Genomic DNA, 56,419 nt, shown 5'->3' with positions numbered 1-56,419 from the left:
TTTTCCGCAGCGCCTCTTTCAGGCTTTCGTGCATCTCCGGCGGAAAATCGGCATAAGCAGCCGGCTTTTCCGGTTTTGTGTGCCAATGGACGATGCGTTCCATCATGTCCGGCTCGGTTTTCCATTCCTCCAGAAGCTCCGGAAGTTTTTTTCGTCTGATCATTTGTCCTCGCCCTTTTCGTCAATCGCCAGCATGAACGTCTGCAGCGTATACTGCGCTGCCTGAATCGTCTGGACAAAGCGCTTTTTGCTCGTCTCTTTGTAAAAACTCTGCACAAAGACTTGCGCCATGCCTTCGGCTGCTGTGTCGATGGTTGGTTTGTGTACGTATTTCGGCCGCTCCTGTTGTATATAAAGCAGCGATTCCCGCTGCCATTGCTCTATTTTTGCATGCCATAGGTCGGCATAAGGCTTTACATCGGCATAAAAGTCAGGGACCGCATCTTTTTCGCGCATTTCATAGAAACGGTCCAGGCAATTGCCGCATTCCTCGAACAATTCCGCCGAGAGTTTTCTTACAGTCATATCGCGTCCCTCCATTGCCAATAGTTTATCATATGGCGCCTATATAATCGAACAGACATTCTTTTCATTTGGAATCCCTTTGCGAATCAGCTATTATTATGCTAGCCCTTTTGGAACTTTTACACCCCGAAGTCGTCTTAGTCGGTGTGATATGATAAAATGAGCGAGGTGTATCACAATGGCAATAAATTATCCAAACGGCAAGAAATTTATCCCACAAAAAGAACTTCCGCAAAAGAACAAGAAAAAGGATTTTTCTTTCAGCAATAGGGGTAAAACGTTAGAGGATGAATTGAACGAAACCAATGAGTATTACCTGCAAATGGGCCTTGCAGTAATCCATAAAAAACCGGTTCCGGTTCAGATCGTCAAAGTCGAATACCCTTCCAGGAGCGCCGCTGTCATTAGGGAAGCTTACTTCCGCACCCCGTCGACAACGGATTACAACGGTGTCTGGAACGGCAGGTACATCGACTTTGAAGCAAAAGAAACGGAAAATAAAACTTCCTTTCCACTGAAAAACATCCACGACCATCAAATCCACCACATGTCCCAAGTTGTCAAACAGCAAGGGATGGCATTTATGATCATCCGTTTTTCTTCTTTGCAGCGTTATTTTATCATGCACTTTGAAGAGCTGGAAGTTTTTTGGGACCGCATGGTTGCAGGCGGAAGAAAATCGATCCCGCTTCAGGAAATCGAAGAGACCGCAATTGAAGTTGTCCCCGGCGCTTTCCCGCGCCTTGACTTCCTGCCTGCCCTGCAGCAATTGCAAATGAAGCATATATGAAAGCGAGGAACCGATTGTGAGTGAAAAACCCCTTTCGCGCGAACAGCGCAGAAAAGCAATCGAACAACAACGAAAAAACAGCAACAAGAAAACCAAGAAACCTAGACGAGGCGGATTATTCAAGCGCATTATCCTGGCCCTGCTCTTAATAGGTGTAATTGGCCTCGTATTCGGAATCGGCTTGTTCGCATTTTATGCGAGCAGCGCGCCGGAAATCGACGAAGACCTTTTGCGCGATCCGATCAGCCCGACCATTCTGGCAGCTGATGGAAAAACCGAAATCCCCTATATGACCGCTGAAAACCGGGAATACATCGAATATGAAGATATCCCGAAAGTGATGGAAGATGCCATCTTGGCAACGGAAGACAATCGCTTCTACGAGCATTCCGGAATTGATGTGATCCGCCTCGGCGGCGCTGTCCTGGCGAATATCACCGACGGTTTCGGCTCGCAGGGCGCCAGCACCATCACCCAGCAGGTCATCAAGAATTCCTTCTTGTCCCACGACAAGACTTTGAAACGGAAGGCCCAGGAAGCGTATCTCGCTTACAAGCTCGAACAGAAATATGAAAAAGAAGAAATCTTTGAAATGTATTTCAATAAAATTCTGATGTCCGGCAATACTTATGGATTCGGGACCGCTTCTGAACATTTCTACGGCAAACCGGCAAGCGAATTGGAATTGCATGAAGCGGCGCTCCTCGCCGGCATGCCGCAAAGCCCGAACGGCTATAATCCATTCAACAATCCGGACCGTGCGGAAACACGCCGCAATGTCGTTTTGAAATTGATGGAGCAGCACGGTAAAATTACAACAGAGCAAAAAGAACAAGCCCAGGCAGCATCCGTAACCGATTCGCTGGTACCTGAGGACAAGCGCAAAACGAACACGGTAACGGGCGAATATACCGCCTTCATGGAAATGATGGAAAAAGAACTGGAATCCCTTGATGGCGATTACGCCATGGATGAAGGCTTGACGATCTATACGACACTCCGGCCTTCTGTCCAGAAAGCTGTCAATGCCGCAATGGAATCCGATTTGTTCTTCGATGAGGAAGTTGAGTCTGCGATGACGGTCGTCGATACGAAAACCGGCGGCATCAGTGCTGTTGGAGCTGGACGCAACTATAGCGGCGATGTCCGCATCAACCGTGCCACTTCACGCGACCGCGTCATCGGCTCGACGATCAAGCCGCTTGTGGTCTACGGACCGGCAATCGAATACCTTGAGTGGTCGACAGGCGAAACCGTCGTCGATGAACCTTATTCGTACAAGAGTGGACAGCAGATCCGCAACGTGGACGGCGAATTCATGGGCGCGATGACGCTCCGTGAAGCGCTGTACCGTTCACGCAACATTCCGGCCGTCAAAGTGCTTGAAGAAGTCGGCAATGAGAATGCCGCTGAATTCACACGTAACATCGGCTTGGATTTCGGAGACATCTTCGAGTCTGCGGCACTAGGAACACCGGATAAGAACATTTCCACGGTTGATATGGCCGGTGCTTTTGCGGCCTTCGGAAACGGCGGCGTCTATACGGACCCGCACACGATTACAAAAATCGTCTTCCGCGACGGGACGACAGAACAGGTTGTGAAGCCTGAATCTGTTCCGGCGATGAAAGACAGCACAGCTTACATGGTCACGGACATGCTGCGCGATGTCGTTAATACAGACATCCCAGGAGCTACCGGCAAGGAAGCTGCAATCAACTGGCTCGATTTTGCCGGAAAGACCGGAACGTCCAACTATACAGAACAAGAACTCAATGACTACAACCTGGATTCCTCTTCTGCACCGGACGTCTGGTTTGCAGGCTATTCGACGCAGTACTCGATTTCGGTCTGGAGCGGCTATCCGACCCGCAAAGTGGGCATTGATACCGCTTCTGAGGAGCGTTTGCTGGCTCAGCGCCTGTTCAATAACGTCATGTCCGAAATTTCCAGCGAGGATACCGAGCGGTTCCAAAAACCTGATTCCGTCGTTGAACTGGAAGTCGAAGAAGGCACGAGCCCGCTTCAATTGGCAAGCGCGTTTACCCCGTATCGCCTAAGAAGCACTGAACTGTTTGTGCGCGGTTCTGAACCGAGCCAGGTATCCGAGCGCTATATCCAGGAAGATCTCGATGCACCTTCCCGCTTGCGGGCACAGGTTGATGGCAGTGATGTGAACCTCTCGTGGAACCACAGCGATGACGATGCCGCATTCGAAGTGTCTGTCCGGACCGGCGGCGCGAGCACCGTACTGACGACCACCGGCGAACAGGGCTATACGTTCAGCGGCCTTGAAGAAGGCACGACCTATACATTCAGCGTCGTAGCAGTAACGGACACCCAGCGCAGCGATCCTGCTTCAGTATCGGTGGAAGTGGCCGCGGCTCCGGAAGAAGAACCGGCTGAGGAACCGGAAACACCGGAAGAACCTCCTGCCGAGGAACCGGAAGAACCTGAAGAAGAGCCGGCCGAAGAACCGGAAGAGCCAGCTGAAGAGCCGCAGGAGCCGGAAGAAAATCCTGAAGAAGGCAACGGCAATGGCGAAGGCAATGGCAACGATGAAGGTAACGGCAATAGTGAAGGCGAAGGAAATACAAACAGCAATGGCAACTCGAATGGCAATGGCGAAGGTGAAGGCAATGGCAATGGCGGGAACGAAGGCGGCGGTGAAGATGGACAAGCAAACTCCAGCTCCACTTCGGCAACGGAAGAAACTCCGCCTGAAGATGCCCCATCTGCTGAAGACGATAACCAATAAAACAAGAAGACCCCCGCACCTGTTTTTGCAGGTGCGGGGGTCTTCTTTTCTTCCGAGAAAAAAATGCACCCTCGAAAGTTTTGCTTTCGGGGGTGCATTTATTCGCCGGAGCGTTTGGACTGAATCCGCTTTGAAGAGATCGCTTTTTTCATTTCCGTGAACAACTCATCGAGCTGCCGGAATGCAGCGAATTTCGAAGGCTGCTGCTCGATCCAGGCAAGCCGTTCGGCAACGTTCAACGGAGCCGCCAACCCTTCGCAATGCGCTAGAAGTCTTTGGAAAAGCCGGATGCCTTCGCGCATCGGCGCTTCGGACCGGCCATCGCGCGAATGGTGTGAATCCCGTATGAGCCCTTGGAGGAGCGACCATGCGGAAAAATACGGCTCGATCAATTCATCAGTTAACTTCTGTGACGGTTTCATGCTTGACCAATCCTTTTTTGTCGCGCTTCTTCCCTTCCCTGCAGCGATCGAACAAAGGGCAGATGTGGCAGCCCGGGTTCTGGGCTTTGCAGTGGTAGCGGCCGAAGAAAATGATCTGATGATGGGTCTTCGACCAGTCTTCAGCAGGCGTCTTTTTCATGATCGCCTCTTCCACTTGAAGCGGCGAGTCTTTCCACCGGTTCAGCCCCAGCCGCTTCGCCACCCGCTCAACATGCGTATCGACCGCTAGGGCTGGAATGCCGAATGCTACGGAAACGACGACATTGGCCGTCTTCCTTCCCACGCCAGGCAGCGTCATCAACAAGTCGCGGTCAGCGGGCACTGTGCTGTTATAATCATTGATCAATATCCAGCTGAGTGCCTGAATATTTTTCGCTTTATTGCGGAACAAGCCGATAGACCGGATATCTTCCTGCAATTCTTCCAAAGGAACGGATACATAATCCTCCGGAGTGGCATATTTCTGGAACAAAGAGGCCGTGACTTTATTGACCAGTTTGTCTGTACACTGAGCAGAAAGCAAAGTTGCAATCAGAAGGTCGAACGGATTCCGGTGGATAAGCTCGCAGTGGGCATCCGGAAACATCTCGTTCATTTCTTCCAGGCACAGCTGCCACTCTTTTTTCGTCATCATGGCGATCCCCTCCTAATTCCTGTCCTCCAGCCAATTATAAAATTGCACTTTTTTGGTCGTGGCTGCAGCCGGCTGCAGCTGGACATTCTTTTCACGGAACGATGTCGCATGCCGCGAAACTTCATTGGTCGTTTTAATGTTCTTTTTCTTCCATTCGAACAGGATGCGGTCGACATAGCGCAAGCTGATTTTTTGTGAAATGACGGCTTCTTTCAATGCCATGCGGATGATGGACGGCGTATGGCCGTCCTGATCCATCCACATGGAAATTGTCTCAATTTCCATCGGCGATAGGAAGCGGCCGAATTCCTGTTCAAACAATTGGAAGATTTCCCCTTCCATCGCCTTTTGAGAATGTTCTTTTTCTGTATGCTGCTCTTTGTAGACACAATCCAACAAGCGGTCCCAAAGCGGCTGAAGGGAAATCTTTTCGTTCAGCACTTCCCCTTCCGTCTCTTGTTCGATCGCCAGATAGCCTTGCTGCATCAGTTTTTGCAGCATTGTGGTTACGGACGTCTGGGTTGTCGCCATGCGTGAGCCGATCTCGTCGGGCGTCGGGAAGGTGTTCCCGGCCTGCTGGAACGACTGGATGTGCATGAGGAGCATCGCTTCTTCATCAGTTATTTTCAACTCTTTATAGAATCGAAAAAAGAGCTGGGAAATGCTAACATCTCCCTGCTCGATCCATGTGTGCAATCGATTCGGCTGTTTCATATCCCAACCACCTTTCTTCTTTATTTTATTTGCCGCCCTGCGGCTGCTGTGTACTGTTACGGGTAGAGGCGGTTCAACAAGCGCGGGAATGGGATGGACTCGCGGACATGTTCTGCTCCGCTGATCCATGCCACTGTGCGTTCAAGGCCCAAGCCGAAGCCCGAATGCGGCACTGCGCCGTATTTGCTAAGGTCCAAGTACCACGCGTAGGCTTTTTCGTCTAAACCATGCTCAGCAATGCGCTGCTTCATCAGTTCGTAATCGTAGATCCGTTCAGATCCGCCAATGATTTCGCCGTAGCCTTCCGGTGCGATCAAGTCGGCGCAAAGTACGACATCGTCGCGTTCCGGATGCGGCTGCATGTAGAACGGTTTGATGCCGATCGGGTAATTCGTGATGAATACCGGCATATCGTAGTTTTCGGCAATCGCCGTCTCATGGGGCGCACCGAAATCTTCTCCCCATTTGATATCGTCAAAGCCGTTATCGTTCAGCCACTGGATGGCTTCGTCATAGGAAATGCGCGGGAAAGGCGCTTTTATTTTTTCAAGTTTCGATGTATTGCGCTCCAGGCGCTCAAGTTCCAGCTTGCAGTTTTTCAGTACGGACTGGACGATATGGGAAACGAATTGTTCCTGGACTTCCAGGCTTTCAGCATGTTCGACGAACGCCATTTCCGGTTCGATCATCCAGAACTCGATCAAGTGGCGGCGCGTCTTCGATTTTTCTGCACGGAATGTCGGCCCGAATGAGAAAACTTTGCCAAGCGCCATTGCGGCAGCTTCCATGTACAATTGGCCGGATTGCGATAAGTACGCATCTTCGTCAAAGTATTTTGTCGCAAAAAGTTCTGATGTCCCTTCCGGCGATGATCCTGTCAGAATCGGAGGATCCACTTTGACAAATCCATTGTCATTGAAAAATTCATATGTCGCACGGATGATTTCGTTACGGATTTTCATGATGGCATGCTGTTTCCGTGAACGGAGCCACAGGTGGCGGTTGTCCATCAGGAACTCAGTGCCGTGCTCTTTCGGCGTGATCGGGAAATCTTTTGCTTCGTTGATCACTTCAATGCCAGTCACAGCCAATTCATAGCCGAATGAAGAACGTGTATCTTCTTTCACTTCGCCTGTTACGTAAACAGATGTTTCCTGCGTTAAAGCTTTTGCTGTAGCGAAAAGATCATCGCCCACTTCCGCTTTTACAACAACGCCCTGTACAAAGCCGGAACCGTCGCGGAGCTGCAGGAAGGCGATTTTCCCGCTTGAGCGCTTGTTCGCAATCCAAGCGCCGAGTTTGATTGTTTGTCCGTTAAAGTCTGCCATTTCAGCAATAGTAATTTTTTTCATCATAGCCTCCAGAAATTATAATACACTCAGTCTTGCCATTTAGATGTTACGAATTTATGAATCCGCTCCACAGCTTCCGTCAATGCTTCCAAAGAAGTCGCATACGACAAGCGGATCGTTGAAGGCGCCCCGAAACCGGAACCCGGAATGACCGCAACATTCGCTTCGGTCAAAAGTGCAGTGGCAAAATCGTCCACTGAATCGAACCCGGTTTTGCGGGCAGCTCCGGATGCATCCGGCAGCAAATAGAATGCGCCTTGCGGGCGGATGACCGAAAAGCCGGGAATGGCTTCGACTTTCGGGAAAATCGCTTCCAAGCGACTTTCGAATGCTTGGCGCATTTCTTCGACCGTCTCCTGCGTCCCGTTATAGGCTTCGATTGCCGCATATTGCGAAGTCGTCGTCGGATTCGAAGTAGAGTGGCTGGCCAGGTCGGTCATAGCCTTGATCAAGCCGGCATCGCCTGCCGCATAGCCGATTCGCCAGCCGGTCATGGAATGCGATTTTGATACGCCATTGATAATGATGGTACGGTTTTTCGCATCTTCCGATAATTCGGCGATCGAGGTATGGGTGACGTCGCCGTAAATCAATTTCTCATAGATTTCATCCGAAACGATCAGTATTCCGGCTTCGCGGCATACTTCCGCCAATTCTTCCAATTCCTGCTTCGAATAAATCATGCCTGTCGGATTGCTCGGCGAGTTGATGATAACTGCCTTTGTCCGGTCCGTGATCGCTTCTTTCAGCTGCACGGCCGAGATCTTATACTGCTGGCTGGCTGTCGCTTCTATGTATACAGGAACACCTTGCGCCAATTTAACTTGTTCGGGATAGCTGACCCAATAGGGAATCGGGATGATCACTTCATCCCCTTCATTCAATAGCACCTGGAACAAGGTATAGAGGACATGCTTGGCACCGATGCCGACCATGATTTCGTTCGGCTTGTAGCTGAGATGCTGATCGCGCTCAAGTTTATTGATGATCGCTTCTTTCAATGCCGGCAGCCCGCCAGCCGGCGTGTATTTGGTCTTGCCTTCTTTCATCGACTGATAAGCGGCTTCTAGGATGTTTTCCGGGGTGTTGTAATCCGGCTCACCTGCGCCGAGGCCGATGATGTCAACGCCCTGGGCTTTCAGTTCATTGGCTTTTGCCGTAATGGCCAAGGTGGTGGATGGCGTTAAAGTCTGTACACGTTTCGCTAAGTTCATGAATGCTCACAACCCTTTCACATGTTCAAAATCTGTTTCCATTTTTTTCCGTCTTTTGCGGAAATATAGATGTAATTCAAGTTTTCATCGCCGTCAACGTATGCCACTTCCCAAACCGGGCCGTCTTTCTCCAAGCCGAGTTTCGTATGGAGGATATCTTTGACGTCCATATCTGCAAGGGCAAGCTCGCGTGCCTGTTTTGCAGTCACCGCGCCGTCCAGCATGGCATGCTGCATATCGCCCTTACCTGTCGGCACGAACACTGCCTTCAGTTTGCCTTCAGCGTCTTCGCCGATGACGGTGACTATTGCCTGCTTGTTCGTGTATAAATAGGCTTGCTTCACTTCTGCCAGCAAATTTCCGCTTTTGACCTGGTCAATCGCCTTTTGTTCCGCTTCGGTAAAAGGCTTATTGCCCGCCACGATGACAACGATCATGAGCGTCACCGCCAGAAAGGAAAGAAAGCCCCCAATAAAGATCATCCATTGTTTCATTTACTCACCTAAGTCTTATAGATTGTGAAGACCGCTTTCTCAGGGTCTTCCTTGTCGAGCGCCAACCCGAACATCAAGTTATCGTGCTTCAGCGTCCGGTTCAAGGCATCAACCACTTTATATAGATCTGCTTGATACGTAACGGTTACAGTTGAAAGTATTTCAATTTTCGACTCCATGGCAGCGACCTTCCTTTCGGTTCATATCATTGCTTATTATACCAATGTTCAATATCCGTGACCATCTTTTCCAAAGACACTTTCAAGACTTTCACCTTCGGCAGGGCATTGAGGAATTCGATGCCGTAGGATTTTGTTTCGATGCGCCGGTCCAGGACGATGAACAGCCCCTGATCGTTTTTGGACCGGATCAGCCGGCCAAAGCCTTGCCGAAGGCGAAGTACAGCTTCCGGCAGCGCATACTGCAGGAACGGATTGATTCCTTCTTTTGCGATGACCTCGGACCGCGCCTTGAACACCGGTTCGTCGGGTGAGGTGAACGGCAGCCGGACCACGATGACTGCCCGCAGCGCATCTCCCGGCACATCGACGCCTTCCCAGAAGCTGTTCGTCCCGAACAGCACGGATTTCTGGAAACGCTGGAACGATTTCAATAGCTTCATCCGGCTGCCCGAAGTCATTCCTTGGGCGAAGAGCATATAATCATCAAGCAATCCGGTGTCCTGGATCAAATCGACGGTCTTTCTGAGCATATCCTGCGACGTGAACAGCACAAAGCAGCGCCCTTCGGTCACTAGGACTGTCTGGATGACAGCATCCGCCACCGATTCGATATAATCGCCTTGTGAGACTTGCTGGATATCCGGCATGTCATCGACGATAAACACGCGGGCGCCCTGGTAAAATTCAGGCGGCGGTGTGAATTTTGAAATCGGTACGTTGTTCGGGATGCCAAGCTGATTGACGATAAACCGCTCATTCGAAGGCACGCTCATCGTGCCGGATAGCCAGATGAGCGCTTTCTTCCCGCGGAGCGGTTCAACAAACCGCTGGACGATCGAGGTCACTTCAAACGGCTGCTTGTACAGGGAGAGGCTGGTCGGCAAACTCCGCAGATCCCCTTCGATCCAACTCACTTCGTCCTCGAGCGGGAATACAAAAATCTCACTGAACTCGACCGCCTTGACCATCATTTCCTCTGTCCAGAAACGCCAATCGGAAATCGTCAATTTGTCATCCATACTCGTTTCCGTCAGCCGTTCCGCTTTTTGCAGGACCAGCTGCGACAAATCGATCCATTCGTTCAAGAAGCGCAGCAGCTCCATGAACCGCGGCTTTTCATAAGGAAGTTCACTCAGGAGCGAAGCACACTTTTTATGGCGGCTCCCCTGAAATTTCTTGGCAAACTCTGCACCGAGAAGCGTAGCTGCTTCATCGAACAAGGCGGTGAATTTATTGAACAGCGCTTCAAGCTTCAGCATTTCCGGCACTGTCGAAAACCCGGTGCGTTCAGCCGCCCGATACATTTTGGCGAACAATTGCTGATCGTCGAACGTGCCGATCTGGCCGAAGACATACTTCCACTGGGTGTAGACGAAAGTTTTTTCGTGCTGGGCTACAGCCGCCCGGACCACTTGATGTGCTTCGTCCCAGATAAATGCATCCACACCGGACAGGATTTTCGTTAGCGGTGATCGCTGGTTCAATAAAAACGAATGGTTCGTAACAATAATATGGGCATTTTTAGCCCCTTCAAGAGCGTATTCATAAAAATCATAGCGCTTCTCACTCTGGGTCAGTTTCCGAAGATGGGAACGGCGGATTTTATCGAGCATAAATTGACCGCCGCTCGATACATTGAGTTCATTCAAGTCACCTGTTTCGGTGAGATTGAGCCAGATCAGCACTTGCATGATTGTGAAGGTTTCGTCATAGGATTCATCTTCGCCGTGCAGCAGTTCGGCAAACCGCTGGAGATCGATATAATGGCTCAGCCCTTTGATCAAGGAAATGCGCACTGGTGCGCCGACAAGTTCACTGACAATGCGCCCTTCCTTCTGGACAATCTGGTCTTGCAGGTGCGTCGTATAAGTGCTGATCAGCACCTGTCTGCCGGTTTCAACCGCATGGTTCACAGCCGGCAGCAAATAGCCGATCGTCTTCCCCATTCCGGTCGACGCTTCAATCACGCGTTCCCCGCGGTCTGCCATAGCCCCTTCAATGGAAGCCATCATATCGAATTGGCTCTGCCGTCGTTCAAACTGCGGAAATGCGCGTTCTAGCGCCGTTTCCCAATCATGGACCGGTGTATACTGGGCTGCTTCTTTCTCTACAGGCAAATTGCGCTTTTTCAGCGGGATGCCTTGATACCGTTCACACGGTTCCTCCTTGGCAGAGCGCTTGGCCTGTGTCAGTTCAAAGAATAGCCGGGAGAGGTCCGATTTTAAATGGAATGAACGCTTATGCAATAAGGACAGTGTTTCATAAGGCAGCCGGCCGAACTGCTCTTTGGCTTGCAGGAACAGATGCGCTGTCGCCAGAGCGTCATCATCGGCCCGGTGGGCACTCTCAAGCGGAATGCCAAGCACCGATGCGATATCCTGCAGCTTATAGCTAAAGGCTGTCGGGTACATGAGGCGCGCCATTTCTACGGTATCCATCGTTAGCCCCTGCCATTTCGGCAAGCCGCTGCGCGTCAATTCGGCCTGCAGGAACGGCAAGTCGAAATTGGTATTATGCGCGACAAAAATCGCATTTTCCATTCTCTCGAAAATATCCGCGGCATGCGATTCGAACGGCAATGCGTCCCGTACATCTACGTCCGATATGCCTGTAAGGTCTTCGATAAAAGCAGGAATTTTGCGTTTCGGGTTGATGAATTCGCTATATGTATCAATAATTAGGTTGTTTTCAATCGTTACCATCGCTATTTGAATGATCCGGTCACCTTTAGCAGGGGAATGGCCCGTTGTTTCAATATCGACAACGACATATTTCTGGGTGTTCATTGCAAACCCTCTTTCTCAGGTGATTCTCTCCGTAAAATTGTAACATATCCCGCCTTACTCCGCCTTCCGTCAGAATAGAAAATCACCTCGTTCCTGCGCAAATAAAAAAGCCCCCTTATGGGAGCGGAGCTTGTAGACAAAAGAATAATACTTCAATTAGTTGAAAAAACCGATTTGAAGCTGTGCTTGATCCTCCACTTCAGGCGGACGCGTTCCGCGGGCTCGCGCAGGAAAGCCAATGGCCGAAGGCAGTTCGGTCATTGGCTTTGCGACGAAGTGCGAAGCACTGCAGGAGCACAATGTTTGCACTTGCCGCCTTCCGTTGCGGATCCCGAATCCAGTTGCTTGTTCCTAGCAGGTCACAGCAGGATCAGAGTCCTAATCTCATCTTTTAGATACAAGTGATGCTTCCGACCGGGCTGGCCCACAAGACTCCTGTGGGAGCAGTGAAGGAGCGAAGCGACTGAGCGACTCGAGCTGAAGGCCCCGCAGGAAATACTTGGCAGGCCAAGTATTTGCGACGAAGCTAGCGCAGTGATGCAGGAGCATGGTTTTTCAGTGACGAGGAGACTGAAGCCGAGCCCACGGAAAGCGAAGTGGCCAGCCCGGTCGGGCTTATGCATTTCCATTCATACAAATTAGACTTTGTTTACAGTCTGCATATCGTTTTCAAGGGCGTTCTTTTACATAATGGTCGCTTCAGGTTCGTAGCTGATGATTTCACGGATTTTATTGTTTTCGTCCATGAGGGCAACAGTCGGCTTATGGTCCCGGGCATTTTCATCCATCACATATCCGTATGTCAGGATGATGACAATATCGCCCTTCTGGACAAGGCGGGCGGCTGCGCCGTTGACACAGATGACGCCGCTTCCCCGTTCGCCGGCAATGATATACGTTTCAAAGCGGGCACCATTATTGTTATTGACGACATGCACTTTTTCATTTGCCAGCATGCCGACCTCGTCCAGGATGTCCTGGTCGATCGTTATGCTGCCGACGTAGTTCAAATCGGCTTCAGTGACGGTTGCACGATGGATTTTGGAATTCAGCATCATTCTAAGCATGATTAGTTCTTCCCCTTTATATTAAAGATAAGATTGTCGATCAGGCGTGCTTTTTCGAATTGGACGGCGAGGGCCAGAATGGCTTCCTCTTCGATTGTTTCCGTCAAAGCAGGGTAGCTGAGCAGTTCGATATAATCGATTTTCCCGGAAACCCGCTCTTCCAAATAGGCTTTCATCGGCGCTATCGGATCTTCTCCGGCAAGAGCGGCCCCTTTCCCCAGCTGAAGCGCTTTTTGCAGGTGAGGCGCTTCCACCCGTTCAGCTTCGCTCAAATAGACATTGCGGGAGCTTTTGGCAAGACCATCCGCTTCCCGAACCGTTTCGGCTCTGCGAATGGTTAGCGGAAAATTGAAGTCTTCCACAAGCGACTCGATGATGGCGAGCTGCTGGGCATCCTTCTGTCCGAAATAAGCGCGTGTCGGCTGGATAATATGGAACAGCTTTGTAACCACTTTCAGGACCCCATCAAAATGGCCGGGCCGCTTCGCACCGCAAAGGACATCGGCAAGCGGGCCTGCCGACATGGAAATCGCCGACTGGCGCGGATACATCTCTTCGACAGAAGGCGCAAAGATCACATCGGTGCCGGCTGCTTCTGCGAGTTCGCTATCCCGTTCCAAATCCCTTGGGTAGCGGTCAAAATCTTCATTGGGGCCGAATTGCGCCGGGTTGACGAAAATGCTCATAACGACGAGGTCGTTTTCAGCTTTCGCTCGTTCGACAAGCGATATGTGCCCTTCATGCAAAAAGCCCATAGTCGGCACTAAGCCGATGGACCGGCCGCCCTTTTTGGCCTCCTGGACCCATTCGCCCATTTCGCGGATGGTGGTTATCGTTTTCAATTATTGTTCTCTCCTCTCGGGAAGAAGACCATATAAAAAGCCCTCCTGCCAAAAATGGACAGAAGGACAGAAAATGTAAGTTCGGTTTCTTCCGTCCCTGTCATGTAGTAGATCAAGGCAGATCATTTTGTTATGGAATTTTTTTAATGCTTATGGTGTTGCCGGTGCAGTTCACTGGGGATACTGCCCGTTAAAAACACTATAGCAGAAAAGGCGGAAAAGCGAAATATTTCAATTCGCCATTTCAATATCCGCCGAATAAATGCTGTGCAGCTTGCCGTCCGGCGTCCGCAGCTGCAGGACGCCGTCTTCCGTGATGCTTTCCGCGATTCCGGTGAGCGTCTCTTTTGCCATGCGCGCGCGAACCTGGTTGCCGATCGTCGAAGAATAGCCTTCCCAAATCGTTTTCAGCAAACCGAAACCTTGGCTGATGTAGAGGTCCGTATATTCTTCCAGATGGTAAAGGATCGCCCGGACCAACTCCTGCCGGCTGACGCCGCTTCCGCTTTCCATTTTCAAGGAAGTGGCGATCCCTGACAATTCCGGCGGGAAATCATCGGCATCCTGATTGGCGTTCAGCCCGATGCCGATGATCAGCGCCTGGATGCCGTCAGCATCGGATTGCAGTTCTGTCAAGATGCCGGTGCATTTCCTTCCGGCTATCAAGATGTCGTTCGGCCATTTGATTTCAGGCTTCAATCCTGACACTTCTTCGATAGCCCGGACGACAGCGACTGCCGCAACCAATGTGAATTGCGGCGCCTTTTGCGGAACGACAGCCGGGCGCAGGATGACGCTCATCCAGATGCCCTTGCCTGCCGCGGAATCCCATTTCCGGGCAAGGCGGCCTCTTCCGGCTGTCTGTTCCTCCGTAAGGACCACCGTGCCCGCCGGCTTCCCTTCCTGCGCCAATTGATGGGCGATAATCTGGGTGGAAGCGCAAGTCGGCAAATATTCGATTTCCCTGCCGAGGCTTCGGGTCTTCAAAAGCGCTTGGACCGCTGCCGGTTGGAGCGAATCGGGCGAACCTGAGAGGCTATAGCCCTTTTTCTTTACAGAACGGATGGTATAACCCATCTCTTCCAGCTCTTTGATATGCTTCCATACAGCCGTTCTGGAAATGCCGAATTCATCCGCCAATTGCTGGCCGGAAAGCGCTTCGCCTTTTGCTTCTATCAGTCGCTTGGCTAATTTATGCGTGACGGTGATATTCATCTAAAAACCAGTCCTTTATCTTTTCATGGTCATTTGGCAGCTGGCCGAAAACAATCTTGCGCTCCATGCTTTCGATCCACTGCCGGATCCATTGCCCTTGGCGCTTGCCCGCCCATTGCATCAAATCGATGCCATTGACGGCAAGATCCCGTTTCGACTGGATCGGCAGCGCTTCTTTTTCCTGCTGCGGCGTGACATTCCGTCCGCTGAGATAGGCGGCGATCTCCAGTTCCTTGCACTCAAAACAATAGAACGTCCAAGCGTCCCAACGTTCGAGCCGGGCCGCTTTCAGCGCATTTTCAATCAATCGCCTTTCGCCATTGGAGAATTTAAAGCCTTTGACTGCCGGAAATTCCGTTTCATGCCGGTAGAGCATATAAGCCCAGCCATACGCAGCCTGTGCTTGCGGTTCATAGCCGCTCCAATCCATTTCCAGCAATTCGCCCGCCGGAAGGTGACGGGTGAGGCCCGAATCTTTCAAGTAGCACATGCTCCGTTCTGTCCGGGGGTTGATCAATATTTTGTCCAGTTCGTTTTTCAGGCGCTCCACCGCTACCGCGCTGATCAGTGATGCATGCTGCTGGATGGCGGCAAGCGTGCCCGGGTCGACTGAAAAGTCAAGCTGGCCGGAAAAACGGACTGCCCGGAGCATACGAAGCGCATCTTCCTGAAACCGTTCGCCCGGATTGCCGACTGCCCGGATAACCCGCTGCTCGAGATCTTCCCGGCCTCCGAAAGGGTCGATGACACGGAGCTCCTCGTCCATGGCCATGGCGTTGATGGTGAAATCGCGGCGCTTCAAATCCTCTTCGAGCGACTGGACAAATTCAACTTTATCCGGCCGGCGCATGTCGCTATAGGCGCCTTCTGTCCGGAACGTCGTGACTTCGATCCCCTCCCCTTCAAGCAGCACCAGCACTGTGCCATGCTCGATGCCGGTGTCGACCGTGCGGGAAAACAGATTTTTCACCTGTTCAGGCGAAGCATTTGAAGCGACATCCATATCATGCGGGGTTTTTCCCAGCAGATAATCCCGGACTGCTCCGCCGACAATATACGCTTCGTATCCGGCCTTTTCCAGAACCCTTATCACTTTTGCGGCATTTTTCATTCGATCGCCCCTTTTTCAAGCAGACGGCTATAGATGCCGAGGTATTCTCCCAGTATTGCTGTCGAATGGAACCTTTGCTGGACCGTAGCGAGCGCCCCTTGCACCAGACGGGCGTGCTCGTCCGAATTTGTGAGCAGCTGAAGCGCCTTGTCGGCTGCCCCTTCCGTATCGCCCAGTTCCACCAGGTAGCCATTGACACCATTATCGATGAGTTCCGGCATGCCGCCTACCGCTGTTCCGATGCATGGTACGCCGCAAGCCATCGCTTCAAGCAGCACCAGTCCGAAAGATTCCTTTTCAGACATAAGCAATTTGAGGTCACTGATATTGTACAGTTCCGATAAATTGTCGCGTTTTCCGAGGAACAAGACATCTTCTTCGATACCCAATTTGTTCACGAGCTGGACAATCCGCCCCATTTCCGGGCCGTCGCCGACCAGCAGGAGTTTGGATTCCACCTTGCCGTGCACTTTATGGAACGTTTCCACGATGTCTTCGACGCGCTTGACGTTCCGGAAATTCGACACATGGATCAGGATTTTCTCGTTTTCGCCAATGCCCAGTTCCTGTTTCAGGCGGCTCGCGTCTTTTACATGGTATTCCCGTTCGTCGACAAAATTATAAACCGTTTCAATTCTTTTGTCCGCTCCGACGAGTTCATATGTTTGGTCGCGCAGTGAATTGGAAACAGCCGTCACAACGTCCGACCCTTCGATGCCGTAGCGGATCGCTTCCCGGAGCGACGAATCAGCCCCCAACACCGTGATATCGGTGCCGTGCAGTGTGGTGACGATGCCGATGTCGGACTTGGCCATATCGCGCCCGAGAATCGCACAAACCGCATGCGGGATCGCATAATGGACATGCAGGAGGTCCAGTTTTTCATTTTTGATGACTTCTGCGATTTTCGTCGCCAATGCAATGTCATAAGGCGGATATTGAAAAACGGAATAGGTGTTGACGTCCACTTGATGGCTGAATATATTCGCGTACATCCGGTTCAGTCTGAACGGTGTACTCGAGGTGATAAAATGCACTTCATGCCCTTGTTCCGCTAGCATTTTGCCAAGTTCTGTCGCGATGATGCCCGAGCCGCCGACTGTCGGATAGCATGTGATGCCGATTTTCATTTTTCGCAAAGCTGCCACTCCTATTCTCTCCGTTCGCGGATCAACCGCCAGTTTACAAAACCTTCTTCAAGGCCTTTCAATAAAACCTCTGCCGTGCCCATATTCGTTGCGAGCGGAACGTTATAGACATCGCACAGCCGCATCAGAGCCGAAACATCGGGTTCATGGGGCTGTGCAGTCAGAGGGTCGCGGAAGAAGATGATCATGTCCATCTCGTCCTGCGCAATCATTGCACCGATCTGCTGGTCGCCGCCCAGTGGCCCCGAACGGAAGCGCTGTACATCCAAGTCCGTTTCATCCATGATGCGCTGGCCGGTGGTGCCGGTCGCGTACAAGGTATGCTGGGCCAAAATCGGCTGATAGGCCGTCACGAATTGGATCAGGTCGTCTTTCTTTTTATCATGAGCGATTAATGCTAACTTCATGCCATCGTCCCCTTCAGTCTATGATATGCTCCAGTCCATAAATCAGTCTTTCCGTTTCCATGACCGTTTTTACGGAAAGCACTACACCGCTCATGAAAGATCCGCGGTTGAACGAATCGTGCCGGATGGTCAGCAGCTGCCCTTCGCCTCCAAGCAGTACTTGCTGGTGGGCGACGAGGCCGGGCAGGCGGACGCTGTGGATCCGCATGCCTTCATAATTCGCACCCCGCGCCCCTTCGAGCGTCTCTTTTTCATGGACATGCCCTTGTTCATGGGTCGGGCGGTGTCCGGCAATCAGATGCGCGGTCTTCATCGCTGTGCCAGAAGGCGCATCCAGTTTCTGGTCATGGTGCATTTCTATGATTTCGATATCGGGCAGGTATTTGGCTGCCTGTTCTGCAAACTTCATCATCAAGACGGCCCCTACCGCAAAATTCGGGGCAATGATGCAGCCGACTTTCGTCTCTTCCGCAAGCGCCGCCAATTCTTTCAGTTCATCGTCAGAAAAGCCTGTCGTCCCGACGACCGGGCGAATATTCAATTGAAGGGCCTGCTTTGTATGTTTATAGACCGCTTCCGGCGAAGTCAAATCGACCAGTACATGCGGCCCGGTTGCCGTGTGCATCTCTTCCATATCCGTAAAGACCGGTACGTCATACGAATCCGGGAAAACATTCAATTCTGCCAACGTCGCGCCGATTTCCTTATAATCCAGGACCGCCACCAATTCCATCTCCTGATTTTTCATGACTGTATGTACCGCTTCCTGCCCCATTTTGCCTCTTGGTCCCGCGATTGCTACGCGTATTGTCATTATTCCTCTTCCTTTCTTGTCCAGCGGTCCTTGTCCCGCGTATTGAATTTTTTCATAACCCGCTCGTGGGCTTCCTGCAGGTCGATATCGAGCGAATTCGCCATGCAGATCAGGACGAAGAGCACATCTCCCATCTCATCGGCAATTGCGCCTTCGCTTTCTGATGCTTTCTTCTTTTTCGGGCCGAATTCATGCATCACTTCCCGGGACAGTTCCCCCAGTTCTTCGGTCAGCCTCGCCATCAGCTCCATCGGCGTAAAATAGCCTTCTTTGAATTGGCCGATATATGCATCGACCTCCTTTTGAAGGTCGTTCATTGTCTTTTTGCCGTCCATGCCATCACACTCCTCATTTCATCGTAAAGAAAACAGGGGATGTTGTCAAAATCATTATTATAACCGATAATACAGAAGTTGAGTTTACGCAAGGGAGAGAATTATATATGAAAGAACTGCGCCTGAAAAACATCATTTTCATCCTGCTCGGATCGGCCATCTACAGCTTCGGCTTTGTCCACTTCAATATCCAGAACGAACTTGGAGAAGGCGGATTTGCCGGCATCACATTGATCCTTTATTTCCTCTTTGAATGGGATCCTGCACTTATGAACTTATTATTGAATATTCCGCTGTTCTTCATCGGCTGGAAGCTGCTCGGCAAAAAAGTGTTCCTGTACACGATCATCGGGACCGTTGCCGTTTCGGTGTTCCTCAAAATCTTCCTGGTGTACGAAATTCAGATTGACCTGCACGAAGATTTATTCCTTGCGACCTTGTTTGCCGGAGTGTTTGTCGGCATCGGGCTCGGAATCATCTTCCGCTACGGCGGAACTACCGGCGGAGTGGATATCATCGCCCGCCTGGTGCAGAAATACAGCGGCTGGAGCATGGGCAAGACGATGTTCCTGTTCGATGCCGCTGTCATTGCCCTGTCGCGCCTGACGTTTTTGGACAACCGGACCATGATGTATACACTGGTCGCCGTCTTTGTCGGAGCCCGGGTCATCGACTTTGTCCAGGAAGGCGCATATTCCGGAAGAGGGGCGCTGATCATTTCCGACTCGCAGGAAGAAATCGCCAGCCGCATTGCTGTTGAAATGGACCGCGGCATCACGATTCTCCGCGGCTACGGCCATTTTACGAAAGAAGAACGCGAAGTGCTTTATTGTGTTGTTGCGAAAAATGAAATCGTCCGCTTGAAGAACATCATCAACAGCGTCGATCCGCATGCATTCGTTTCCTTAATGGAAGTCCATGACGTCATGGGCGAAGGCTTCACACTCGACGAACAGAAGCAGCCCATCGGGTGAAAAGAAAGAAACCGTTCCGGAAAATCCGGAACGGTTTCTTTTTGTTTTATGAACGGTTCATGCCAGTGTAGATCAACAGAAGGCGTGCGAGTTCAAGCACTGCGACAGCAGTTGCTGCGACATAGGTCATCGCTGCTGCGCTCAATACTTTTTTCGCATGGCGCTCTTCTTCATTGCGGATGATGTTGTTTGCCAGCAGCTGGTCCATCGCGCGGCTGGATGCGTTAAACTCCACCGGCAGCGTGATAAGCTGAAACAGGACGCCTGCAGCAAGCAAGATAATGCCGATCAGCAATGCGCCGCTCCAAGCGGAGAACAGCCCGATCATGATGAAGATCCAGGACATGTTTGAAGAGATGTTGACGATCGGCACCAAACGATGGCGTAGCCGAAGGAACGAATAGGCTTCCGCATCCTGGATGGCATGGCCGACTTCGTGGGCGGCGACCGCCGTCCCGGCAACAGACGCTTCATGGAAGTTATGGCTGCTCAGCGCAACGATTTTGGTCATTGGATTGTAATGGTCGCTCAGCATGCCGCGGCTTTCGACGACTTTGACGTCATGCAGCCCATTCTGGTCCAGAATGATTCGGGCCACTTGGGCGCCGGTATGGCCAGAAGTCGAGCGGATTTTGGAATATTTGCTATAGGTTCTTTTCAATTTAAATTGAGCCCACATAGGGATGATCAGCAAAAGGATGAAATAGATCAAAAAATCCATCTGTTCAACACACCTTTCTCATATGCTTCTATCTCTATTTTACGTGCAAAGGTCAGCTATGGTCAACTGAAACGCCCCTGCGGCCTGTTGAGTTCTGCGACGAATAAAGCAAAAGCGATGCAGCCGATCGACAGCCAAAATGTGAAGTAACCGATTTGGCTGCTGTACATTTCAAGGCTCCGGTAAATCGGCATTTGCCTGAAGACGTAATCGATGACATCGTTATGCAAGGTCCAGACCGCAGTCAGTGCAACCGATACCCAGCCGAACCGGTAATGGTCGATATAGAGCACGGCTTGAAGCGCCATTGCGAAATGGGAACCGACGAGCATCCAGCCGATCCAGCCGATCGATCCGGTTTCCCAGAGGGTCAACAGGTTCATCACTACAGCCCACAACCCGTATTTGATCAACGTGACAAAAGCCAGCGCTTCGATAATCCGGCTGCGCTTGCCGATCAGCCAAAGTCCGAGGACGATGGTGAAAAACAGGCTGGCTGTCGGGCTGTCCGGCACGAAAATCAGGAACTTCGGTTCGGTGATTTCCAGCTGCCAGCCATACCATATGTATCCATAGACTGTCCCTGCCAGATTAACGAGAAACAGAAGAATGAGAAATGGGCGGAACATGAGCCAGGCGGATAATTTATAGACTGTCGAAAGCATGTGCCTCTTCCTTTCGGGTAGTGAGAAAAGCGCAAGCGCCTATGTAGCTCCGACAAGCGCTGGAGACCATGAACTGAATGGCGCTTTTTGCCATTCGGGTCATGGCCGAAGCGTCTCGAGGGGCTAGGCGCTGGAGTCTGGACATGAAACAGAGAGCTGAAAAACATTACTTACTTAATCTACAAAAAAGAGCCGGTTTCCCGGCTCTTTTGTTGGTTTATTCGGATAAGCCATCGATGAATTCAGTCATGACCTTAAGGTCTTCTTCTGAACCGTCCCAAGATGGAGGCATAACTTGCTGACCATCCCGCTCGATGCCGTTTACAGCGATTTCAGCGATTTCTTCTGCGGTGAATTCAGTCGCAGTCAATGCTGGACCGACTGCACCTTCCAAATTGTCGCCGTGGCAGCTGATACATGCTGATCCAGAATAGATTTCATAGCCTGGGTCGGCCGTATCAATTTCAACTTCCTCGACGATCTGCCCCTGCGCTTCCGCAGCTTCCCAGTCATGGTTTACAACAGATTCCCATGTCAAGAAGATGATGGCAGCAGTAGCAAGAAGCATGAATCCTGTCGGCAGCGGCCGTTTAGACGGACGGCGTTCAGGGCCCGGATCCAAGAATGGAGCCAGCGCCAAAGCAGTGAATGCCAAACCTGGCATGATGATGGCGCCCACAATATTGAATGGACCAGAAGCGAATTCATATTTTAACAATTGGTATAAGAACAAGAAATACCAGTCTGGCAATGGAATATAGCCCGTGTCTGTCGGATCCGCCTGGCCTTCAAGAGGCGATGGATGCGCGACAGTAAGGAGCAGGTACCCAATCAAGAAGACAGCACCGATCATCCATTCTTTCAAAAGGAAGTTCGGCCAGAAAGCTTCTGTTTTACCAGGATATTCGGAGTAATCTTTCGGGATATTCGGCTTACGATGCTGCAAGCCTGGTACACGTGAATCCCCGACGAATTTCATCCCTTTTCCGCGATGCATAATGTCCCCTCCTTAAAAAAATCCATTTGGCCGCTCTTCTTATAGCGGGCCGGAAATACCTTGTCTTCTGATCATGATAAAATGCGCGCCGAGCAACCCAAGCAAAGCAGCGGGCAAGAAGAATACATGAATCGCGAAGAAGCGGGTAAGCGTCTGTGCACCCAGGATAGCAGAATCCCCGGCAAGCAAGACTTTGATTGCGCCGCCGATGACCGGAACTGAAGCCGCAATCTCGATACCAACTTTTGTTGCAAACAATGCTTTCATATCCCATGGAAGCAGGTAGCCTGTGAAGCTTAGGCCAAGGATGACGCCGAATAGCATAACGCCGACGATCCAGTTCAATTCACGAGGTTTCTTATAAGAACCTGTAAAGAATACACGTAGAGTATGAAGGAAAATCATTACAACTACTAGAGAAGAACCCCAGTGGTGCATCCCACGCACGATCTCTCCAAAAGCGACTTCGTTTTGAAGATAGTAGACCGACTGCCAAGCATTTTCAATATCCGGCACATAGTACATTGTCAAGAACATACCTGATAGGATCTGGATTACTGTAATGAAGAACGTCAGTCCTCCGAAACAATAAACGAATGCCGAGAAGTGGTGTGCGGGGTTTACGTGCTCCGGTACTTCATGGTCTGCGATATCGCGCCAGATAGGCGTGATGTCCAAACGCTCATCAACCCAATCATATAACTTGTTTAGCACTGGTGTCGTACCCCCTAACTATTAAACTAATGTGTTCGGTTTTACTGCGCCGATAGCTAAGAAGCCATCACGTTCTTCCACTGTGAATTCATCGAGTGGTCCAAGCGGCGGAGTTCCGGGAACGTTCTGGCCGTTCTTCTCATAGCGCCCTGCGTGGCATGGGCAGAAGAATTGGTTCGGGTGTTCCGGATCGGCTGCCCAGTTGACTGTGCATCCTAAATGTTTGCAGACTGGCGACAGGGCAATAATTTTGTCCCCTTCTTTATACACCCAAGCAGAATTTGTCACTTCTGATGTATACCATGCATCCACTTGCTCGTAAGCAAAGTCGACGCGCACTGGTTCTTCTGACAAATCAGCGACACTTTGGTCAGTCAAAATAAAATCCCCACCAGCTTTTTCCTGCAATAGCGGGTCAACCGCAAAGCGAACCATTGGCATCAGCATGCCTGCTGCCATGAATCCGCCTACACCTGTTAATGTGTAGCCTAAAAATTGACGTCGTGATACACGATTGTTGCTCATCCTTTTCCCCCCTCTAACATTCAAGGTCAGTCCAATGGACATACTCATTTCAAATATAATTACTAGGACAACCTAATGATATATCAATCAAATGTTTAGGTCAATATCGCAATGAATCGATTAGTTCCTTTTGTGAACATTTCATGAAGGCTGTGACCATTCGTTGATAAAAAGCGGCAAGACCTGCCGCAGCTGGTCTTCCATCACTGAAATCTTGAAGGACTGATCCATGTTTTCTGTCGGAATTGCCGGCAGCCACAGAACATTATTCAATTCCGGCAGCGTCCGCCATTCCGCATCGGTCGTCATGTAAAACACATGCTTGAAGCCGGTCTTTCCCATTTCCTCTTTCAGCTCAGCCGCCAATCGTCCCCGGTCAGCGCCTTTAACATAGGATACGGGCGGGAACAGCAGAATGCGTCCTTTGAATTGCTTTTCCAACAGATTGGTCAACGACTGCAAATAATCAGAGCCGCTCGCACTCGGCTTCATGCCGTTGGCCGAGAGGTCAAGCTGGACAAGCGGAACCACCGCCGTGTCCACGTATTCCTGCTGCTGTAAATATTGATCGATATCTTTTCCGGTAAAATGCATAAACTTCAGTCACTCTCCGATTCCTTTAGGGTCTTAATCGATTGAAGCAATGCCGAAAGCTCGAAAAACTTTTCACGGTCGTTTGCATCAAGCGCTTCATCGATCTGCTTAAGTACCGATTCCTCCTGGAAAGCTGAAAGGCTGGCTTCAAGCAAGCCTTCTGCAATTTTCCGGTCTTCTTCCGTAATGGAAGCATTTTTCGGCATATAAGGGTTCTCTTCCAGCACCAATAGATAAAGCGGTGATGGCGGGCGGTTCGGGAAGTTCAGCTGCACGTACAAGTCTTCGTCCGGATTCAGGCGCAGATCATGGAACGATTTTTCCGCGTCGGCCGTCATGAGATTGCCTTTATAAAAGCGGAACGGGATTTCCTTTGACTCCGTAGACGACATGACCATGGCCCGAGGGCAATAATGCGCTTCTTCCACAAAATGCGTCTTTTCAAGTAGGTCCTCATTGCTGAGCATATAATTGAGAATCCAGATGCACTCCCGCCGTTTCATCTTATGGGACTGCAAGAACCAGCGCACAAACTGCTTTTTTTCTCCTACAGAAACTGAAGCGGTCATCGGAATTCCTCCTTTACTCGAATGATTGCTGCCAGTCAAACCACTCCGGATTTTCCGGCTCTAATGCTTGGAGCTCTTTAATGATTTCGAGGGCTTCCCCGCGTTTCCCTTCCTCGATCAGGAATCGTGCATATTTTTCAAGAAAATTCGGGTCGTCCCGGAAAGCCGGATATGCTTTGCCGTAATATTCCCCGGCTTTTGCGAATTGCTCCGTCCGTTCATAGGCTTCCGCAATCATCGGATAAAGGCCTGCCCAATCATCTCCGCTTTCAATGACACTTTCTGCCAATTCAAGCGTGTCTTCATCCAGCTCTTCCGCATGGAAATAGGAAACCAATGTGTAGATCGCCTCCATGTACTCCGGATCAAGCGCTATGGCCTGGCGCAGGCTCTCTACACCTTCTTGTACTTTGCCGAGCTTCAATGCGAGCTTCCCGGCGAACAGGTAAAGCTCTTTGTCGTATTCATCCCGCTCAATCCCTTTAAGGATTGCCTGATAGGCGCCTTCAAAGTCTTCCGCCATGTTGAGGCTTTGCGCCCGCAGCAGATAGGCAGAGAAATAATCCGGATCCAATCCGATCAGTTCATCCAGCCGCCTTACGGCCATTTCATATTGCCTCGTCTGGAAAGCGGCAAACGCTGCGCCGAAAAGCACATCCGGTTTTTGCGTCTCTTTCAGCGCTTCTTCGTAAAAAGGCAGCGCTTCTTCATAAGCCGCTCCGGCACTGTAAACTTCAGCGAGCCGCTCCGATAAATCGACGCCTTCAAGCTGGGTGCCTTCCCGCTTCAGATCCTGATAAATCTTTGCAGATTCCAGATAGCGGCCGGAATCGAGCAGCAATTCGGCTTTCGCCTGCTGCAGCAAAGGTTCGTCCGGAAGCAGCTCGATCGCTTCGTTCAATCGGCTCTCCGCCGCTTCGATCAACCCCTGCAATTGAAACAGGTCGGCGAGCGTCACCAATACCTGCGGATAAAGTTCATCATCATTGGAGATTTCCATCAAGGCATTCAGTGCCTCGTCTTCCCTGTCCACTTCGATCAGAAGATTTGCACGGTCGACTGTCAATTGGGATTCTTCCGGGAAAACGAATTGAAGATGTTCGAGGACTTTGATCGCTTCTTCGACATAGCCGATTTCGGCCAGCCATTCGGAAAGGTCATACTGCTCCTCCGGGTCGCCGCTTAGCAGATACGCTTCGATCGACTCATTCACCGAACGCGGATCCCCTTGTTCGACTGCTTGTTGAATGTCTTTGATACTTGCCATCCTATCACCTATTCTTTTGAATTTCCTAGTTCCATCCTACACGAAAGTGTGTTCGAATCATAATAAAAAACTCCCCTTTCGGAGAGTTCTTAGATCAACGAATTCATCTCTTCGACAAAATTCGGAAATGACACGGAAATGCAGTCCGGATCATCGATGGTGACCGGTCCGTCTGCGATCAAAGCCGCCACAGCAGCCATCATGCCAAGCCGGTGATCGCCATAGGTCATCATATCGGCGCCTCTTAGCGGCGTCGGCCCGTTGATGATCATGCCGTCTTCCGTAGCTGTGATATCCGCGCCCATTTTCGATAATTCAGCAACTACCGCGGCAATGCGGTCCGTCTCTTTTACCCGCAGCTCTTCCGCGTCTTTGATGACCGTCTGCCCTTTTGCCTGTGTTGCAACCAGCGCAAGCAAAGGGATTTCATCGATCAATCGGGGAATCAGGCTTCCGCCGATTTCGGTGGCTGTCAGGCGTGAAGAACGGATGACAAGGTCCGCCGGCATTTCGCCTGTTTCTTCCCGCAAATCGATACTGACATCTGCACCCATCGCTTTGACGACATCCAATATGCCGGTCCTTGTCGGGTTGCACCCGACATTCGTCAGCTTCACTTCGCTGCCTTCCGTGATCAAAGCCGCACCGATCATGAACGCTGCCGAAGAAATATCCCCGGGTACGCTGACATGGGCTGCAGCCAGCTGTTGGCCCCCTTGGAGTTCGATGGTGCCATCATGCCGTTTGATCGAAGCTCCAAAATGCTCCAGCATGATTTCGGTATGGTCGCGCGTCGGAACCGGCTCCTTGATGACCGTCGTCCCTTCCGCTTTCAATGCGGCCAGGAGAATCGCCGATTTCACCTGTGCGCTTGCGACAGGGAGCGTGTAATCGATTGCCCGAAGCCGGGTCCCTTGAACCGCTAGCGGTGTAAACTGGCCGTCCTGGCGTCCGCGGATGTCCGCGCCCATCAACCGGAGCGGATTGATGATGCGTTTCATCGGGCGTTTGGCGATGGAAGCATCTCCTGCCATCACAGAGTGGAATCCGGTTCCTGCCAACAAGCCAAGCATGAGACGGGTCGTCGTCCCCGAGTTGCCTGTATCCAGCACTTCTGAAGGTTCTTGCCACTGTGCTTCGCCGCCGCTGACAATGGTCACTTTGTCGCCGTCAAGGCTGATTTCTACACCAAGCTTGCGGAAACAGCTGATCGTGCTAAGACAATCATCGCCGAGCAGGAATCCTTCGACCGTTGTCGTGCCTTTGGCCATGGAACCGAACATGATAGCCCGGTGGGAGATCGATTTGTCGCCAGGCACTTGGATCGTGCCTTTCAATGAGGGGTTCGAGTATGTCAAAGTCAACGTCATCATAGGGCCTCTCTTTCATGAAATATACGTGTCATAAGCTGTTCTGCTGCGGATGCAAGCCCTTGCCCGCTCACGGTCCTCAGGCGTCTGGAAACTGATCACCAAAATACCGAAGACATCTTCGCGGGTCTCCAGAATGCGCAAATTGACGATGGAAATGCTTTCCTCGGCCAAATAGCCGGTCACTTCTGAAATGATACCCGGCACGTCCGGAATGTCTACATAGAGATCATAGACGCTGAACATGGCACCGTGGCCGGCAATCGGCAACTCGTCGCGGACCGATTTGGCATCCTGGAAATACTGTTCGATCGGCTCCGGTTCATTAGCGACGAGCAGCGTGCGAAGCTTTTCCATCTCTTCCATCCAATTCGATAATTGCCTGACAATCTTGTCGTTATTCTGGGTAGTGATGTCGCGCCACATTTCGGGATTCGATGAAGCGATCCGCGTGATATCACGGAAACCGCCTGCCGCCAACTGGCGGGCAAAGGGCTGCTCTTCTTCTTTTGCCAACTGGTGGACAAGCGAAGCTGCGATAAGATGCGGGAAATGGCTGACAATGGCGGTCATGTGGTCATGATCGTCCGCAGCCAGCACTTCGACTTTCGCTTTTGTCACCGAAAGAAGGTCTTTCAGGAAAGCGACTTGGCTGTCCGCCACCCCTTCTGCCGGCGTCAAAATATAGAAGGCATTTTCAAACAGCATCTCTTTTGCCGCTTCCACGCCGCTCTTATGGGAGCCGGCCATCGGGTGTCCGCCGATAAAGGCATGGTCCAGCCTTTTGGCCGCTTCCATGATCAGTGCTTTGGTGCTTCCGGTGTCGGTCAGAATGACATTTTCCTTCAAGTTCCAAAAACGGCTTTGTTCCATCAATTTCAAGGTAGCGCCGACCGGTGTGGCAAAAACGATGACATCTGCATCGGCGGCAGCTTGTTCAAGCGAAGGTGGGGAGCTGTGGATGATACCCATTTTATATGCTTTTCTCGCCGTCAGCGGATCGGCATCATAGCCCGCAACCGCCACTTGTGGATGCCGCTGCAGGGCTTTGGCCAAGGATCCGCCAATCAATCCGAGCCCAATGATCAAGACGTTCGTTTTCATAGCGAGGACGCCTCTTTGCTGCCTTGAAGGTCCGGGCGCAGCTTAACCGCTTCATTCAAATAGATGTGCTTGATTTCCTTTTGGGCTATTGCCGTATTGACATGCATCATGATGCGGATGCACAGCGGCATGCTGCCGGGCACGTCCATCTCATGCGTGCACATGACCGGCACGTAAGTCCATTGGTCAATCGTTCTTACCGCTTTTGCGGGAAATGCCGAAGAAATATCTGTCGTCGTGGAAACGATGACCGATGCGACATCTTCTGGTTCGATCCGGTTCTCTTTGGCCATCTCCAGTACCAAACGCCGTGTTTCTGCAAGAATCTCTTCCGGCTTGTCTGCCTTGACCGTAATGGCCCCTCTTACTCCACGTATCATACTAACACCTCTCTTATTTTTGAACGGAATTCTTCGTAAACGATTCTTGCCCGTTCTTCTTCAATCGTGCCCATCTGCGGGATACCCGTCTCCGGAAGCAACACAAAACTGAGTGCCCCGCCAGAAGATTTCTTATCTTTCTTCATGAAGCCGAGAACCTGTTCGAAAGGGATCTCTTCCAAGTGATGGAGCGGATAGCCGTTGGACTGGCACCAGGACAAGAAGTTCTCAAATTTTGGATGGCCTGACAGTAGCAGCGCATAGCCCATCCCCAGTGCGACCGCTTCCCCGTGGGTGATTTTTCCGTAGCCGAGATGGGCTTCGATGGCATGGGCGAGCGTGTGGCCGAAGTTGAGGTATTTGCGGACGCCGCCTTCAAATTCATCTTCTTCGACAATCGCCGCTTTGACGGCAATCCCTTTCTCCAAGTGGTCCATCAATTCTTCATCATTCATTTCAGCCAAAGAACGGATGGCCAAAATTTCTTTCAGCCAATGTTCATTGGAGATGAATGCATGTTTGGCCACTTCCGCCATGCCGGAACGGATTTCATGTGCCGGCAGTGTATGCAGAAAGTCCAGATCATAGATGACCGCTTCCGGCTGGTAGAACGTACCGATCATATTTTTTCCGAGAGGATGATTGATGGCCGTTTTCCCTCCGACTGCGCTGTCATGTGCCAGGATCGTTGTCGGAACCTGGATGTAAGGGATCCCTCTCATGAATGTCGATGCGACAAAACCGGCGACATCCCCGGTCGCTCCGCCGCCGAAGGCAAGAAGCAGGCTTTTTCGGGAACAGCCTTGCTCGAGCAGGAAACTATGGCACGCCATGAACACTTCGACCGATTTTGCGGCTTCGCCGGCAGGCACTGTGAATACACTGGCCTCGTGGGGCTTGAGGCCTGACAGCAGGCGGCCGAGATGGAGCGATGCCACCGTTTCATCCGCAATAACGGCGATCCGGTCCGCAGCACCCAATAGCTCTTGGTATTCGGCAGAAAATACATCCACCGCCCCGGGTCCGATATGGACGCTATACGGTTTTCCAGCTTCTACCCGAAGTGCTTTCATGTTTAAAACTCCTTTGTGTAATTCAAGTAGTTCTGCAGATTCTCTTTCAGGCGCGGCATCTGGTCGGCATCAAACTGCTCAAGCAATGCGTTTGCCGCTTCCCATGCCACCACATGTTCTGCAACGATGGACGCTGCCGGCACCGCGCAGCTGTCGGACCGTTCAATGCTTGCCTGGAAAGGCTCTTTCGTATCGATATCGACGCTTTGGAGCGGTTTGTACAATGTCGGGATCGGTTTCATGACGCCTCGGACGATGATCGGCATCCCAGTTGTCATGCCGCCTTCAAAGCCGCCCAGGTTATTCGTGCGGCGGGTATAGCCCTCAGTTTCATTCCATAGGATTTCATCATGGACTTCGCTGCCCGGCCGTCTCGCCATTTCAAAGCCCAGTCCGAATTCGACGCCTTTGAATGCATTGATGCTCATCATGGCGGCAGCCATTTTCGCATCCAGTTTCCGGTCGTAATGGACATAGCTGCCGATTCCTGCCGGCATCCCTTCAACGATCACTTCCACCGTGCCGCCGATCGAATCGCCATTCTTTTTGGTCTGGTCGATCAAATCGGTCATCTGGCTAGTGACGGATGGATCCGCACAATAAACGGCATCCGCTTCCACAAGCCCCCGTATCTCAGCCGCCGTTTTGCCCTGGTAGCTTGCCGGATTCACTTTGATGCCGCCGATTTCCGTTACATGCGAGACGATTTCGACGCCCAGCTGCGACAGCAATTGTTTCGCGACAGCTCCAACAGCGACGCGGACTGTCGTTTCACGCGCTGATGACCGTTCCAGGACATTGCGCAAATCCCGGTGGCCATATTTCATGCCGCCGTTCAAGTCAGCGTGTCCCGGGCGCGGACGCGTCAATTGGCGCTTCACTTCGTCTTCATCTTCAATGGGTTCGATGCCCATAATATTTGTCCAATGTTTCCAATCATCATTTTTCACTACCAAAGTCACCGGGGAGCCCAGTGTTTTGCCATGCCGTACGCCGGAGACAATTTCCACCGTATCCTTTTCAATCTGCATTCTTCTGCCGCGGCCATGGCCGCCCTGGCGGCGCTTTAATTCCTTGTTGATCATCTCTGCCGTCAAAGGCAATTGGGCCGGCAGCCCCTCAATGATGGCGGTCAATTGTGGACCGTGTGATTCTCCTGCTGTTAAATATCGCATGACACTTTCTCCCTTCAACGCGCTAAAGTATTTAAATAACACTATAACATATAGCATTTCAACAATTCTATCTTAAAATCAGTGAAATTCAAACACGATTTTGAATATTGTTTGAAAATACCATTATTTCAATATAGGTTGTGCCCATAAAGAATACGGGGCTGTGTAAAAATGGACAAATAAAAAAAGGCAGCCGCAGCCGCCTTTTGTTCTGGATTAGTTTACCCAGTTGTTGATTGTTTTTTCGTAAGATACCAATTCTTCTTCTTTGAAGAACAAGCCGATTTCGCGTTCAGCGCTTTCAGCTGAATCCGAACCGTGGATCATGTTTTTGCCGACAGTGACTGCGAAGTCGCCGCGGATTGTTCCTGGAGCTGCATCTTTAGGGTTTGTAGCGCCCATCATTTGACGTGCAGTCAAAATAACGTTTTCGCCTTCCCAAACCATTGCAAATACAGGGCCTGAAGTGATGAAGTCAACCAATTCACCGAAGAATGGACGTTCTTTGTGCTCGCTGTAATGCTCTTCAGCCAATTCAGTCGGGATCTGCATCAATTTAGCGCCTACCAAGTGATACCCTTTTTTCTCAAAACGTGCTACGATTTCGCCGATTACGTTGCGTTGAACGCCGTCAGGTTTAACCATCAAGAAAGTTTTTTCCATTATAAACACTCCTCTATTAAAAGCTCGGGCTTTTTGCCCACCCTAAAAAATACTATCAGTTTGGGGCTATTTGTCAACTGCCGTTTTAAAACTTTCTCTTGCCGATGAAAAACGCGATATTGCGCATCGTTTTCCGCGCCGGCCCTTTCGGCAGTTCATTCAATTCCTTCAGGGCTTTGCCGAGGTACTGTTCGGAGATCGCCTTCGCTTCATTGATGGCAGAACTATTGCGGATTGTCCGAACGATATGGAGGCGCTCTTCATCCGTAAGATCTTTGTTGAGGTTCGCTAGCAGCAGCCGGTATATTTCCGGATTGCTGCGGGCACAAAGAATCGGCAATGTGATATTGCCCTGCAGGAAATCACTTCCGGCTGGCTTGCCCAGCTCTTCATCTGAAGAAGTGAAATCCAGGATATCATCGATGATCTGGAAAGACATTCCGATATAATAGCCGAACCTCCGCAAATGGCGGACGGTTTTTTCATCGGCGCCGGAAACCATCGCACCCAGCTCGCAGCTGGAAGAAATCAGCAGCGCGGTTTTCCGTTTGATGCGCCGCAGGTAATCGCGCAAGTTCTGGTCCAGCTTGTATTTATCCTCGATCTGGATAATCTCGCCGCGGCAGACTTCAATCATCGTCTTCGATAGCACATGGTGGAGCCTTGGTGAATCGATGTCGGTGATATACTCCAATGCGCGCGCCAGGATGAAATCCCCGGTATACATCGCCACGCTATTGTTCCATTCCGCCTTGACGGTCGGTTTCCCCCGCCTGATTTCGGAATCGTCGATCACGTCATCATGCACGAGCGATGCCATATGGATAAGCTCCAGCGGCACCGCCACTTGCTTCATCACATCCACATTGTAATTGCCGAACTTTCCTGCCAGCAAAACAAAAACAGGTCGGATCCGTTTCCCTCCGGCCTGCAATAAATGAAGAGATGCATCGTTTAATAGAGGAGATTCGGAATCCACTGCCTGTTCCAATTCTTGTTCAATCAAATCCAACTCCGGTTTAATGTCGGAATAGAGCAATTTCAACTTCATCTTTTCCACAAAAATACCCTTCTCCCGCTTGTTTACTTTTTAATCCCCATATGAAGTGCCGCAGCACCGCCAGTATAAGGTTTGTATTTCACTTTTTCAAAGCCGACTTTTACAAACAGGCGAGCCAGCGCTTTCATGTCAGGGAAGCTTTTCGCTGACTCCTGAAGCCATGAATACTCCTGGTAGCTTTTTGCAAATAGCTTTCCGAATACCGGCATGATGAACCGGAAATAGAAGCGGAAAAACGGCTTGAACAATAGATTATTGGGCTGTGAAGTTTCCAGGCAGGCGATCATGCCGCCCGGCTTCAAGACGCGGTGCATTTCCGATAGCACTTGCTCATAGTCCGGCACATTGCGAAGGCCGAAACCGATCGTCGCAAAGTCAAAGGAGTTGTCCGGAAACGGCAAGGCCATTGCATTGCCTTGGATCAATTCCACTTGCGGCATCGATTTCGTTTTCTCCACGCCGACGTTCAGCATATTGCGGCTGAAATCCAGGCCTACAACGCGGCCTTGCTCGCCGGCAGCCTCAGCCAGTGCGATGGTCCAATCAGCCGTACCGCAGCAGACGTCTATTGCAGAAGCGCCGCGCGGGACTTGCATCTTGTCCATCGTATCTTTCCGCCATTTATTGTGCTGCTGGAAACTGATGACCGAATTCATCTGGTCGTAGTTATCCGATATCTTTTCAAAAACTTCGTGGACTCGCTGTTCTTTTGTTTTCTGCATGTCAGTCATCCTTCTCGGGTCAGCTGCTCAGCTTTATGCTGGTGCGGGGTGATTTGATGGAGCATGAAATTCTTCAATTCATAAGTGAGTGCATAATTGTCGGCCGTCCACAAAATATCATCGTAGAGGCTTGCAAGCTTGTCCATCAGCCAACGCTCTGTCTGGAGCGGGTGGCGCAATGTCTGGTTCAGCATCCGGATGACCAGGCTCTGGCCGCCTCTTTGCAGGCATTCCAGTTCGGTGCCGTAGCGGATATAGGTAAGCACTAATCCGGCAAGCGGCATGTACTTCTCAAAACCGTAGAAATGATAGAAAGAGGACAGCAACTCGGTTTCGATCTGGTAGATTGATTGTTCGATTTCATCGATTGTATAAATTTCGCCATCATAGAAGGCTGCTTTTTTCTCACTGACTTTGATGATTGCCGTCGCCAAACGCTGGATCATGGCAATATTATTCGCATTGGCCAGCATCTGGTAATAGATGCCGCTGTAAAAATCGCCTGCCAATACGGTCAGCTGCTGTTTTTTGGTCGCCAGGATATCCTGCTTCACCTGGTCGTGGGCATGCAAGGCGGCATAGACGATGGAAACCGTTTTAGCGGATTCTTCGATATCGTCCGACCACTGGTTTCGATCAAAAAAAGGCAATAGCAAAAAAAACAAGCGTTCCCGTTGGACTGATGGGCCTTCTGTGAATTTTTCGAGCGTCCGCTGTTTGAGCGCTCTCAGCACATCAATCTCCACAGAAGTGATTTTCGAATGTATTTGTTGTTCATTCATACTGCTTGCTCCATTCATGGTTTAGCCATACCATACTTCCTACATTATACCACAGGCAAAGCTTCACCTTCATTCAAAAAGCCTACTTTTTCGCTTCGCTTTCCATTACTCCGTGTGCGGTGTGCAATTCAGCCTTGCCGCGGATTTTCATGGCAGAGGTATGTTCCGTGAACTGGGCAATCATCACTTCGCCCTTATCGAGCTTTTCAGTATGGTGGAATTTCGTGTCGTTTCCCCGTGTCAATCCGATGACGTTCACGCCGTCTTCCAGCGCGCGGATCACAATATATTCTGTCTGTGCCATTTTTACACCTGCTTCTGTTTTTTTGTGAGCTTTTAATTCATATTGATGTAAGTCATGATTTCGGCGCGTTTGATATCGTCCGTTTCGAAGATGCCGCGTGAAACTGCTGTTACGGTTTTCGCACCAGGCTTTTTAATGCCGCGCATCGTCATGCACATATGTTCGGCTTCCACCATGACATATACGCCATGGGGATTCAACGTTTCCATCAAGGAATCTGCGATAGTCGATGTAATGCGCTCCTGGAGCTGCGGGCGCTTGGAGACCGTTTCTACTGCACGGGCCAGCTTGCTCAGGCCGGTCACCACGCCATCACGCGGGATGTAAGCGATATGGGCTTTGCCGAAAAACGGCACCAGATGATGCTCGCATGTGGAATGGAAGGGGATATCTTTCACAAGGACCAATTCTTCATGGCCTTCGTGGAAAACGGTTTTGAAGTATTCTTTCGGATCTTCCTGCAGCCCCGAGAATATCTCAGCATACATTTTAGCAACACGTTTCGGTGTATCGAGCAAACCTTCGCGCGACGGGTCTTCACCGACCGCTTCGAGGATCATGGTCACCGCCTGTTCGATTTTGTTCAGATCCACTTTATGGGCGTTTGTATTTATCACTATGTTTTCCTCCTGTTAAAGACACATCGTTATAGGTGCTGGTCCACAGCAAGGTGGTTTGCATGCACGCGAGTTCTTTCTTTATAAAGCCGCCAGCCCGGCTCGGCTGCCTGCGCTTTTCTCTCATGAATCGTAGCATATGTAGGGTTTGTTGGCAAAATTGTAAACTCAAAAAAAGAATGGCTTTTGTGGGAACGAGTCTCACAAAAGCCATCCTATGTACTGCAAAGATAATTATTTCACTGCGTCTTTAAGTGCTTTACCTGGCTTAAATGCAGGAACCTTGCTTGCAGCGATTTCGATTTCAGCACCTGTCTGCGGGTTGCGGCCTTTGCGGGCTGCGCGTTCGCGTACTTCGAAGTTGCCAAAACCGATCAATTGTACTTTGTCACCTTTAGTTAGAGCTTCTTGAATCGCTTCAAATGCAGCGTCAACTGCTTTCGCAGCATCTTTGCGAGAAAGTTCAGCTGCTTCAGCAACAGAGTTCACTAATTCTGTCTTGTTCATGCTATTCACCTCCTCTCAAAGGGGATGCAATCGTTCAATCCTGTAAAAAGAGTATCATAACGAAAAATGCATAGCAACAACTAATAGGGCGGTTTCCCAATAAAACAAACAAATATTCAATTATTATCCTTAAAAATCGTCTGTTTTGCGGAAAACCGCGTCATATCAGCCATTTATTCCGTTAGGAAGACAGGTTCGTTGTTTTCATCCACGGTGTACGGAAGCGAGTAAGCAGGGACGACCGGATTGTCCTCATACAGCAGGAACCGGATATCCTGGCCCGGCTCGATGGTGCCTTCGTATTCCTGCAGAGCGGAATACAGGTCCATTGAATAGTCCACAAAGACCTCTCCTTGCCCATTGACCACCATCGGCAGATTGCGTCCGGTATATGGGCTCATCACTACCGGTTCCTCATCGAACCCCATGGCTTCGTGATTGAATTTGTAAACGTTGTCTGCAAGGATTTCCGAAATCGGCGCACGTCCGCCGTTTGCGCTCTTGCGGACGTTCACGCTGCGGATCGCTTCAGCGATTCGGAGATCCACCAGTTTCACGGTCGGATTTTCTTCGACGTCCATCAAAACATATTGATAGATGCCGCCCACTTCAAATGCATTGGTCGGCATTTCTGCCATATAGGCCGGCATGATTTTCGAAAAATCGACCGGGTATTTGATGAACTGATCAACTTCCATATCACGGGTTTTGATCGGCAGCAGCCCGCCGCTCGCTCCCCGGTACTGGTTGACCGCATTCTGGACCGCAATGATCTGGTCTTCATACGGCGTTTCATTTTTCGCCCGTTCACTGTCGGGGTACATACAGCCGCCTAAAAGCATGGCAATCGCGGCTATGATCAATAACACTGCTGGTTTTTTCATTTCCCTCACCTCATGCGCCGCCTGTAGGGCCGCTGAATACCGTGAACACCATGATGAAGAACCCGAGGATCAGCAATATATAGGCAATTAACGCAAATAAGAATTTTAAGATGCCGTTATTCAATTTGTACCGGCTCAGGTAAATCATTCCCATGGAAATGAGCAGGAATCCGATTCCTGCAAAAGACACCCACATTTTATCTAAAGCACTCATGACGAACCGCCTTTCGTTCAGTTTCAGACCATAGTATAGCACAAAAAAAGAAGCGGCACCGGGGCTCCGCCTCTTCTTTTGTGACAATTAAAGCAAGTTGATAAGATCTTCCATCTCGTTCTTCTTCATACGGCCCATCAAACGGTCGACCGCTTCTTTTGTTGACACATTTTCAAACAGCACCGCGTAAAGGGCGTCTGTGATCGGCATTGGAACGCCGTATGCCCGTGACAATTGATAGGCGGCTTTTGTGGTCCGGATGCCTTCGACGACCATGCCCATTTCTGTGAGCACTTCATCGATGGACTTTCCTTCGCCGAGCATCTTGCCGGCCCGCCAATTGCGGGAATGGACACTGGTGCAGGTGACGATGAGGTCCCCGACGCCGGACAGTCCGGAGAAGGTCAGCGGCGTCGCGCCCATTTTCACGCCGAGCCGTGCGATTTCCGCAAGCCCGCGCGTCATGAGCGCCGCTTTCGCGTTGTCGCCATACCCCAGGCCGTCCGTAATGCCGACAGCAAGCGCGATGATGTTCTTCAGCGCGCCGCCGATCTCGACACCGATGACGTCCGTATTCGTGTATACACGGAAGTAATGGTTCATGAACAAGTCCTGGACCCGTTCCGCCGCTTTTGTGTTCTCACACGCCGCTGTGACGGTCGTAGGGTGTTCGAGCACCACTTCTTCCGCATGGCTCGGCCCGGACAAGACCACTACATCCTCCAACCATTCTTCCGGGATCTCCTCGCGGATCATTTCACTGATCCGCTTCAGGGAATCCGGCTCAATCCCTTTGGAGACATGGACAAAAAGGGCTTTTTTGTCCAGATGCTCCCGGATATCTGCACACACTTCCCGGATTGCCTTGGTAGGGACAGCCAAAACGAAAACGTCGGCATGGCGAACTGCCATCGGCAAGTCGCCCGTAGCCTTCAACGCTTCCGGCAATACGATTTCTTTGAGGTAGCGCTTGTTTGTATGTTGTTGGTTGATTTCATCCGCCTGTTCGGAACGGTGGGTCCACAACAGCAGATCCTGGCCGTTCTGTGCCAGGACATAGCTCAACGCCGTGCCCCAGCTCCCGGCTCCAAAAACCGAAACTTTTTCCATCTTCAACGGCCTCCTTAAAAGCAATTACGTACGTGCGCGTGTAATCAGCCGGATCGGCGTGCCTTCAAAATCAAAGCTCTCCCGGATCCGGTTTTGCAGGAACCTCTCATAGCTGAAGTGCATAAGTTCCGGTTCGTTGACGAACACCACAAACGTAGGCGGCTTGACAGCCACTTGCGTCGCATAATACAGGCGCAGCCGGCGCCCTTTGTCTGTCGGTGCCGGGTTCATCGCCACGGCATCTTCGATCACTTCGTTCAAGATGCTTGATTGGATGCGGCGCGAATGGTTGTCGTTCACTTTGTTGACGATTTCGAAAATATCGTTGACGCGCTTGCCGCTGACGGCAGAAACGAAGATGATCGGCGCATAGTCCAGGAACAGGAAATGTTCCCGGATATTCCGCGTGAAAACATTCATCGTTTTTTCGTCTTTTTCGATCGCGTCCCATTTATTGACGACAATAATGACAGCTTTGCCGGCTTCGTGTGCATACCCGGCAATTTTTTTGTCCTGCTCCTGGATGCCTTCTTCCGCATTCAGGACCACTAAAACAACGTCGGAGCGTTCGATGGCGCGAAGGGCGCGCAAGACACTGTATTTTTCAGTCGTCTCGTAAACTTTCCCTTTTTTGCGCATTCCCGCTGTATCGATGATGACGTATGGCTGGCCATCATAATCGTATTGCGTATCGATGGCGTCGCGGGTAGTTCCGGCGATATCGCTGACAATAACCCGCTCTTCACCCAAGAATGAATTGACAAGCGAAGATTTGCCGACATTCGGCCGGCCGATCAATGAAAACTTGATGACGTCGTCCGGATATTCCTCTTCTTCGTCTTTCGGGAAATTCTTCGCCACTTCATCAAGAAGGTCGCCAAGCCCGAGACCGTGTGAGCCGGAAATCGGGAATGGTTCGCCGATGCCGAGCGTATAGAAATCATAGACCATGTGGCGCATATCCGGGTTGTCGATTTTATTGACTGCCAGAATAACAGGCTTTTTGGTGCGGTAAAGAATTTTCGCCACTTGCTCATCCTGCGAAGTTACGCCGTCCCGGCCGTTGACCAGGAAGATGATGACGTCCGCTTCGTCCATCGCAATTTCAGCTTGCTGGCGGATCTGTTCCAGGAAAGGCTCATCGCTTAAATCGATGCCCCCTGTATCAATAATGTTAAATTCATGCGTCAGCCAATCTGCTGAACTGTAGATGCGGTCACGCGTAACACCTGGAATATCTTCCACGATGGATACCCGTTCCCCGACCACGCGATTGAAAATCGTGGACTTCCCTACATTCGGCCGGCCGACAATTGCTACTACCGGTTTTGACATAATAAATTCATCCTTCCACTTCTGATATTCCCATTATACACGAAAAAGGCGATGGCATCTTGTAAATGTCCATCACCTCAAAAGGTGTAATTTTCAGTTTTTCGGCCGGTTGGCAAACGCTCTAGGGTCGTACCCCCGCATTTCAAGATAATGGTGCAGCTCCCCTGAGATGATCGCCGGACAATTCCGCAGCCCCGCAAGCTCTTTTTTGCCCAGCGCTGTCAGCATCATCCGCAGGTCCTCTTCCAGCCAACGGATCTCTTCGATCAGCCGGCCTTCCCCTTCGTCGACCGCCGCTTTCAGGAAAGAGCCGGCCAGCCCTGCGGCATCTGCGCCCAGTACAAAGGATTTGATGATATCCTGCGCACTCTGGATGCCGCCGGAAGCAAGCACCGTGCCTGGAAAGACGCTCCGCGCTTCAACGATCGCCGCTGCAGTCGGCACACCCCATTCCTGGAAGAAGGCAAGCTTGCGTGCTCGGCGCTCGTTCTCAATCGCTGCGAAATTCGTGCCGCCGTACCCTCCGACGTCCACTGCCGCAATGCCGGTCCCTGCCAATTGAAGGGCGGCCTCGCGCGAAATGCCGAATCCGGTTTCCTTTACAATGACAGGCACGTCCAGACGATCGGCGATATTGGCAATCCGCTCCAGTGCTCCTTTGAAGTCCCTGTCGCCTTCCGGCATGGTCAGTTCCTGGATGACATTCAAGTGGATTTGAAGCGCGTCCGCGCCGATCATGTCGACAGCCGCCTGTGCCTGGGCGGCAGTGGCTTCGCTGCCCAGGTTCCCGATCAAAAAACCGTCCGGGTTCTCTTTGCGGACGATTTCATAGGAAGCCCGCTCGCTTGGATCTTTTAAAGCTGCCATCTGCGAGCCGACAGCCATTGCAAGGCCGGTTTCTTTGGCCGCCCGGGCGAGCAGCGCGTTCAATTCGAGCGTTCCTGCACCGCCCCCGCCGGTCATGGCATTAATAAAAACAGGTGATTTCAAGTTCAAATCACCTGTTTCAGGCCGGATGCTGGTGTCCTCGAAGCCGATTCCGGGAAGCGCCTGATGGACGAGACGGATATCATCAAACATGGCGCCCCTTCCCTGGCCAGTGGACATTGCAAAACGTATATGGTCCATTTTCCGTTCAGCCCTGGACATTTATTCGGATTTGAACCCTTTTAATTTGTCCCCGATCACGTCGCTGATGGAGAATCCGCTCGATTCCTCCGGCATTTCATAATCGGAATAATCCTGTTCCGCTTCTTTTTCCTGAAGTTCCTTGATGCTGAGCGACAGGCGCTTGTCGGTCTTATTGACATCAAGCACTTTGACCTGTACTTCCTGGCCCTCCGTTAACACTTCATGCGGTGTCGCGATATGCTTGTGCGCAATCTGGGAAATATGCACGAGCCCTTCGACGCCCGGCAGCACTTCTACAAATGCGCCATAGCTGACAAGGCGCTTGACCTTCCCGGTATGGACGGATCCTTTCGGCGCTTTTTCTTCAATCGCATCCCATGGCCCAGGCAATGTATCTTTGATCGACAGCGAGATCCGCTCGGAATCCCGGTCCACTGACAGGACTTTGACTGTGACGTCCTGGCCTTCTTTGACTACGTCCGACACCTTCTCCACATGTTCATGAGACAGCTGGGAAATATGGACAAGCCCGTCCACTCCGCCGATATCGACAAATGCGCCGAATGATGCAATCCGCTGGACTTTGCCTTTCAGGACATCGCCCGGATGGATGGAATCCATCACTTCTTCCTTCTGCGACTCTTTTTCCAATTCGACGACAGCGCGGTGGGAAAGGATCAGGCGGTTGTTCTCCTTTTCCATTTCAACAATCTTGAATGTCATCGTCTTGCCTTTATAATCTTCAAATGATTCAACGAAATAATCTTCCACCAACGAAGCCGGGACAAACCCTCTGACACCCAGGTCTATGACCAGTCCGCCTTTAACGACGTCCTTCACTTCCGCTTCGATGATTTCGCCGGATTCGAACTTCTTCTCCAAATCATCCCATGCCTGTTCGGCATCCACTTTGCGTTTGGACAACACGAAGTTCTCATCTTCGACTTTTGTAATGACCAAGTCCAGGGTGTCGCCTTCCTGAACCGAATCCGATGCTTTTTCGATGTGGAGGCTCGACAATTCACTGATCGGAATAACCCCATCAAAAGGCGCCCCATCAATTGTAACGGTCACTGCTTTTTCTTCGATCTTAAGAACTGTACCTTTTACCCGGTCCCCCACTTGGAAGTCGCGGTTTTCCATCATGTTCATTTCCTCAGACATCAGTAGCCCTCCTTCACAAACTATCCACTTTCTATTTTATTCGAATTCTCTAATAAAAACAAAAATTAACCCTCATTTTTTACTATATTGGTCCAAAAGCGCCTGGATGGAAGCCATGATTTCTTCTGTCACTTCATCAGCTGAAGCTTTCCGCTCACGGAAAGGCTCCATCCGAAGCGGCTCCCCGTAAACCACTTTCACTTTCCGGAACATTTTATACGGGCCGATGATGGCGCACGGAACCACGTCCGCATTGCCCCGGAGCGCGAAAAATCCTGCGCCGCTCAAGCCTTTTTTCAAAACACCGTCGGTCGATCGCGTCCCTTCCGGGAATAACCCGACAACATCGCCGCCTTTGAGGATTTTCAACGCCATCCGCAGCGCTTCGCGGTCGCTCATCCCCCGTTTGACCGGAAAGGCATTCACCTGCGGCAAAATGGGCCCCAGCACCGGAAGCTTGAAGAGCTCCTCTTTAGCCATGAAATGGACTGTGCGGGGAGCCGTCATCCCGACAACTGGCGGGTCGAGTGCGTGAATATGGTTGGCGCATAGGAGAATGCCGCCTTCTTTCGGGAAATTCTCAGCCCCGATCACTTCGAAACGGTAGAGCGGGCTAAGGGCCCCTTTTACCAGTGCTTTGCCGAATGCATAAAGATTCACGTCACTTCAACCTTTCTTTTGCCAATTGCATGATTTTGTCCGCCGCTTCCTGGATCGATAAATTGGTGGTGTCGAGGAAGATGGCATCTTCCGACTGGCGCAGCGGGGAAGATTCCCGTTCACTGTCCATTTTGTCGCGCGTAGCGATTTCCGCCTGCAATTCCTCGATCGGCGTATCGATCCCGCGGTTTTTATTGTCATCAAAGCGGCGGCGTGCCCGTTCTTCGACCGTTGCGGACATGTACACTTTCAGTGCAGCTTCCGGCAGGACATGGGTGCCGATGTCCCGTCCATCCATGACGACGCCCCGGCCTTCAGCGAGCTGGCGCTGGAGTTCCACCATGCGCTCACGAACGAGCGAATGGGCGGCCATTTCCGAAACGGCTTTCGTTACGTGCTGGGTCCGGATCGCTTCCGTCACATCTTCCTTGTCCAAGAAAACAAGCTGCCCGGCCTCCGTCGGCTGCAGATCGATTTCTGTCCGCAGGAGCAGCTCCCCCGCTTCTTCATTGCTGGCCATGTTGATGCCCTCATCCAGCGCTTTCAGCGTGATCGCCCGGTACATCGCACCGGTGTCAATATATGTATACCCTAATTGTTCTGCAACTATTTTTGCAATCGTACTTTTTCCGGCTGCTGCCGGTCCATCGATGGCTATTTGGATTGGATTCGTCAAAAAGTCTCACCTCATAAAGTGTATTGAACTCATTTTACCATAAGGAAAGCGGCCATGCCTACGCACACTCCGGGCGGCCGCATAAAAAAAGCCTTGCGGGCAATGGGGTTTTCCGCACAAAAAAAGCCCGCGCTCAAGGGAGCAGCGAGCTGTTGTCGTGGTAATGGGAAAGCGACAATTGGTGGGCCTGCTTGACTTTCCGCAGGCTGAACCACCAGAGAAAAAGCATGAAAGGGATGACGCTATAGGACCATACTGAATTGCTGTATAAAATTGCATTATACGCCAGATGCAGCAGAAGCGAGCCGAACAGTGCAACCCCAAGCCACTTGCGGCTGCTTTTGCCGTGCGAGAACTTGGCTCTTCCAAGATAATAGCCCATCACCACTCCGAAAAGCGCATGGCTGGATACCGGAAGAAATGCGCGGATAAAGGCCGTTTGCAGGCCGAACTCCAGCAGATAAAGGATGTTCTCCACCGTTGCGAATCCCAGCGAAACACTGGCGCCGTAAAGGATGCCGTCGTATGGATCCTCAAAATCGATGTGCCGGTAAACGGCAATGAGCAGTACAAGCCACTTGAAGAATTCCTCCAACATGCTTGGAAAAAGCACGCTTTTGGTGAACAGGTATTGGAAAACCTGTTCCGCTTCAAAAACATATTGGATAAAGAGAATCGGAAACGTCATGACAGCTCCGTAGATAAAGCATTGGAAGAGCAATTTGGAAGGTTCTTCTGCAAATTCATCGCGCAGATAGAAATAACTGAACAATGCCAAACTCGGAGCAATCGCAACTGTTAGTAGTATGATCATATGATTGCCCCTTCGCTCAGATTCCTTCCATTATACCATGATTTCCCACTTCCAAAAACTCCCGAAAGGCCACGGATTTCCTCCTGCCTTCCCGTTGCTGCCGGCTAGTCCAGTTTTACAAAAGCGTCCGCGCCGACTCCGCTGCTTCGGGAAAGCAGCACCGCCAATTTGATGCGCGCTTTTTTGGAATCGTAATCGCTGCCGAGCAATACGCCTTTTTGCATCAAATCATGTGCACTTCCCGGATACCCGTAGCTCGGGTAAACACGCCCTTCTTCCGCACTGGTTGCCAGAACCACGGCAATTCCTTTTTGGACCGCGCGCTCGATTGCTTCGACCATATGAGGCGAAACTTGTCCGCGGCCTGCCGCTTCAAGCACGATGCCTTTTGTCCGGCCCGCAGCCAGCATATCGATTATGTATCCGTCCTGCCCGGAATGGCATTTGACAATGTCGACCCGCGGCAACTCTTCCGCAACTTCCAGGACTTCGTGGGTGATGGGCTTCTGGTAGACGCTCACGACGTCATTGTCGATGATCCCCAAATAGCCGTGCCCGAATGAATCAAAGCCCTGCAAGTTGCTCGAATGCACTTTTTTGACATAACGGGCGCTGTAGATCCGTTCATTGAAGACAACGACTGTGCCGACGCCGGCAAGCGTCCGGTCGACCGAAACGTAAATGGAATTGCGCAAATTGGAATAGACATCCGTCCCTACATCATCCGGCGAGCGCTGCGATCCTGTCACGACGATTGTTCGGTCGTTCTCAATCGTCAGATCAAGGAAATAGGCCGTTTCTTCGAGCGTGTCTGTGCCGTGCGTCACGACGACCCCGTCCACCGACGGATCCGCGAGTTCGGCCTCGATGGCTTCACGCAGCTTCAGCATTTCATCAAAGCCGATGTGCATGCTGGGCAACTGGAAGACGTCAATTACGTTCACTTCGATTTCTTCCGGCAGCTGGCAAAGCGCTGCAAGCTCCTTCCCGGAAATCGCGCCGGAACGGAGCAGCCCTTTTTCAATTTCCCGGCTGGCAATCGTGCCGCCGGTCGTGATCAATGAAACTTTTTTATTCATAAGATAGCACCCTTTCTATGCTTTTATTTTACACGATTAAGCCCTTGGAAGGAGCCTTTTCTTGCCATAAAAAAACTGCAGGCCGTCCGGAATGCCCGGAAGCGCTGCAGCCATGTTCATCGATCAGCCATATTTTCTTTGGACGCAATCGCTTCGGCAATCAACCCGCCGTGGAAGCGCCCGTTCTCAATGAAGATTTCATTGGCATTGTTGCCGGCGGCAATAACGCCGGCGATAAAGAGGTTATCAACATTCGTTTCCATTGTCGCTTCGTCGTAATGCGGCCGGCCGTTCTCAGGGTCGATCGTAATGCCCATGTCGACCAGAAACTGGTGGTCCGGATGATAGCCGATCATCGCAAAGACAAAATCGTTCGGAATCGTGCATTTCAAATCGTTCACGGTCATCTCCACTTCCATTTCGCCGATTTTGTCGACGATGGAATCGAAGAGCATCGTGATTTCTCCTTTCCGGACGAGGCCGTCGAATTCCGGCAGGATCCACGGTTTGATGCTTTTGGAATAGCTGGTTCCATGATAAGAAACCGTGACCCGGCTCCCGGCTTTATGGAGCTCAAGCGCTGCATCAACCGCCGAGTTTTTGCCGCCGATGATCAGCACGTCCTGATCGAAGAACGGATGTCCTTCTTTGAAGTAATGCATCACTTTCGGCAGGTTCGCCCCTTCTACGTTCAACCGGTTCGGATTATCGTAATACCCTGTTGCTGCAACCACATATTTTGCGGCGTACGTATTTTTGGAGGTTTCCACTGTGAACCCGTCGCCTTTGGTGACTTTCAAAACCTTTTCAAACGGCCGCACATCGATCCCGCTCCGCTTCACCACTTCCCGGTAGTAGACGAGCGCCTGGTTGCGCTTCGCTTTCCGGTCTTCCGTGATGAAAGGGATGTCGCCGATCGACAGCTTCTCGCTGGAACTGAAAAAGGTCTGATGTGTCGGGTAGTGGTAGATGGCATTGACGATATTGCCTTTTTCGATGACTACTGCCCGCATGCCCTTTTTCTGTATATCGATGGCTGCCGCCAGACCGCACGGCCCTCCGCCTATTATCAGTACATCTGTGTTTTCCATAAAACCCTCTCCCAAGTCAGAATCTCTCAGTTAAGCATAGAAGATGCCGGACCGCTGTGGCAATCGTAAAGCTCACGGGCGTTCCGGAGCGATCGTCAAAAGATGGAATTCCGCTTCCGCACCAAGCCGCAGCGGCAGCTTTGTCGTGCCGTAGCCATTGCTGATCAACTGGATGACGCCCCCGCTTTTACAGAGCCGCCCCTTATTATAGATGCCGTAAGGGCCAAAGCGGATCTGGCCCCCATGGGTATGGCCGGCAAGCTGGAAGTCCACCCGACGCTTGCTGTTCACCCGTTCAAAAATAAACGGCGTATGGGAAACGAAAATGACGGTGTCGGTCGCTTCGACTTCTGAAAATGCCTGCTCAATGCCGTTTTTCCGGTAAGCGAAAGGATCGAGTCCGACCAGCTTCAAATGCGGATGGCCGAAAAGTGGAACCGATTCATCCTCCAATACCGTGATTTCATATTTCTTGAAAAGCTGCCGCAATTTCTCTTCATCAACTTCCCGGTCGTTATTGCCCCAGACGAAATAAACGGGCGCATGCCGGCTAAGGACGTTCAAATTCCATTCCACACGCTCCAGCGGCACACCGCCTTCGACCAGATCGCCTCCGATCACAATGACATCCACAGGAAAGCTGCCTATTGAAGCGGGCAGCTTTCTTCGGTGAATATCGGAAATGAACAGCATATCAAACGGCTCGAACGGTTTCTCCGCTTTCAGGATGATCGTGTCGCGCTTAAGATTGTTTTGGAAAGCATTCCGCAACATAAAAAGAAGCAGGCTTGCCGATGCAGCAAGTCCGCCGATAATCACTTTCTTCATAAATACTTCCCTTCCAATGAATAAAGAGGCATAAGCGAAGCTCTGCTCATGCCTCTTTATAAGTTAGTCCATGTTCAATCTTCCGCGATATCCATCACACGGAACCCGGATTTCTCCAGTTCTTTCAAGAAGCGCTCCAAATTGTCCTTTTTCTTGATCTTCAGGACGATTCGGCGGACCAGTTTATCTGTCTCATCGAATGTGACGAGCGAAATCACTGATTCCTTGTACTTCTCAATTATATCAGCTAATCGTCCGATGCGCCCTTCTGATTCCACCGAAGTGAAAGTGATGCGCGTGCCTTCCTGCCTCATGCCGAAAGCACTTTCCAATTGCGTCATGACGTCATAGCGTGTGACGATCCCGAGAAATTCAGTTCCGTCGACGACTGCGATAATCGGAAAATCGTTCAGTTCGACAATCGCTTTCTCAAAAACATCATCAAGTTTGAGGCTGACGTCCTGGTTGACGGCTACTTCCTGGACCTTGATCCCTTTGATGAAGTCCTCTTTGCTCTTACCTGAACGGAAGAACGCCTGGCTGGTATGGTACCACGTAAACATGCCCAGGAATTTGGTGCCGTCGATGACCGGCAATGCGTCAATTCCATGCTTTTCGAGCAATTCGAATCCAGTTTCCACGGTATCGGTCGGTTTTACAGTAAAACATTTTTCTCTTTTAACCATTACACTTTTCACAAACATGCTTTTCACCTCTGCCTTAAACTTTTCCTGCTCTTATAGATTTCGCCACAAACGGGTAGAATTCCTTTTTTTAAGGCAATACCAATGTCGAGCCGACGCTGATTTCGTTCGAGCTCAAGCCGTTCGCCTGTTTGATCTTTTCAACTCCGGCACTTGCTCCGGCAGCTCCGTAATTATTAACGGCAATGCGGTAAAGGGTTTCACCGGCCTGAACCGTATGGGTTTTTGATGGTGTCTGCTTCTCTTCCTGCTCTTTTTTCTTTTCAGCAGCCGCTTGCTCCTGTTTCCGCTTGGCTTCGGCCTGTTCGCGCTCACGCTGAGCCTGCGCTTTGGCAGCAGCTTCTTTTTCAGCTTGCAGCTTTTGGGCCTGCGCTTTTTCTGCAGCTGCCTTTTCAACCGCCGCTTTCTCTGCAGCTGCTTTCTCTGCGGCAGCCTTTTCCGCTTCGGCTTTTTCTGCTTCAGTTTTTTCAGCAGCCTGCTGTTTTGCCGCTTCTTCGTCTGCATCCGGCGCCTGTTCGTCCGACGCCTCCTCATCAGAAGCTACGGGCACTTCCGGGGTTTCAGGAGCCTGAGATTCAAGGCTGACTTCGTTATTGACAGAACTTGCTGTCAGGGTATCGTCCGGTTCGTAAAACGCTGCGACATAAATAAGGATGGTAACCGGGATTAAAATAAAAAGGAAAAATAAGGTTGGCAGCAAAATGCTTCTATTCTTTTTTGGTTTTTCTTTGGTCGTTTTCCGGTAGGCCCTTCTGGAGGGAGCCGAATTGCTGTTGACGGTTATTTCCTGGCGGCCTTTTTCGATGGCTTCACGATAATCTTGGTTTCCCATAGTCGACTGCTCCTATCCTATCTGATAAATCTATTATGCCTAAAACAGACGTCTTTGTAAACGGATTATCGGAAGATTATGCCAGCGGCAATAGTCCATTCAGACGGGTTTGCCAATTATCAATTGTAGATTTATCGTTCTTTGCTTTGCTGATGATAAATTCGGAATAGTCGATACCGTCGTTGCTGCAGCAATTTGCAGGCTTTTTACGCAGTTCTTGTTCAAAGGCAGACAATAGATATTCCCGGAGGCAGCCCTCATAATGGAGAAACTTTTTTATTTTATCGATCTGTTTGAGTTTGCCTCTCTGCAGGCTTTCGATCTGCTGCTGGGTTTCCTCAAGGCTCAGCCGGGACAGCCAGTAAGAGCCGACCCGGTATGCCGTCTCCCGGACAATCCCTTCATCGACCAACCGTCTGGCATCTCCCTGAGCGGCAGCCAGTTCATCGATCTCGCGGCGCGTCGGCAATTCATCCATCACGAGGCTGCCCATGAGCCCTTCATCGCCTTCTGCATAGAGCAATGTCGCCAGTGCGGGTTTTCCATCACGCCCCGCCCGGCCGACTTCCTGGACATAGCCTTCGATCGAAGTCGGCAGCTGGAAATGGATAACATGCCGGATGTCCGCAATATGGACCCCCATGCCGAATGCATTTGTTGAACACACCCAGTCGAGTTCGCCATTCTGAAATTGCTGCTGGACGAAAATGCGATCCTGGTGTTCCATGCCGCCATGGTAAAAGGCTGCCGAAATGCCGAGAGCTGCCAGAACATCAGCCAGCTCCTGCGATTTCCGGCGCGTACCGGTATAAATGATTCCAGGGCCTCCGCTTTTGAGCACGAATTCCTGCAGCCAGTCCTGCTTTTCTTTAGGCGAATGGAAACGTTTGATATCATATGCGATATTCGGCCGGTCCATCGCGTGCTTATAGACAAATGGCTCCTTTAATTGAAGATAGCCTTTGATTTCTTCCGTCACTTTCGCTGTGGCGGTAGCAGTAAGGGCGAGGACCTGCGGATGGCCGATAACGGGAAGGATTTCGGCGATCCGCAAATAATCCGGGCGGAAATCAAAGCCCCACTGGGAAATGCAATGCGCTTCATCGGCGACCAGAAGGGAGATCCGGATGCGCTGGAGCTGTTTTTTGACAAACGGCTGCACCAGCATTTCAGGAGAGACAAAAATGAACCGGTAACTGCCGAGCTGGCTCCAGATTTTCTCTTTCTCTTCCGGCTTCAAAAAGGAATTGATGGCGACGACTGATTTTTCGCCCATTTTCTTCAACTGCGCCACTTGGTCCTGCATCAACGACAGGAGCGGCGATACAATCAGCACGCTCCCCGGAAGCAGATGGGCCGGCAATTGATAGCACATCGATTTGCCCATCCCTGTCGGCAGGAGCGCAATGACATCTTTTCCTTGGAGCACTTGTTCGATGACTTCCCGTTGGCCCGGGCGAAATGTGTCAAATCCGTATGTAGTATAAAGCAATTCTTCTAGTTTCATTTCGGCACCTCCTTGACTGCCAATGCCAGGCGGATCTGAAAATACGTCGCATCCGGCAGGCGGTCTTTGATATCGCGGAGCCGTTTGGTTTTCCGTTCGCTGCTGATCTGCATGATTTGCTTGTATAGATCCGCCGGCACGAATGCAGTGTAGTTGAAAAACGGATCATTCATGGCCAATTCGACAAAATGGTCTTCAATCGTACTCTTTTTCAAGTTCCGGACGGCGGCGATTTCTTCGAGCGACAGTCCTTGTTCAAACAATTTTTCGGTCCGCCGCGTCGAATCCGTCAAAGCGGATTGCTCGATGACCCCTTCGAGGAGCGGCAGGAGGAAAGGAAATTCCCTGGTCTCGAGTACATCGAGCCATGCATGCAACGCTTCAATGACCGCCAATTGGGCATCCAGAGGATGGATCCCTTGGCCCGCCGCAATCTGCGTCCAGGTCAAGCCGCTCAATCCCTTGCCGGACATCCGCTGCATAAGCATCAATTTTTGGCAGTCCGCTATCTCTGCGCGGTCCAGGCTCTCCTCCATTTCCGCCTTGAAGGACCGGACGGTGTCCATTTCCCTGAAGCGGATCGCCTTTAAATAGCGCTTGACCCATCCTTGGACATCTTCGGCATTGTGGACCGGATCGAAATTGAATTCCTGCTGGCTGGTATAGGAAAGCGTTTGGACAATCAGCGATAAGCGCCGGAGGAAAACCGCTTCATTGCCCCGGTACTTCCATCCATTGACGCGGACCGGCGGGATTTCCAGTTCAAAAGCCGCATCTGCCAAATCGATCACTTCCTCGTTTTGGCGAAGCAGGTTCCGCGCAAACAGGCTTTTCACCACGTCGTCATACATCGCCTTTTCAAGTTTCGGCATGACTGCAAAATATGGATATAATTGGTAATAACCGATGTCCTGGATGGTCTGGCCCGATTTCTTCCCTTTAATCAAATGATAAGGCGAAGACAGCGTGCGCTCCAGATTTACCGCTTTCATGATGGAAATTAAAAATGCATCGAATAGCAAGGGGCACCTCCTGACGGTTTTTGGTTGAAAATCCGGGCAAACACCTTTAGAATGAATACGATAGTATAACTGAACTTGTTCGGAGATAAAGGAGAGGAATCAATTTATGGCTAAGTATACCATTGTCGATAAGGATACTTGTATCGCATGTGGCGCTTGCGGAGCTGCAGCACCGGATGTTTATGATTACGACGACGAAGGAATTGCGTTTGTTATTCTAGATGATAACATGGGCACTGAGCAAGTTCCAGACGAACTGGAAGAAGATATGGAAGATGCATTCGAAGGATGCCCGACGGACTCGATCAAAGTCGCGGATGCCCCATTCGATGGCAACCCTCTTAAATACGAAGACTGAAGAACATAAAAAAAGCGTTCAGGAATGCGGATCCGCATTCCTGAACGCTTTTTTTGCTTATCAATGGGATAGGAAATAGCGCTGCTGTTTTTCAATCCATTTATGCAGGCTCGCAAACAGGAGCAATACCACTGCTGTCAGGGCCAGACCTTTGATCAGGTTGAACGGCAGGATTCCCAGAACGATCGTGCCAAAAAGCGCACTTCCTGTTTGGGCAGGCATGTTCAGGAAATAAGTGTACATCGGCAGGAATACCAAATAGTTCAGCAGGCTCATGCCGAGCGCCATCGATACCGTTCCGGCAGCAAGCCCGAACGCCATCCCTTTTTTGTTTGAGAATTTACGGTAAATAGCATAGACCGGCAAAATGAACAAGATGCTTGTCGCAAAGTTTGCCATATGGCCGACCGGCACACCAGTCGGGCTGCCAGCAAACAGCCAGTCCAATACGTTTTTGAAAAATGCCACCAGGATACCGGCAACCGGCCCCATGGTGATTGCAGCGATCAAAGCCGGCACGTCACTGAAATCCACTTTCAGAAATGCAGGCAGCGCCGGAAGCGGAAAGTTGAAAAGCATCAAGATAAACGAAATGCTGCTCAACATCCCAATCGCAATCATCGATTGCAGTTTTTTGTTCTTCATATTCCTCTCTCCTTGTCGTGATTCACCAGAAGAAAGGCTTGGACTATGTGGCCGCATTATAAAACCCTTAAGCGCTAGGCACTTAAGGGAGAAAAGGCACATTTAAAAAGCGTTGCGCCGAAAATCGGCGACACACGTCCGCACCTTCACCTTCTCCCATCCAGACTATACTGTCGGCTTTGGAATCTCACCAAATCCTGCGTTTTACGGCTCGCGGGCTTATGAACCTAAGGCTCAATTACCGCCGGTAGGGAATTGCACCCTGCCCCGAAGATGAATCGATATTTTGTTTTACATCCTAATATTAGTAGAAAAAAGCCTGGTTGTAAACAAGTTTGCTTACAATCAGGCGATCGAAAATACTTCTATAAATTCTCATATGAAAGAAACAAGCTTTTACACCGCTTCGGCTGCTTTGGGCATGGCTCCCGCCATGAGCCGAGAAGGACACCCGTCTCATAGCTTCGCTCAGCCCGTGGACGCGCCGGCGCTGGAGAGACTTTCTTTATAATAGAAACATTCATTTTAAGAAGCAGATTTGCGGAATATCGATTAAGAGACAAGTATTTTATATCTTTCTCAACAAGCTGTTACAACGTGCCTTGCTTTATTTTGATTTCCATTGGGTTTCGTTCGGCGCCAACGGTTCAGGCAGCGGCTCGGACAAGTCGAAGCCTGCCCATTGGTCCTGCTTGGTGTTGTCCACTTGCACCCTTTTGCCGAAGGATTTAGCCGTCAGCGCGAGGCTGTCGAGCAGCCGGTCGGCAGCCGGGCCGGCAAGCGACTCCAAGTCGAATTCGGTTGTGAATTGGACCGTCACCAGTTCGTCTGCTTCCGTGACCGTGATCTCGGAGTCTTCCGGAATCGTCCCCACGTGGAGATCCGACGGTGAAGATTGCAGCGCTTCGATTGCCTCTTTTGCTGAAGCTTCCGGCATGCCGTACGCCGGAACGAGGTAAGTTTCGCCCGCTTCCGTCGTGTGCGCATAATAGACCAAATTGCCTTCCTGTGCATCGATCGGCTCAAGCGGTCCTACCTGGCTGAATTCCACAGGTGTGCCGTCTTCATTCTCGACAACGATCGTTTTCGCATCCTTGAACGTCTCTTTCAGGGAAGCGATATATACCTCGATGCTTGCAGAAGCCTGGTCATATTGATGGTCGCTCGGCAGGACATGCTTCACTGTATCGCCTTCCATGCTGAGGGTACCCAGATAAGGATGATAGTCCGTGAATCCGATCGACTGTTCATCGATTTCACTTGCATATTTATTATAGAGATCGACCGAAGTGGGAGTTGTGTCCGGAAAATCTTCGGCAATCTGCTGATCCGGTATCAGGAATGTCACCGGGATGACCAATGCATTTTCCGTCAGTCCGATGGAAAACGGAGTGAAGCCTTCCTCGTCGCCATCATACACGGCCGTGCGCGAAGATTCCTGATTGTTGATCGTGAATGCATTTTCAGAAGATTCCTCTGAACCGCCTTCCGATTCTTCTGCCGGCGCTTCCCCACCTGCATCGGTTGCAGCCGTGCTTTCCGCATTGGAGCCTTCGGCCGCTTCGTCGCTGCTCGTGCTGAACAGCGCACTGTCCCTGCTGCTCTGGTCCAGAATGGAAGCCACCAGGAAACTGATCGTGATGAAGGCCAAAGCAGCCACCAGATACGGCAGCCAGCGTTTCGGCTGCGATTGGACCGGCGCCTTCTTTTCGAGCCGGCGCTGGACTTCTTCTTTTGATCTGTGGTCCTTGATTGTGGGGAAATCCCGCAACAAATTTTCGATGTGCTCATCGTCCCATTTGTTATTCGGCATTCGCTTCTCCCCCTTCCTGAGCGGATAATTTTTCACGCAATGACTTGATGGCCCGGTGCTGGGTCGTTTTGACCTTTCCTTCGGTCCAGCCCAGCACATCGGCGGTTTCGGCGATGGATAAATCCTGGAAGAAGCGCATGATGATGACCATTTTCTGGTCGCCGGTGCACTCATCCAGCATGCGGTAAAGCTGCACTTTATCTTCGTTCAGCGAGGCGACTTCATCAGGAATCCGCTCTTTGGAGACCAATTGCTGGGTTTCCCAATCAAAATGCTCGAAATTATGCTTTTTCCGTACAGCCGCTTTCCGGAAATGGTCGATCGCCACGTTTTTGGCAATAGAAAAAAGCCAGGTCTTTTCCGAGCTTTTCCCTTCGAACCGGTCGTATGCACGGAATACACGGATGTACACTTCGTGCATCAAGTCTTCAGCCAAATGGCGGTTCTTAACGAGATAAATCAGGAATTGGAATACATCCTGATGATATTCGTCGTACAGGCGGTGGAAAACGGAGTCCTTCATGTACTCCCCCCGTTCTTAGATTAGTCGTATCCGGTCTCAAAAAGTTACATTTTTAATAACGGCAGCAAAAAGATGAACGACGTGCCTTCGCCGACTTTGCTTTCGGCATAAATCTTGCCGCCGTGCGCATTGATGATGCTGCTGGCGATCGCAAGGCCAAGGCCGGTTCCGCCTTTGCCAAGCGTCCGCGCTTTATCCGCTTTGTAGAAGCGTTCGAATACATACTGCAGGTCTTCTTCCGGGATGCCGACTCCGGTATCGTTGATGGAAATCCTTGCGTAGCCTTGCTCCATCGAAACCTTGACCACCACTTGGCCGCCCTCGAGGGTATGGCGGATGGCATTGTCGATCAGGTTGGTCATGACTTGTTCGATCCGGTCCTCGTCGAGTTCCGCCGCAGCCCAGTCGTCCAATTCCGTCTGGAATGAAAGTTCGATGCCTTTCTCTTTTGAAATCGGCAGGAACTTCAGCGTCATCCGTTCGATCACGCCGTTAAGTTGAACCGGTTCTTTGTAAAGGCGCATATGCCCCGATTCCATTCTGGCCAGATTCAGCAGATCGGTCACCAGGCGTCCCATGCGCTGGGATTCTTCATAAATGATTTTCGTCATTTCGCGCCGCTCTTCTTCCGAAGCCCCGACATCGTCCAGAAGCGCTTCGCTATAGCCTTGCAGCATGGCGATCGGCGTCCGGAGTTCGTGCGAAACATTGGCAATGAAATCTTCGCGCAGTTTCTCGAGCTTGTGCTGTTCTGTCATGTTATGAAGAACTGCCACTGCCCCGCGTATCGAATCTCCGCTATAGAGCGGGCTGAACGAGATGGCGTAATAGGCGCCTTCCATTTCCAGCTCTTCTTCAATCTCTTCTTCGAAATCGAGGACGTGCTCCAGCATGTGGATCATTTCCGAAGGCAGCGGCTCCCCGCTTTCCATGCCCCTTTTCAACAGCCATTGCTCCAGCAATTTTTCTGCAGGAGGATTGCTCAAGAGGATGGTCCGGTCCTGATTGAATGTAATGACCGCATCCGCCATCGACGTCAGGATGCTCGACAGCTGCTCTTTGTCCTGGTTGATCACTTCGACATGGTGCTTCAGCTGCTGGCCCATCTGGTTGAATGCGACGGCCAGCTGCCCGATTTCGTCGCTTGACGTCGCTGCCACTTTGGTATCGAATTTCCCTTTTGCCAATTCAAACGCACCTTCCCGCATTTTGCGCAGCGGCAAGGTAATGCGCGTCGACAGGAAAAAGGCAAAAAATGTCGTCAGCAAAAAGGCGATAAATGCCGACAGAAAGACGATGTTCGTCGTCCGCTCAGCGGTCTGGTCCATCACTTCCAGTGACTGATAGATGAATACGGTGCCGTGGACCTGTTCGCCCGTCTGGAGCGGGCTTGCCAGGACGATATACGGCTCCATGCGGTCTTCTTCCGTCAATGAAGGCAGAAGCATTTCCTTCATGACCGTTTCATCGGTTTCGAACACTTTCTGGAACGCTTTTTCGTTGAGGATCTTTTCTCTCAGCTCGTTGCCATTAAGGCCATCGTGTATATAATAGGAAGCTTCTTTAGGAACTTCCGCTATTACGGCATTCGTCTGTGGCCCGAGGATATCCTCCATGATAGCCAAAGAATTTTCAAGTTCTGCATGGTCATTGAAGATGCGGGCGATGGTAGCCGCTTCCCGGTTCAGCGTTTCTTCGACCGCTTCACTGTGGTAATTGCCCAAAAACTCCAAAAGCAGCACTGTCACAATGAACAGGACAAAGGAAACGAGAAGCAATATGGTGATCCATAGCTTCCCGACTACACTTCGTAAAAAATTATTCATTTCCTACCTCGAATTTATAGCCGACTCCCCACACCGTGACAATCATTTTTGCAGCGCTTTCCGAAACGCGGTTCAATTTTTCGCGCAGCCGCTTTACGTGGGTGTCAACTGTGCGCAGGTCCCCGAAAAAGTCGTAATGCCAGACTTCTTTCAGCAGATGTTCGCGGTCAAATACCTTGTCCGGCGATTTTGCCAGGAAATACAGCAATTCGTATTCTTTCGGCGTCAAATTGACTTCGACATTATCCGCTGTGACGCGGTGGGCATCATGGTCGATCGTCAGGTGCGGAAACACGACCAGGTCTTTGGAAACCGTCGATTTGGCGACAGGCGAATAAGCCGATGACCGGCGCAGGATCGCTTTGACGCGCAGCACGACTTCGCGCGGGCTGAACGGTTTGACGATGTAATCATCGGCTCCGGATTCAAACCCTTGGACACGGTTGGCTTCTTCGCCTTTTGCGGTCAGCATGATGATCGGCGTCATCTTGGTTTCGCGCAGCTCCGTCGCCACTTCAATGCCGTCTTTTTCCGGCATCATCAAATCGAGCAGGATACAGTGGTAATCTTTTTCTATTGCCATTTCCAG

Annotated in this window: 63 protein-coding genes and 1 riboswitch (2 of these 64 only partly in view); of the genes, 4 read left to right on the top strand and 59 right to left on the bottom strand. The window is 51.0% G+C overall.

Annotation, left to right across the window (positions count from 1 at the left end; translation table 11 throughout):
• Together ACTL32_RS12855 and ACTL32_RS12850 are read right to left on the bottom strand one after the other, a co-directional pair.
• Nucleotides 1-163, bottom strand: partial view of a DEAD/DEAH box helicase gene (locus ACTL32_RS12855; protein ID WP_441341850.1) — the 5' portion only. It extends 2,108 nt beyond the left edge of the window; 163 of the gene's 2,271 nt are visible here — the first part of the coding sequence; the start codon lies at nt 161-163; its stop codon lies beyond the left edge, outside the window.
• Nucleotides 160-525 (bottom strand): YppE family protein, encoded by a 366-nt coding sequence (locus tag ACTL32_RS12850; protein ID WP_441341849.1) that lies wholly within the window; start codon nt 523-525, stop codon nt 160-162. Before ACTL32_RS12850 ends, ACTL32_RS12855 begins: the two co-directional genes overlap by 4 nt.
• Before the next feature lie 178 nt (nt 526-703).
• Between ACTL32_RS12850 and recU the strand changes: the two genes are divergently transcribed.
• Both recU and ACTL32_RS12840 read left to right on the top strand, forming a co-directional pair.
• Nucleotides 704-1,315 carry a Holliday junction resolvase RecU gene (recU, locus tag ACTL32_RS12845; protein WP_441341848.1) on the top strand — a complete coding sequence of 204 codons (612 nt, stop codon included), beginning with the start codon at nt 704-706 and terminating at the stop codon, nt 1,313-1,315.
• 16 nt (nt 1,316-1,331) lie between these two features.
• Complete coding sequence (locus tag ACTL32_RS12840; RefSeq protein WP_441341847.1) at nt 1,332-4,073, top strand: PBP1A family penicillin-binding protein; 2,742 nt, start codon at nt 1,332-1,334, stop codon at nt 4,071-4,073.
• A 98-nt stretch (nt 4,074-4,171) separates the two neighbouring features.
• Here ACTL32_RS12840 and ACTL32_RS12835 read toward each other — a convergent pair whose 3' ends face one another.
• The 16 genes from ACTL32_RS12835 to ACTL32_RS12760 all read right to left on the bottom strand — a co-directional run bounded on the left by ACTL32_RS12835 (nt 4,172) and on the right by ACTL32_RS12760 (nt 18,831).
• Nucleotides 4,172-4,495: a YpoC family protein gene (locus ACTL32_RS12835; RefSeq protein WP_441341846.1), complete on the bottom strand. Its 324-nt coding sequence runs from the start codon at nt 4,493-4,495 to the stop codon at nt 4,172-4,174.
• Nucleotides 4,470-5,150, bottom strand: coding sequence for an endonuclease III (nth, locus tag ACTL32_RS12830; protein WP_441341845.1), 681 nt, complete (start codon nt 5,148-5,150; stop codon nt 4,470-4,472). Before nth ends, ACTL32_RS12835 begins: the two co-directional genes overlap by 26 nt.
• A 12-nt stretch (nt 5,151-5,162) precedes the next feature.
• On the bottom strand, nt 5,163-5,864 hold the full coding sequence (locus tag ACTL32_RS12825; RefSeq protein ID WP_441341844.1) for a DnaD domain-containing protein: 702 nt from the start codon (nt 5,862-5,864) through the stop codon (nt 5,163-5,165).
• A 56-nt stretch (nt 5,865-5,920) separates the two neighbouring features.
• The gene (gene asnS, locus ACTL32_RS12820; protein ID WP_441341843.1) at nt 5,921-7,216 is read right to left on the bottom strand and encodes an asparagine--tRNA ligase; all 1,296 of its coding nucleotides are present in this window, start codon (nt 7,214-7,216) and stop codon (nt 5,921-5,923) included.
• A 26-nt stretch (nt 7,217-7,242) separates the two neighbouring features.
• A complete protein-coding gene (locus ACTL32_RS12815) occupies nt 7,243-8,430 on the bottom strand; it encodes a pyridoxal phosphate-dependent aminotransferase (protein WP_441341842.1) in 1,188 nt (395 codons plus the stop codon).
• Between the two features lie 17 nt (nt 8,431-8,447).
• Complete coding sequence (locus tag ACTL32_RS12810; protein WP_441341841.1) at nt 8,448-8,924, bottom strand: cell wall elongation regulator TseB-like domain-containing protein; 477 nt, start codon at nt 8,922-8,924, stop codon at nt 8,448-8,450.
• 8 nt (nt 8,925-8,932) lie between these two features.
• Nucleotides 8,933-9,103, bottom strand: coding sequence for a YpmA family protein (locus ACTL32_RS12805; RefSeq protein WP_204892315.1), 171 nt, complete (start codon nt 9,101-9,103; stop codon nt 8,933-8,935).
• A gap of 26 nt (nt 9,104-9,129) precedes the next feature.
• Nucleotides 9,130-11,892: an ATP-dependent DNA helicase DinG gene (gene dinG, locus ACTL32_RS12800; protein WP_441341840.1), complete on the bottom strand. Its 2,763-nt coding sequence runs from the start codon at nt 11,890-11,892 to the stop codon at nt 9,130-9,132.
• Nucleotides 11,893-12,575: 683 nt separating this feature from the next.
• On the bottom strand, nt 12,576-12,959 hold the full coding sequence (panD, locus tag ACTL32_RS12795; RefSeq protein WP_441341839.1) for an aspartate 1-decarboxylase: 384 nt from the start codon (nt 12,957-12,959) through the stop codon (nt 12,576-12,578).
• A gap of 2 nt (nt 12,960-12,961) precedes the next feature.
• A complete protein-coding gene (gene panC, locus ACTL32_RS12790; protein WP_441341838.1) occupies nt 12,962-13,801 on the bottom strand; it encodes a pantoate--beta-alanine ligase in 840 nt (279 codons plus the stop codon).
• 231 nt (nt 13,802-14,032) lie between these two features.
• Nucleotides 14,033-15,016 (bottom strand): biotin--[acetyl-CoA-carboxylase] ligase, encoded by a 984-nt coding sequence (locus ACTL32_RS12785; protein ID WP_441341837.1) that lies wholly within the window; start codon nt 15,014-15,016, stop codon nt 14,033-14,035.
• A complete protein-coding gene (locus ACTL32_RS12780; protein WP_441341836.1) occupies nt 14,994-16,127 on the bottom strand; it encodes a CCA tRNA nucleotidyltransferase in 1,134 nt (377 codons plus the stop codon). Before ACTL32_RS12780 ends, ACTL32_RS12785 begins: the two co-directional genes overlap by 23 nt.
• Entirely contained in the window at nt 16,124-17,266 is a 1,143-nt protein-coding gene (gene bshA, locus ACTL32_RS12775) for an N-acetyl-alpha-D-glucosaminyl L-malate synthase BshA (protein WP_441341835.1), read from the bottom strand. Before bshA ends, ACTL32_RS12780 begins: the two co-directional genes overlap by 4 nt.
• A gap of 11 nt (nt 17,267-17,277) precedes the next feature.
• Nucleotides 17,278-17,682 (bottom strand): methylglyoxal synthase, encoded by a 405-nt coding sequence (gene mgsA, locus ACTL32_RS12770; RefSeq protein WP_441341834.1) that lies wholly within the window; start codon nt 17,680-17,682, stop codon nt 17,278-17,280.
• Between the two features lie 13 nt (nt 17,683-17,695).
• Nucleotides 17,696-18,496 carry a 4-hydroxy-tetrahydrodipicolinate reductase gene (dapB, locus tag ACTL32_RS12765; protein WP_441341833.1) on the bottom strand — a complete coding sequence of 267 codons (801 nt, stop codon included), beginning with the start codon at nt 18,494-18,496 and terminating at the stop codon, nt 17,696-17,698.
• Entirely contained in the window at nt 18,496-18,831 is a 336-nt protein-coding gene (locus ACTL32_RS12760; protein WP_441341832.1) for a nucleotide pyrophosphohydrolase, read from the bottom strand. Before ACTL32_RS12760 ends, dapB begins: the two co-directional genes overlap by 1 nt.
• A gap of 107 nt (nt 18,832-18,938) precedes the next feature.
• Here ACTL32_RS12760 and ACTL32_RS12755 point away from each other — a divergent pair, with 107 nt between their 5' ends.
• On the top strand, nt 18,939-19,805 hold the full coding sequence (locus ACTL32_RS12755) for a YitT family protein (RefSeq protein ID WP_441341831.1): 867 nt from the start codon (nt 18,939-18,941) through the stop codon (nt 19,803-19,805).
• Nucleotides 19,806-19,851: 46 nt separating this feature from the next.
• On the opposite strand, the gene ACTL32_RS12750 is transcribed toward ACTL32_RS12755, so the two are convergent.
• From ACTL32_RS12750 to ACTL32_RS12575, 36 genes are all read right to left on the bottom strand, one after another.
• Nucleotides 19,852-20,526 (bottom strand): zinc metallopeptidase, encoded by a 675-nt coding sequence (locus tag ACTL32_RS12750; protein WP_204892326.1) that lies wholly within the window; start codon nt 20,524-20,526, stop codon nt 19,852-19,854.
• 62 nt (nt 20,527-20,588) lie between these two features.
• A complete protein-coding gene (locus ACTL32_RS12745) occupies nt 20,589-21,191 on the bottom strand; it encodes a DUF1405 domain-containing protein (RefSeq protein WP_441341830.1) in 603 nt (200 codons plus the stop codon).
• A 217-nt stretch (nt 21,192-21,408) separates the two neighbouring features.
• Entirely contained in the window at nt 21,409-22,188 is a 780-nt protein-coding gene (locus ACTL32_RS12740) for a c-type cytochrome (RefSeq protein ID WP_441341829.1), read from the bottom strand.
• A gap of 39 nt (nt 22,189-22,227) precedes the next feature.
• A complete protein-coding gene (gene qcrB, locus ACTL32_RS12735; protein ID WP_204892329.1) occupies nt 22,228-22,902 on the bottom strand; it encodes a menaquinol-cytochrome c reductase cytochrome b subunit in 675 nt (224 codons plus the stop codon).
• A 21-nt stretch (nt 22,903-22,923) separates the two neighbouring features.
• A complete protein-coding gene (locus ACTL32_RS12730; protein WP_441341828.1) occupies nt 22,924-23,427 on the bottom strand; it encodes a ubiquinol-cytochrome c reductase iron-sulfur subunit in 504 nt (167 codons plus the stop codon).
• A gap of 141 nt (nt 23,428-23,568) precedes the next feature.
• Nucleotides 23,569-24,021: a YpiF family protein gene (locus ACTL32_RS12725; protein WP_441341827.1), complete on the bottom strand. Its 453-nt coding sequence runs from the start codon at nt 24,019-24,021 to the stop codon at nt 23,569-23,571.
• Nucleotides 24,022-24,026: 5 nt separating this feature from the next.
• Nucleotides 24,027-24,590, bottom strand: coding sequence for a ReoY family proteolytic degradation factor (locus tag ACTL32_RS12720; protein ID WP_441341826.1), 564 nt, complete (start codon nt 24,588-24,590; stop codon nt 24,027-24,029).
• 13 nt (nt 24,591-24,603) lie between these two features.
• Nucleotides 24,604-25,857, bottom strand: coding sequence for a tetratricopeptide repeat protein (locus ACTL32_RS12715; protein WP_441341825.1), 1,254 nt, complete (start codon nt 25,855-25,857; stop codon nt 24,604-24,606).
• Nucleotides 25,858-25,946: 89 nt separating this feature from the next.
• Nucleotides 25,947-27,230, bottom strand: a complete 1,284-nt coding sequence (aroA, locus tag ACTL32_RS12710; RefSeq protein WP_441341824.1) for a 3-phosphoshikimate 1-carboxyvinyltransferase — start codon at nt 27,228-27,230, stop codon at nt 25,947-25,949.
• Between the two features lie 12 nt (nt 27,231-27,242).
• Complete coding sequence (locus tag ACTL32_RS12705) at nt 27,243-28,331, bottom strand: prephenate dehydrogenase (RefSeq protein ID WP_441341823.1); 1,089 nt, start codon at nt 28,329-28,331, stop codon at nt 27,243-27,245.
• The gene (gene aroH / locus ACTL32_RS12700; RefSeq protein WP_441341822.1) at nt 28,328-28,711 is read right to left on the bottom strand and encodes a chorismate mutase; all 384 of its coding nucleotides are present in this window, start codon (nt 28,709-28,711) and stop codon (nt 28,328-28,330) included. The genes ACTL32_RS12705 and aroH overlap by 4 nt, the downstream gene beginning before the upstream one ends.
• Complete coding sequence (aroB, locus tag ACTL32_RS12695; RefSeq protein WP_441341821.1) at nt 28,708-29,784, bottom strand: 3-dehydroquinate synthase; 1,077 nt, start codon at nt 29,782-29,784, stop codon at nt 28,708-28,710. The genes aroH and aroB overlap by 4 nt, the downstream gene beginning before the upstream one ends.
• Nucleotides 29,785-29,786: 2 nt before the next feature.
• Nucleotides 29,787-30,959 (bottom strand): chorismate synthase, encoded by a 1,173-nt coding sequence (aroC, locus tag ACTL32_RS12690; RefSeq protein WP_441341820.1) that lies wholly within the window; start codon nt 30,957-30,959, stop codon nt 29,787-29,789.
• 216 nt (nt 30,960-31,175) lie between these two features.
• A complete protein-coding gene (gene ndk, locus ACTL32_RS12685) occupies nt 31,176-31,622 on the bottom strand; it encodes a nucleoside-diphosphate kinase (protein ID WP_441341819.1) in 447 nt (148 codons plus the stop codon).
• 85 nt (nt 31,623-31,707) lie between these two features.
• A complete protein-coding gene (gene hepT / locus ACTL32_RS12680; protein WP_441341818.1) occupies nt 31,708-32,682 on the bottom strand; it encodes a heptaprenyl diphosphate synthase component II in 975 nt (324 codons plus the stop codon).
• A 23-nt stretch (nt 32,683-32,705) separates the two neighbouring features.
• Nucleotides 32,706-33,404 carry a demethylmenaquinone methyltransferase gene (locus ACTL32_RS12675; RefSeq protein WP_441341817.1) on the bottom strand — a complete coding sequence of 233 codons (699 nt, stop codon included), beginning with the start codon at nt 33,402-33,404 and terminating at the stop codon, nt 32,706-32,708.
• Between the two features lie 5 nt (nt 33,405-33,409).
• Nucleotides 33,410-34,186 (bottom strand): heptaprenyl diphosphate synthase component 1, encoded by a 777-nt coding sequence (locus ACTL32_RS12670; RefSeq protein WP_441341816.1) that lies wholly within the window; start codon nt 34,184-34,186, stop codon nt 33,410-33,412.
• Nucleotides 34,187-34,268: 82 nt separating this feature from the next.
• The gene (gene mtrB / locus ACTL32_RS12665; RefSeq protein ID WP_204892341.1) at nt 34,269-34,490 is read right to left on the bottom strand and encodes a trp RNA-binding attenuation protein MtrB; all 222 of its coding nucleotides are present in this window, start codon (nt 34,488-34,490) and stop codon (nt 34,269-34,271) included.
• A gap of 32 nt (nt 34,491-34,522) precedes the next feature.
• Nucleotides 34,523-35,107, bottom strand: coding sequence for a GTP cyclohydrolase I FolE (gene folE / locus ACTL32_RS12660; RefSeq protein ID WP_441341815.1), 585 nt, complete (start codon nt 35,105-35,107; stop codon nt 34,523-34,525).
• A gap of 234 nt (nt 35,108-35,341) precedes the next feature.
• The gene (locus ACTL32_RS12655) at nt 35,342-35,614 is read right to left on the bottom strand and encodes an HU family DNA-binding protein (protein ID WP_135500796.1); all 273 of its coding nucleotides are present in this window, start codon (nt 35,612-35,614) and stop codon (nt 35,342-35,344) included.
• Between the two features lie 173 nt (nt 35,615-35,787).
• On the bottom strand, nt 35,788-36,498 hold the full coding sequence (locus ACTL32_RS12650; protein ID WP_441341814.1) for a hypothetical protein: 711 nt from the start codon (nt 36,496-36,498) through the stop codon (nt 35,788-35,790).
• 10 nt (nt 36,499-36,508) lie between these two features.
• Complete coding sequence (locus ACTL32_RS12645) at nt 36,509-36,712, bottom strand: DUF2768 domain-containing protein (RefSeq protein WP_204892344.1); 204 nt, start codon at nt 36,710-36,712, stop codon at nt 36,509-36,511.
• Nucleotides 36,713-36,799: 87 nt separating this feature from the next.
• Nucleotides 36,800-37,822, bottom strand: a complete 1,023-nt coding sequence (locus ACTL32_RS12640; protein ID WP_441341813.1) for an NAD(P)H-dependent glycerol-3-phosphate dehydrogenase — start codon at nt 37,820-37,822, stop codon at nt 36,800-36,802.
• Nucleotides 37,823-37,846: 24 nt separating this feature from the next.
• Complete coding sequence (der, locus tag ACTL32_RS12635; RefSeq protein WP_441341812.1) at nt 37,847-39,157, bottom strand: ribosome biogenesis GTPase Der; 1,311 nt, start codon at nt 39,155-39,157, stop codon at nt 37,847-37,849.
• Nucleotides 39,158-39,250: 93 nt separating this feature from the next.
• Nucleotides 39,251-40,306, bottom strand: coding sequence for a type 2 isopentenyl-diphosphate Delta-isomerase (gene fni / locus ACTL32_RS12630; protein WP_441341811.1), 1,056 nt, complete (start codon nt 40,304-40,306; stop codon nt 39,251-39,253).
• On the bottom strand, nt 40,307-41,452 hold the full coding sequence (rpsA, locus tag ACTL32_RS12625) for a 30S ribosomal protein S1 (protein WP_441341810.1): 1,146 nt from the start codon (nt 41,450-41,452) through the stop codon (nt 40,307-40,309).
• 72 nt (nt 41,453-41,524) lie between these two features.
• Complete coding sequence (locus ACTL32_RS12620) at nt 41,525-42,112, bottom strand: lysophospholipid acyltransferase family protein (protein WP_441341809.1); 588 nt, start codon at nt 42,110-42,112, stop codon at nt 41,525-41,527.
• A 1-nt stretch (nt 42,113) separates the two neighbouring features.
• A complete protein-coding gene (cmk, locus tag ACTL32_RS12615) occupies nt 42,114-42,788 on the bottom strand; it encodes a (d)CMP kinase (protein ID WP_441341808.1) in 675 nt (224 codons plus the stop codon).
• Between the two features lie 133 nt (nt 42,789-42,921).
• The gene (gene prsW, locus ACTL32_RS12610; protein WP_441341807.1) at nt 42,922-43,602 is read right to left on the bottom strand and encodes a glutamic-type intramembrane protease PrsW; all 681 of its coding nucleotides are present in this window, start codon (nt 43,600-43,602) and stop codon (nt 42,922-42,924) included.
• 104 nt (nt 43,603-43,706) lie between these two features.
• Nucleotides 43,707-44,681: an asparaginase gene (locus ACTL32_RS12605; protein WP_441341806.1), complete on the bottom strand. Its 975-nt coding sequence runs from the start codon at nt 44,679-44,681 to the stop codon at nt 43,707-43,709.
• Between the two features lie 116 nt (nt 44,682-44,797).
• Nucleotides 44,798-45,772: a YpdA family putative bacillithiol disulfide reductase gene (locus ACTL32_RS12600; RefSeq protein WP_441341805.1), complete on the bottom strand. Its 975-nt coding sequence runs from the start codon at nt 45,770-45,772 to the stop codon at nt 44,798-44,800.
• 72 nt (nt 45,773-45,844) lie between these two features.
• A complete protein-coding gene (locus ACTL32_RS12595; protein ID WP_441341804.1) occupies nt 45,845-46,600 on the bottom strand; it encodes a metallophosphoesterase in 756 nt (251 codons plus the stop codon).
• A gap of 74 nt (nt 46,601-46,674) precedes the next feature.
• The gene (locus ACTL32_RS12590; protein WP_441341803.1) at nt 46,675-47,304 is read right to left on the bottom strand and encodes a CBS domain-containing protein; all 630 of its coding nucleotides are present in this window, start codon (nt 47,302-47,304) and stop codon (nt 46,675-46,677) included.
• A gap of 70 nt (nt 47,305-47,374) precedes the next feature.
• Nucleotides 47,375-48,136 carry a LysM peptidoglycan-binding domain-containing protein gene (locus tag ACTL32_RS12585; protein WP_441341802.1) on the bottom strand — a complete coding sequence of 254 codons (762 nt, stop codon included), beginning with the start codon at nt 48,134-48,136 and terminating at the stop codon, nt 47,375-47,377.
• 76 nt (nt 48,137-48,212) lie between these two features.
• Nucleotides 48,213-49,643, bottom strand: coding sequence for a RecQ family ATP-dependent DNA helicase (locus ACTL32_RS12580; RefSeq protein WP_441341801.1), 1,431 nt, complete (start codon nt 49,641-49,643; stop codon nt 48,213-48,215).
• Nucleotides 49,640-50,665, bottom strand: a complete 1,026-nt coding sequence (locus ACTL32_RS12575) for a helix-turn-helix domain-containing protein (RefSeq protein ID WP_441341800.1) — start codon at nt 50,663-50,665, stop codon at nt 49,640-49,642. Before ACTL32_RS12575 ends, ACTL32_RS12580 begins: the two co-directional genes overlap by 4 nt.
• A 106-nt stretch (nt 50,666-50,771) precedes the next feature.
• Here ACTL32_RS12575 and ACTL32_RS12570 point away from each other — a divergent pair, with 106 nt between their 5' ends.
• On the top strand, nt 50,772-51,023 hold the full coding sequence (locus ACTL32_RS12570; protein WP_204892359.1) for a ferredoxin: 252 nt from the start codon (nt 50,772-50,774) through the stop codon (nt 51,021-51,023).
• Between the two features lie 60 nt (nt 51,024-51,083).
• Here ACTL32_RS12570 and ACTL32_RS12565 read toward each other — a convergent pair whose 3' ends face one another.
• The 5 genes from ACTL32_RS12565 to ACTL32_RS12545 form a co-directional block, all read right to left on the bottom strand.
• Nucleotides 51,084-51,668: an ECF transporter S component gene (locus tag ACTL32_RS12565; RefSeq protein WP_204892360.1), complete on the bottom strand. Its 585-nt coding sequence runs from the start codon at nt 51,666-51,668 to the stop codon at nt 51,084-51,086.
• Between the two features lie 144 nt (nt 51,669-51,812).
• Nucleotides 51,813-51,947: riboswitch (FMN riboswitch) on the bottom strand.
• A gap of 328 nt (nt 51,948-52,275) precedes the next feature.
• A complete protein-coding gene (locus tag ACTL32_RS12560; RefSeq protein ID WP_441341799.1) occupies nt 52,276-53,481 on the bottom strand; it encodes a GerMN domain-containing protein in 1,206 nt (401 codons plus the stop codon).
• Nucleotides 53,471-54,004, bottom strand: a complete 534-nt coding sequence (gene sigX / locus ACTL32_RS12555) for an RNA polymerase sigma factor SigX (protein ID WP_441341798.1) — start codon at nt 54,002-54,004, stop codon at nt 53,471-53,473. Before sigX ends, ACTL32_RS12560 begins: the two co-directional genes overlap by 11 nt.
• 44 nt (nt 54,005-54,048) lie before the next feature.
• Nucleotides 54,049-55,830, bottom strand: coding sequence for an ATP-binding protein (locus tag ACTL32_RS12550; protein ID WP_441341797.1), 1,782 nt, complete (start codon nt 55,828-55,830; stop codon nt 54,049-54,051).
• Nucleotides 55,823-56,419, bottom strand: the 3' portion of a protein-coding gene (locus tag ACTL32_RS12545; RefSeq protein ID WP_204892365.1) for a response regulator transcription factor. Its footprint extends 120 nt past the window's final position; 597 of the gene's 717 nt are visible here — the last part of the coding sequence; its start codon lies off the right edge, out of view — the gene reads right to left on this strand; its stop codon occupies nt 55,823-55,825. Before ACTL32_RS12545 ends, ACTL32_RS12550 begins: the two co-directional genes overlap by 8 nt.

It is taken from the genome of Planococcus sp. FY231025 (genome assembly GCF_052078085.1).
Lineage (GTDB): Bacteria > Bacillota > Bacilli > Bacillales_A > Planococcaceae > Planococcus.
The sequence above is the reverse complement of the archived record's forward strand: the minus strand, read 5'-3'. Positions and strand labels throughout refer to the sequence as shown.

Bases quoted from the DNA above. Each gene is read 5' to 3' on its own strand.
- ACTL32_RS12850 (WP_441341849.1), bottom strand. From the start codon at position 525: ATGACTGTAAGAAAACTCTCGGCGGAATTGTTCGAGGAATGCGGCAAT.
- recU (WP_441341848.1), top strand. From the start codon at position 704: ATGGCAATAAATTATCCAAACGGCAAGAAATTTATCCCACAAAAAGAA.
- ACTL32_RS12835 (WP_441341846.1), bottom strand. From the start codon at position 4,495: ATGAAACCGTCACAGAAGTTAACTGATGAATTGATCGAGCCGTATTTT.
- nth (WP_441341845.1), bottom strand. From the start codon at position 5,150: ATGATGACGAAAAAAGAGTGGCAGCTGTGCCTGGAAGAAATGAACGAG.
- ACTL32_RS12825 (WP_441341844.1), bottom strand. From the start codon at position 5,864: ATGAAACAGCCGAATCGATTGCACACATGGATCGAGCAGGGAGATGTT.
- asnS (WP_441341843.1), bottom strand. From the start codon at position 7,216: ATGAAAAAAATTACTATTGCTGAAATGGCAGACTTTAACGGACAAACA.
- ACTL32_RS12815 (WP_441341842.1), bottom strand. From the start codon at position 8,430: ATGAACTTAGCGAAACGTGTACAGACTTTAACGCCATCCACCACCTTG.
- ACTL32_RS12810 (WP_441341841.1), bottom strand. From the start codon at position 8,924: ATGAAACAATGGATGATCTTTATTGGGGGCTTTCTTTCCTTTCTGGCG.
- ACTL32_RS12805 (WP_204892315.1), bottom strand. From the start codon at position 9,103: ATGGAGTCGAAAATTGAAATACTTTCAACTGTAACCGTTACGTATCAA.
- dinG (WP_441341840.1), bottom strand. From the start codon at position 11,892: ATGAACACCCAGAAATATGTCGTTGTCGATATTGAAACAACGGGCCAT.
- panD (WP_441341839.1), bottom strand. From the start codon at position 12,959: ATGCTTAGAATGATGCTGAATTCCAAAATCCATCGTGCAACCGTCACT.
- ACTL32_RS12785 (WP_441341837.1), bottom strand. From the start codon at position 15,016: ATGAATATCACCGTCACGCATAAATTAGCCAAGCGACTGATAGAAGCA.
- ACTL32_RS12780 (WP_441341836.1), bottom strand. From the start codon at position 16,127: ATGAAAAATGCCGCAAAAGTGATAAGGGTTCTGGAAAAGGCCGGATAC.
- mgsA (WP_441341834.1), bottom strand. From the start codon at position 17,682: ATGAAGTTAGCATTAATCGCTCATGATAAAAAGAAAGACGACCTGATC.
- dapB (WP_441341833.1), bottom strand. From the start codon at position 18,496: ATGACAATACGCGTAGCAATCGCGGGACCAAGAGGCAAAATGGGGCAG.
- ACTL32_RS12760 (WP_441341832.1), bottom strand. From the start codon at position 18,831: ATGGACGGCAAAAAGACAATGAACGACCTTCAAAAGGAGGTCGATGCA.
- ACTL32_RS12755 (WP_441341831.1), top strand. From the start codon at position 18,939: ATGAAAGAACTGCGCCTGAAAAACATCATTTTCATCCTGCTCGGATCG.
- ACTL32_RS12750 (WP_204892326.1), bottom strand. From the start codon at position 20,526: ATGGATTTTTTGATCTATTTCATCCTTTTGCTGATCATCCCTATGTGG.
- ACTL32_RS12745 (WP_441341830.1), bottom strand. From the start codon at position 21,191: ATGCTTTCGACAGTCTATAAATTATCCGCCTGGCTCATGTTCCGCCCA.
- ACTL32_RS12740 (WP_441341829.1), bottom strand. From the start codon at position 22,188: ATGCATCGCGGAAAAGGGATGAAATTCGTCGGGGATTCACGTGTACCA.
- ACTL32_RS12730 (WP_441341828.1), bottom strand. From the start codon at position 23,427: ATGAGCAACAATCGTGTATCACGACGTCAATTTTTAGGCTACACATTA.
- ACTL32_RS12725 (WP_441341827.1), bottom strand. From the start codon at position 24,021: ATGCATTTTACCGGAAAAGATATCGATCAATATTTACAGCAGCAGGAA.
- ACTL32_RS12720 (WP_441341826.1), bottom strand. From the start codon at position 24,590: ATGACCGCTTCAGTTTCTGTAGGAGAAAAAAAGCAGTTTGTGCGCTGG.
- ACTL32_RS12715 (WP_441341825.1), bottom strand. From the start codon at position 25,857: ATGGCAAGTATCAAAGACATTCAACAAGCAGTCGAACAAGGGGATCCG.
- aroA (WP_441341824.1), bottom strand. From the start codon at position 27,230: ATGATGACGTTGACTTTGACATACTCGAACCCCTCATTGAAAGGCACG.
- ACTL32_RS12705 (WP_441341823.1), bottom strand. From the start codon at position 28,331: ATGAAAACGAACGTCTTGATCATTGGGCTCGGATTGATTGGCGGATCC.
- aroH (WP_441341822.1), bottom strand. From the start codon at position 28,711: ATGATACGTGGAGTAAGAGGGGCCATTACGGTCAAGGCAGACAAGCCG.
- aroB (WP_441341821.1), bottom strand. From the start codon at position 29,784: ATGAAAGCACTTCGGGTAGAAGCTGGAAAACCGTATAGCGTCCATATC.
- aroC (WP_441341820.1), bottom strand. From the start codon at position 30,959: ATGCGATATTTAACAGCAGGAGAATCACACGGTCCACAATTGACCGCC.
- ndk (WP_441341819.1), bottom strand. From the start codon at position 31,622: ATGGAAAAAACTTTCTTGATGGTTAAACCTGACGGCGTTCAACGCAAC.
- ACTL32_RS12675 (WP_441341817.1), bottom strand. From the start codon at position 33,404: ATGCAGAAAACAAAAGAACAGCGAGTCCACGAAGTTTTTGAAAAGATA.
- ACTL32_RS12670 (WP_441341816.1), bottom strand. From the start codon at position 34,186: ATGAATGAACAACAAATACATTCGAAAATCACTTCTGTGGAGATTGAT.
- mtrB (WP_204892341.1), bottom strand. From the start codon at position 34,490: ATGGCACAGACAGAATATATTGTGATCCGCGCGCTGGAAGACGGCGTG.
- ACTL32_RS12655 (WP_135500796.1), bottom strand. From the start codon at position 35,614: ATGAACAAGACAGAATTAGTGAACTCTGTTGCTGAAGCAGCTGAACTT.
- ACTL32_RS12650 (WP_441341814.1), bottom strand. From the start codon at position 36,498: ATGAAAAAACCAGCAGTGTTATTGATCATAGCCGCGATTGCCATGCTT.
- ACTL32_RS12645 (WP_204892344.1), bottom strand. From the start codon at position 36,712: ATGAGTGCTTTAGATAAAATGTGGGTGTCTTTTGCAGGAATCGGATTC.
- ACTL32_RS12640 (WP_441341813.1), bottom strand. From the start codon at position 37,822: ATGGAAAAAGTTTCGGTTTTTGGAGCCGGGAGCTGGGGCACGGCGTTG.
- der (WP_441341812.1), bottom strand. From the start codon at position 39,157: ATGTCAAAACCGGTAGTAGCAATTGTCGGCCGGCCGAATGTAGGGAAG.
- fni (WP_441341811.1), bottom strand. From the start codon at position 40,306: ATGTCCAGGGCTGAACGGAAAATGGACCATATACGTTTTGCAATGTCC.
- rpsA (WP_441341810.1), bottom strand. From the start codon at position 41,452: ATGTCTGAGGAAATGAACATGATGGAAAACCGCGACTTCCAAGTGGGG.
- prsW (WP_441341807.1), bottom strand. From the start codon at position 43,602: ATGATCATACTACTAACAGTTGCGATTGCTCCGAGTTTGGCATTGTTC.
- ACTL32_RS12605 (WP_441341806.1), bottom strand. From the start codon at position 44,681: ATGAATAAAAAAGTTTCATTGATCACGACCGGCGGCACGATTGCCAGC.
- ACTL32_RS12600 (WP_441341805.1), bottom strand. From the start codon at position 45,772: ATGGAAAACACAGATGTACTGATAATAGGCGGAGGGCCGTGCGGTCTG.
- ACTL32_RS12595 (WP_441341804.1), bottom strand. From the start codon at position 46,600: ATGAAGAAAGTGATTATCGGCGGACTTGCTGCATCGGCAAGCCTGCTT.
- ACTL32_RS12590 (WP_441341803.1), bottom strand. From the start codon at position 47,304: ATGTTTGTGAAAAGTGTAATGGTTAAAAGAGAAAAATGTTTTACTGTA.
- ACTL32_RS12585 (WP_441341802.1), bottom strand. From the start codon at position 48,136: ATGGGAAACCAAGATTATCGTGAAGCCATCGAAAAAGGCCGCCAGGAA.
- ACTL32_RS12580 (WP_441341801.1), bottom strand. From the start codon at position 49,643: ATGAAACTAGAAGAATTGCTTTATACTACATACGGATTTGACACATTT.
- ACTL32_RS12570 (WP_204892359.1), top strand. From the start codon at position 50,772: ATGGCTAAGTATACCATTGTCGATAAGGATACTTGTATCGCATGTGGC.
- ACTL32_RS12565 (WP_204892360.1), bottom strand. From the start codon at position 51,668: ATGAAGAACAAAAAACTGCAATCGATGATTGCGATTGGGATGTTGAGC.
- ACTL32_RS12560 (WP_441341799.1), bottom strand. From the start codon at position 53,481: ATGCCGAATAACAAATGGGACGATGAGCACATCGAAAATTTGTTGCGG.
- sigX (WP_441341798.1), bottom strand. From the start codon at position 54,004: ATGAAGGACTCCGTTTTCCACCGCCTGTACGACGAATATCATCAGGAT.
- ACTL32_RS12550 (WP_441341797.1), bottom strand. From the start codon at position 55,830: ATGAATAATTTTTTACGAAGTGTAGTCGGGAAGCTATGGATCACCATA.